At 38.1% G+C, this 57,671-nt stretch carries 57 protein-coding genes, 1 riboswitch and 1 other annotated feature (1 of these 59 running past the window's edge); of the genes, 43 read left to right on the top strand and 14 right to left on the bottom strand.

The features are described 5' to 3' along the window. Positions 1-2,781, top strand: the 3' portion of a protein-coding gene (locus ACWOEC_RS09015) for a DEAD/DEAH box helicase (protein ID WP_455307565.1). It extends 66 nt beyond the left edge of the window; the window shows 2,781 of its 2,847 coding nt (coding positions 67-2,847); its start codon lies beyond the left edge, outside the window; it ends in the stop codon at positions 2,779-2,781. Between the two features lie 156 nt (positions 2,782-2,937). Here the strand turns inward: ACWOEC_RS09015 and ACWOEC_RS09010 are convergent, their stop codons facing one another. Genes ACWOEC_RS09010 through ACWOEC_RS08990 form a run of 5 tightly spaced genes read right to left on the bottom strand, consistent with a single transcriptional unit; the run spans position 2,938 to position 6,472 of the window. After that, positions 2,938-3,543 (bottom strand): alpha/beta hydrolase, encoded by a 606-nt coding sequence (locus tag ACWOEC_RS09010; RefSeq protein ID WP_455307563.1) that lies wholly within the window; start codon positions 3,541-3,543, stop codon positions 2,938-2,940. An 11-nt stretch (positions 3,544-3,554) separates the two neighbouring features. Beyond that, positions 3,555-4,166 (bottom strand): flavin reductase family protein, encoded by a 612-nt coding sequence (locus tag ACWOEC_RS09005; RefSeq protein ID WP_455307561.1) that lies wholly within the window; start codon positions 4,164-4,166, stop codon positions 3,555-3,557. A gap of 12 nt (positions 4,167-4,178) precedes the next feature. Beyond that, a complete protein-coding gene (locus ACWOEC_RS09000) occupies positions 4,179-5,066 on the bottom strand; it encodes a VOC family protein (protein WP_455307559.1) in 888 nt (295 codons plus the stop codon). A gap of 12 nt (positions 5,067-5,078) precedes the next feature. Next, positions 5,079-6,041 carry a ring-cleaving dioxygenase gene (locus ACWOEC_RS08995; protein ID WP_455307557.1) on the bottom strand — a complete coding sequence of 321 codons (963 nt, stop codon included), beginning with the start codon at positions 6,039-6,041 and terminating at the stop codon, positions 5,079-5,081. A 14-nt stretch (positions 6,042-6,055) separates the two neighbouring features. Continuing rightward, the gene (locus tag ACWOEC_RS08990) at positions 6,056-6,472 is read right to left on the bottom strand and encodes a MarR family winged helix-turn-helix transcriptional regulator (protein ID WP_455307555.1); all 417 of its coding nucleotides are present in this window, start codon (positions 6,470-6,472) and stop codon (positions 6,056-6,058) included. Positions 6,473-6,673: 201 nt separating this feature from the next. Between ACWOEC_RS08990 and ACWOEC_RS08985 the strand changes: the two genes are divergently transcribed. Next, a complete protein-coding gene (locus ACWOEC_RS08985; protein ID WP_455307553.1) occupies positions 6,674-7,492 on the top strand; it encodes a tryptophan-rich sensory protein in 819 nt (272 codons plus the stop codon). Positions 7,493-7,530: 38 nt separating this feature from the next. Here the strand turns inward: ACWOEC_RS08985 and ACWOEC_RS08980 are convergent, their stop codons facing one another. Beyond that, positions 7,531-8,853: an amino acid permease gene (locus tag ACWOEC_RS08980; protein WP_455307551.1), complete on the bottom strand. Its 1,323-nt coding sequence runs from the start codon at positions 8,851-8,853 to the stop codon at positions 7,531-7,533. A gap of 235 nt (positions 8,854-9,088) precedes the next feature. Here ACWOEC_RS08980 and ACWOEC_RS08975 point away from each other — a divergent pair, with 235 nt between their 5' ends. The 14 genes from ACWOEC_RS08975 to ACWOEC_RS08910 all read left to right on the top strand — a co-directional run bounded on the left by ACWOEC_RS08975 (position 9,089) and on the right by ACWOEC_RS08910 (position 19,027). After that, positions 9,089-9,400 carry a nucleotide pyrophosphohydrolase gene (locus ACWOEC_RS08975; RefSeq protein WP_455307549.1) on the top strand — a complete coding sequence of 104 codons (312 nt, stop codon included), beginning with the start codon at positions 9,089-9,091 and terminating at the stop codon, positions 9,398-9,400. A gap of 248 nt (positions 9,401-9,648) precedes the next feature. Further along, the gene (abc-f, locus tag ACWOEC_RS08970; RefSeq protein WP_455307547.1) at positions 9,649-11,160 is read left to right on the top strand and encodes a ribosomal protection-like ABC-F family protein; all 1,512 of its coding nucleotides are present in this window, start codon (positions 9,649-9,651) and stop codon (positions 11,158-11,160) included. Between the two features lie 70 nt (positions 11,161-11,230). Further along, the gene (locus ACWOEC_RS08965) at positions 11,231-11,596 is read left to right on the top strand and encodes a DUF1622 domain-containing protein (RefSeq protein ID WP_455307587.1); all 366 of its coding nucleotides are present in this window, start codon (positions 11,231-11,233) and stop codon (positions 11,594-11,596) included. Further along, positions 11,593-11,955 (top strand): DUF1622 domain-containing protein, encoded by a 363-nt coding sequence (locus tag ACWOEC_RS08960; RefSeq protein ID WP_455307546.1) that lies wholly within the window; start codon positions 11,593-11,595, stop codon positions 11,953-11,955. The genes ACWOEC_RS08965 and ACWOEC_RS08960 overlap by 4 nt, the downstream gene beginning before the upstream one ends. Positions 11,956-12,194: 239 nt before the next feature. Then, positions 12,195-12,374 carry a hypothetical protein gene (locus tag ACWOEC_RS08955; protein WP_455307544.1) on the top strand — a complete coding sequence of 60 codons (180 nt, stop codon included), beginning with the start codon at positions 12,195-12,197 and terminating at the stop codon, positions 12,372-12,374. Between the two features lie 24 nt (positions 12,375-12,398). After that, on the top strand, positions 12,399-12,929 hold the full coding sequence (locus ACWOEC_RS08950; RefSeq protein ID WP_455307542.1) for a hypothetical protein: 531 nt from the start codon (positions 12,399-12,401) through the stop codon (positions 12,927-12,929). After that, positions 12,881-13,300 (top strand): hypothetical protein, encoded by a 420-nt coding sequence (locus ACWOEC_RS08945; RefSeq protein WP_455307540.1) that lies wholly within the window; start codon positions 12,881-12,883, stop codon positions 13,298-13,300. The genes ACWOEC_RS08950 and ACWOEC_RS08945 overlap by 49 nt, the downstream gene beginning before the upstream one ends. A gap of 46 nt (positions 13,301-13,346) precedes the next feature. After that, positions 13,347-13,997, top strand: coding sequence for a hypothetical protein (locus ACWOEC_RS08940; protein WP_455307538.1), 651 nt, complete (start codon positions 13,347-13,349; stop codon positions 13,995-13,997). Then, the gene (locus tag ACWOEC_RS08935; RefSeq protein WP_455307536.1) at positions 13,994-14,308 is read left to right on the top strand and encodes a hypothetical protein; all 315 of its coding nucleotides are present in this window, start codon (positions 13,994-13,996) and stop codon (positions 14,306-14,308) included. The genes ACWOEC_RS08940 and ACWOEC_RS08935 overlap by 4 nt, the downstream gene beginning before the upstream one ends. Before the next feature lie 66 nt (positions 14,309-14,374). Next, on the top strand, positions 14,375-14,866 hold the full coding sequence (locus ACWOEC_RS08930; RefSeq protein ID WP_455307534.1) for a hypothetical protein: 492 nt from the start codon (positions 14,375-14,377) through the stop codon (positions 14,864-14,866). 39 nt (positions 14,867-14,905) lie between these two features. Continuing rightward, a complete protein-coding gene (locus tag ACWOEC_RS08925; protein ID WP_455307533.1) occupies positions 14,906-15,487 on the top strand; it encodes a hypothetical protein in 582 nt (193 codons plus the stop codon). A gap of 31 nt (positions 15,488-15,518) precedes the next feature. Beyond that, entirely contained in the window at positions 15,519-15,773 is a 255-nt protein-coding gene (locus ACWOEC_RS08920) for a hypothetical protein (RefSeq protein WP_455307531.1), read from the top strand. 448 nt (positions 15,774-16,221) lie between these two features. Further along, positions 16,222-17,604, top strand: a complete 1,383-nt coding sequence (locus tag ACWOEC_RS08915; RefSeq protein WP_455307529.1) for a glutamate decarboxylase — start codon at positions 16,222-16,224, stop codon at positions 17,602-17,604. Positions 17,605-17,617: 13 nt separating this feature from the next. Further along, positions 17,618-19,027, top strand: coding sequence for an amino acid permease (locus ACWOEC_RS08910; protein ID WP_455307527.1), 1,410 nt, complete (start codon positions 17,618-17,620; stop codon positions 19,025-19,027). A 567-nt stretch (positions 19,028-19,594) separates the two neighbouring features. On the opposite strand, the gene ACWOEC_RS08905 is transcribed toward ACWOEC_RS08910, so the two are convergent. From ACWOEC_RS08905 to ACWOEC_RS08885, 5 genes are all read right to left on the bottom strand, one after another. Next, positions 19,595-19,918, bottom strand: a complete 324-nt coding sequence (locus tag ACWOEC_RS08905; RefSeq protein ID WP_455307525.1) for a hypothetical protein — start codon at positions 19,916-19,918, stop codon at positions 19,595-19,597. A 3-nt stretch (positions 19,919-19,921) separates the two neighbouring features. Beyond that, positions 19,922-20,080 (bottom strand): hypothetical protein, encoded by a 159-nt coding sequence (locus ACWOEC_RS08900; protein ID WP_455307523.1) that lies wholly within the window; start codon positions 20,078-20,080, stop codon positions 19,922-19,924. A gap of 240 nt (positions 20,081-20,320) precedes the next feature. Next, on the bottom strand, positions 20,321-22,147 hold the full coding sequence (locus tag ACWOEC_RS08895; RefSeq protein WP_455307521.1) for an FtsX-like permease family protein: 1,827 nt from the start codon (positions 22,145-22,147) through the stop codon (positions 20,321-20,323). 11 nt (positions 22,148-22,158) lie between these two features. Continuing rightward, on the bottom strand, positions 22,159-22,911 hold the full coding sequence (locus ACWOEC_RS08890; RefSeq protein ID WP_438765921.1) for an ATP-binding cassette domain-containing protein: 753 nt from the start codon (positions 22,909-22,911) through the stop codon (positions 22,159-22,161). Positions 22,912-22,988: 77 nt separating this feature from the next. Then, positions 22,989-23,375 carry a DUF1093 domain-containing protein gene (locus ACWOEC_RS08885; RefSeq protein ID WP_455307518.1) on the bottom strand — a complete coding sequence of 129 codons (387 nt, stop codon included), beginning with the start codon at positions 23,373-23,375 and terminating at the stop codon, positions 22,989-22,991. Between the two features lie 294 nt (positions 23,376-23,669). On the opposite strand from ACWOEC_RS08885, the gene nfsA reads away from it, so the two are divergent. From nfsA to thiT, 8 genes are all read left to right on the top strand, one after another. Then, complete coding sequence (gene nfsA, locus ACWOEC_RS08880; RefSeq protein WP_455307516.1) at positions 23,670-24,410, top strand: oxygen-insensitive NADPH nitroreductase; 741 nt, start codon at positions 23,670-23,672, stop codon at positions 24,408-24,410. Positions 24,411-24,427: 17 nt separating this feature from the next. Beyond that, entirely contained in the window at positions 24,428-25,387 is a 960-nt protein-coding gene (locus tag ACWOEC_RS08875; protein ID WP_297079278.1) for an L-lactate dehydrogenase, read from the top strand. A 65-nt stretch (positions 25,388-25,452) separates the two neighbouring features. Next, positions 25,453-25,694: a binding site (T-box leader), on the top strand. Positions 25,695-25,744: 50 nt separating this feature from the next. After that, positions 25,745-26,590 carry a MetQ/NlpA family ABC transporter substrate-binding protein gene (locus ACWOEC_RS08870; RefSeq protein WP_455307514.1) on the top strand — a complete coding sequence of 282 codons (846 nt, stop codon included), beginning with the start codon at positions 25,745-25,747 and terminating at the stop codon, positions 26,588-26,590. Next, complete coding sequence (locus ACWOEC_RS08865; RefSeq protein ID WP_455307512.1) at positions 26,587-27,618, top strand: methionine ABC transporter ATP-binding protein; 1,032 nt, start codon at positions 26,587-26,589, stop codon at positions 27,616-27,618. Before ACWOEC_RS08870 ends, ACWOEC_RS08865 begins: the two co-directional genes overlap by 4 nt. Beyond that, positions 27,618-28,277 (top strand): methionine ABC transporter permease, encoded by a 660-nt coding sequence (locus ACWOEC_RS08860; RefSeq protein WP_297079271.1) that lies wholly within the window; start codon positions 27,618-27,620, stop codon positions 28,275-28,277. The genes ACWOEC_RS08865 and ACWOEC_RS08860 overlap by 1 nt, the downstream gene beginning before the upstream one ends. A 133-nt stretch (positions 28,278-28,410) precedes the next feature. Beyond that, positions 28,411-28,932, top strand: a complete 522-nt coding sequence (locus ACWOEC_RS08855; protein ID WP_455307510.1) for a DNA-3-methyladenine glycosylase I — start codon at positions 28,411-28,413, stop codon at positions 28,930-28,932. After that, a complete protein-coding gene (locus ACWOEC_RS08850; protein ID WP_455307508.1) occupies positions 28,929-29,978 on the top strand; it encodes a serine hydrolase in 1,050 nt (349 codons plus the stop codon). Before ACWOEC_RS08855 ends, ACWOEC_RS08850 begins: the two co-directional genes overlap by 4 nt. Positions 29,979-30,029: 51 nt before the next feature. After that, a riboswitch (TPP riboswitch) is annotated at positions 30,030-30,132 on the top strand. An 80-nt stretch (positions 30,133-30,212) separates the two neighbouring features. Further along, positions 30,213-30,728, top strand: a complete 516-nt coding sequence (gene thiT, locus ACWOEC_RS08845; protein WP_455307585.1) for an energy-coupled thiamine transporter ThiT — start codon at positions 30,213-30,215, stop codon at positions 30,726-30,728. A gap of 60 nt (positions 30,729-30,788) precedes the next feature. Here the strand turns inward: thiT and ACWOEC_RS08840 are convergent, their stop codons facing one another. Next, a complete protein-coding gene (locus tag ACWOEC_RS08840) occupies positions 30,789-31,769 on the bottom strand; it encodes a polyprenyl synthetase family protein (RefSeq protein ID WP_455307506.1) in 981 nt (326 codons plus the stop codon). A gap of 108 nt (positions 31,770-31,877) precedes the next feature. Between ACWOEC_RS08840 and ACWOEC_RS08835 the strand changes: the two genes are divergently transcribed. The 4 genes from ACWOEC_RS08835 (at position 31,878) to ACWOEC_RS08820 (ending at position 37,505) form a co-directional block, all read left to right on the top strand. After that, positions 31,878-32,780, top strand: coding sequence for a 1,4-dihydroxy-2-naphthoate polyprenyltransferase (locus tag ACWOEC_RS08835; protein WP_455307504.1), 903 nt, complete (start codon positions 31,878-31,880; stop codon positions 32,778-32,780). Between the two features lie 30 nt (positions 32,781-32,810). Beyond that, positions 32,811-34,016: an NAD(P)/FAD-dependent oxidoreductase gene (locus ACWOEC_RS08830; protein WP_297076126.1), complete on the top strand. Its 1,206-nt coding sequence runs from the start codon at positions 32,811-32,813 to the stop codon at positions 34,014-34,016. A gap of 82 nt (positions 34,017-34,098) precedes the next feature. Continuing rightward, the gene (locus ACWOEC_RS08825) at positions 34,099-34,998 is read left to right on the top strand and encodes an ROK family protein (protein ID WP_455307502.1); all 900 of its coding nucleotides are present in this window, start codon (positions 34,099-34,101) and stop codon (positions 34,996-34,998) included. Positions 34,999-35,072: 74 nt separating this feature from the next. Further along, entirely contained in the window at positions 35,073-37,505 is a 2,433-nt protein-coding gene (locus ACWOEC_RS08820; RefSeq protein WP_455307500.1) for a heavy metal translocating P-type ATPase, read from the top strand. Between the two features lie 63 nt (positions 37,506-37,568). Here ACWOEC_RS08820 and ACWOEC_RS08815 read toward each other — a convergent pair whose 3' ends face one another. Then, positions 37,569-39,371 (bottom strand): M3 family oligoendopeptidase, encoded by a 1,803-nt coding sequence (locus ACWOEC_RS08815; RefSeq protein WP_455307498.1) that lies wholly within the window; start codon positions 39,369-39,371, stop codon positions 37,569-37,571. A 215-nt stretch (positions 39,372-39,586) separates the two neighbouring features. Here ACWOEC_RS08815 and ACWOEC_RS08810 point away from each other — a divergent pair, with 215 nt between their 5' ends. From ACWOEC_RS08810 to ACWOEC_RS08800, 3 genes are all read left to right on the top strand, one after another. Next, positions 39,587-39,805: a hypothetical protein gene (locus ACWOEC_RS08810; RefSeq protein ID WP_455307496.1), complete on the top strand. Its 219-nt coding sequence runs from the start codon at positions 39,587-39,589 to the stop codon at positions 39,803-39,805. Positions 39,806-39,938: 133 nt separating this feature from the next. After that, the gene (locus ACWOEC_RS08805; RefSeq protein ID WP_455307583.1) at positions 39,939-40,442 is read left to right on the top strand and encodes a VanZ family protein; all 504 of its coding nucleotides are present in this window, start codon (positions 39,939-39,941) and stop codon (positions 40,440-40,442) included. A gap of 20 nt (positions 40,443-40,462) precedes the next feature. Then, positions 40,463-40,987, top strand: coding sequence for a GNAT family N-acetyltransferase (locus ACWOEC_RS08800; RefSeq protein WP_455307494.1), 525 nt, complete (start codon positions 40,463-40,465; stop codon positions 40,985-40,987). Between the two features lie 27 nt (positions 40,988-41,014). Here ACWOEC_RS08800 and ACWOEC_RS08795 read toward each other — a convergent pair whose 3' ends face one another. Further along, positions 41,015-41,998: an L-lactate dehydrogenase gene (locus ACWOEC_RS08795; protein ID WP_297076139.1), complete on the bottom strand. Its 984-nt coding sequence runs from the start codon at positions 41,996-41,998 to the stop codon at positions 41,015-41,017. A gap of 358 nt (positions 41,999-42,356) precedes the next feature. On the opposite strand from ACWOEC_RS08795, the gene pth reads away from it, so the two are divergent. The 12 genes from pth (at position 42,357) to lysS (ending at position 57,053) form a co-directional block, all read left to right on the top strand. After that, the gene (gene pth / locus ACWOEC_RS08790) at positions 42,357-42,929 is read left to right on the top strand and encodes an aminoacyl-tRNA hydrolase (RefSeq protein WP_455307491.1); all 573 of its coding nucleotides are present in this window, start codon (positions 42,357-42,359) and stop codon (positions 42,927-42,929) included. Positions 42,930-42,932: 3 nt separating this feature from the next. Beyond that, complete coding sequence (gene mfd / locus ACWOEC_RS08785) at positions 42,933-46,466, top strand: transcription-repair coupling factor (protein ID WP_455307489.1); 3,534 nt, start codon at positions 42,933-42,935, stop codon at positions 46,464-46,466. A 12-nt stretch (positions 46,467-46,478) separates the two neighbouring features. Beyond that, complete coding sequence (locus ACWOEC_RS08780; RefSeq protein WP_455307487.1) at positions 46,479-48,059, top strand: putative polysaccharide biosynthesis protein; 1,581 nt, start codon at positions 46,479-46,481, stop codon at positions 48,057-48,059. Further along, positions 48,056-48,334, top strand: a complete 279-nt coding sequence (locus ACWOEC_RS08775; protein ID WP_297076149.1) for an RNA-binding S4 domain-containing protein — start codon at positions 48,056-48,058, stop codon at positions 48,332-48,334. Before ACWOEC_RS08780 ends, ACWOEC_RS08775 begins: the two co-directional genes overlap by 4 nt. Positions 48,335-48,418: 84 nt before the next feature. Then, the gene (locus ACWOEC_RS08770) at positions 48,419-48,820 is read left to right on the top strand and encodes an FtsB family cell division protein (protein ID WP_455307485.1); all 402 of its coding nucleotides are present in this window, start codon (positions 48,419-48,421) and stop codon (positions 48,818-48,820) included. Between the two features lie 69 nt (positions 48,821-48,889). Beyond that, entirely contained in the window at positions 48,890-49,342 is a 453-nt protein-coding gene (locus ACWOEC_RS08765) for a S1 domain-containing RNA-binding protein (RefSeq protein WP_297076155.1), read from the top strand. A gap of 57 nt (positions 49,343-49,399) precedes the next feature. Next, on the top strand, positions 49,400-50,758 hold the full coding sequence (gene tilS / locus ACWOEC_RS08760) for a tRNA lysidine(34) synthetase TilS (protein ID WP_455307482.1): 1,359 nt from the start codon (positions 49,400-49,402) through the stop codon (positions 50,756-50,758). Between the two features lie 19 nt (positions 50,759-50,777). After that, positions 50,778-51,320: a hypoxanthine phosphoribosyltransferase gene (gene hpt, locus ACWOEC_RS08755; RefSeq protein ID WP_297076161.1), complete on the top strand. Its 543-nt coding sequence runs from the start codon at positions 50,778-50,780 to the stop codon at positions 51,318-51,320. A 74-nt stretch (positions 51,321-51,394) separates the two neighbouring features. Then, entirely contained in the window at positions 51,395-53,443 is a 2,049-nt protein-coding gene (gene ftsH, locus ACWOEC_RS08750) for an ATP-dependent zinc metalloprotease FtsH (protein ID WP_297076164.1), read from the top strand. Positions 53,444-53,565: 122 nt separating this feature from the next. Further along, on the top strand, positions 53,566-54,453 hold the full coding sequence (hslO, locus tag ACWOEC_RS08745) for an Hsp33 family molecular chaperone HslO (protein WP_455307581.1): 888 nt from the start codon (positions 53,566-53,568) through the stop codon (positions 54,451-54,453). After that, positions 54,453-55,442 (top strand): tRNA dihydrouridine synthase DusB, encoded by a 990-nt coding sequence (dusB, locus tag ACWOEC_RS08740; RefSeq protein WP_297076170.1) that lies wholly within the window; start codon positions 54,453-54,455, stop codon positions 55,440-55,442. Before hslO ends, dusB begins: the two co-directional genes overlap by 1 nt. A gap of 117 nt (positions 55,443-55,559) precedes the next feature. Next, positions 55,560-57,053, top strand: a complete 1,494-nt coding sequence (lysS, locus tag ACWOEC_RS08735) for a lysine--tRNA ligase (protein ID WP_455307579.1) — start codon at positions 55,560-55,562, stop codon at positions 57,051-57,053. The last annotated feature ends 618 nt before the right edge of the window (positions 57,054-57,671 follow it).

The following is a 57,671-nucleotide window of genomic DNA, read 5'->3' as shown; positions in this document are numbered from 1 at the left end:
GTTCCTAAAATGATCATCAACCAACCAGAAAACAAAGAATTTTTAGCAACAGTTTTGCAAGAAGAGTTAAGTCAATGTGAGACATTTGACTTTTCGGTTGCGTTTATTACGCAAAGTGGGCTAAATGCTTTGAAAGTCCAGTTGGCTGATCTTCATCGACGAGGAAAGAAAGGACGATTGTTAACGTCGACTTATCTAGCATTCAATGCACCAGAGATCTTTTATGCCTTGTTGCGCATCCCTAATTTAGATGTGCGCATTTCAAAAACACCAGGATTTCATGCGAAAGGTTATTTATTCAAGCGCGAAGAATACACCTCATTTGTGATCGGTAGTTCAAATTTGACGTTACAAGCTTTGAAGCAAAATTATGAGTGGAATGTGTTATTGACATCGAAAGAAAATGGCGAGATCTTACATCAACTTATCGCACACTTTAATGACGAATGGCAAAAAGCACAAGCTTTAACAACAGAATGGATTTTGGATTATCAAAAAAGTTATCAACAAGAATCTTTTAAAAAGGTCAAAGATTTAGAAATAATTGACCCAAATGAAAAATATATCGTACCAAACCGAATGCAAAAAGCTGCTTTGGAGAATCTGGTCCAATTACGAGAGACTGGTGCAAGAAAAGGTCTGGTCATCTCTGCAACTGGAACGGGAAAAACCTATCTAGCTGCGTTTGATGTGATGCAAGCAAAACCTAAAAAAATGTTATTTGTTGTCCATCGAGAACAGATTTTACGTGCAGCAAAAGCTTCTTTTAAAAAAGTAATCGGCGGGTCTGATCAAGATTTCGGAGTATTTTCTGGAAATCAGCGTGAATTGGAAGCTAAATATGTATTTGCTACGATCCAAACATTGTCAAAACCTGAACATTTAGCCTTATTTCAAGCCCAAGATTTTGATTATATTTTAGTCGATGAAGTGCATAAAGCAGGAGCAGATTCCTATTTACGCTTATTCGATTACTTTGAACCTCAGTTTTTACTTGGGATGACTGCAACACCAGAGCGTACGGATAATTTTAATATTTTTGAATTATTTGATTATAACGTAGCGTATGAGATTCGCTTACAAGATGCTTTAGCAGAGGATCTACTGTGTCCTTTTCATTATTTTGGTGTGACCGATTTTGAGATCGATGGAGAAATTTTTGATGAAACAACTTCTTTAGATCGACTAACACTAGATGATCGGTGCCATTTTTTACTAGAAAAATTGGCGTATTATGGTTGTGATGATTTAATTCCAAGAGGATTGGTCTTTTGTCGTTCACGTGAAGAAGCACGGATCCTAAGTGAAAAATTCACAAAATTAGGACATCCTTCCAGCTACTTGACCGGGAGTCATACGATCAAAGAACGGGAATATGAGATCGAGCGACTTGAAAAAAACGACCTAGAATATATTTTTACAGTCGATATCTTCAATGAAGGGATCGATATCCCGAAAATCAATCAAGTCATCATGCTACGTGCCACACAGTCGAATATTATTTTCATACAACAACTTGGTCGAGGATTGCGTAAAGATCCATCGAAAGAATTTGTGACAGTGATCGATTTTATTGGGAATTACCAAAATAACTATATGATCCCTATGGCCTTATCAGGAGATGTGAGTCGCGTCAAAGAGCGATTACGCAAAGATACAGTTGAAACAAATTACTTAACTGGTCTTTCGATGATCAACTTCGAAGAGATTGCTAAACATCGTGTATTTGATGCTATTGACCGTGCTAAATTAGATAGTATGAAAGAACTTCGAGAATTGTATTTCCAAGTAAAACAACGCGTAAATCGGATCCCGACTTTACTAGATCTCGAAAAAAGTGGAATTATCGATCCTTTAGTGATTACCGATAAATATAAAAACTATCCGCAATTTTTATTGAAACTCAAAGCAATCGAGCTGGATTTTCCGGAAACGATGCTAGGTTATTTTACTTTTTTCTCACAAGAATTGCTATCTGGAAAACGAAAGCAAGAATTATTGCTATTAAAAAAATTGTTATTTAAAGAAAAAATAAGTTTCAAAGAATTGAATCTTTTATTTGAACACTTTAATTTAAGTACAGCATCCTTTACGATACGATCTGTCATTGATACACTAACGACTGATTTCTATCGTGGAGGTGTCAAACAGACCTATCAAGCGTATGCTTTTATCAAAATCAAAGATCAACAAGTCCAATTAAGCGAAGCGTTCCAACAAGCACTAGGCAATCTACAATTTAAACAGTTTTTTGTAGATGCTCTTGAAACGGCAATCCATAAAGCGGCTCGATATGATCAAGAACCCTTTACATTACACGAAAGCTATCGTCGGCGCGATGCCTTACGTTTACTTGGTTTTAAGGAACAAATGGTCGATCAAAATATCGGTGGGTATACGTATGATCGCGAGCGTAAACAGTTTGTAATCTTTGTAACGTTAAATAAAGGGGAAGCTTTTTCGGGTGCACAGATGGCTTACGAGGATCAATTATTAGATGTAGAAACGATGCACTGGTTCACAAAAGCCCCACGTAAACTCACCTCGCCAGAAGTGAAGATCATGTTGGAAGAAGAAGGGTGGAGCTATCATTTATTCGTAAAAAAATCAGATGATGAAGGTACGAATTTTTATGCTTTAGGACAAGTTATACCAATCAAAGAAACCATCGAGCAAGAAGAAAAACCAACAAATCAAGGAACAAATAAATCTGTCGTTCAGATGAATCTGAAACTTAAGGATCCATTACCGTATGATCTATTTCGTTATTTTACGACATAAAAAAAGGAGATGTGATAAAAGTCTATCATATCCTCTAAAAATTGAATAAATGGTGTTCCAAAAGTAGCGCTTTTAAAAATAAGCCGTACTATTACCGAAATAGAAGAGTCTATTATCGGAATGGTGCGGCTTATTTTTTAGAGCTGCCCACTTCTGTCACAACCTCTTTTTTTGTAACCAATTTTTTGCTTCTTCGACTTCAGCATAGGTCAACTGATGTGAATGGGTCCATAAAGCAGTCACCGTAGCTCTGCGATTTTCTAATAGCTCTAGCACATGTTCACTTTCTTTAACTGGAACGATTGGATCATGTGTGCCTAGGGTTACAAAGAAGGTAGATTGCGATAGTTCTTGATCTGCAATCTGTTTTACAGGATACATCGGGTGAAATAAGATTCCTTTTTTAAACCGATTGGATTGGTCGATTAAAAGCTTTAAGGCAATATTCGCTCCATTTGAGTAGCCAACAAAGACTAATTTTTGTAGATCGAGTTGATTTTCTTCAAAAAAAGTGACTAAAAAATCAGCTAATTTTTCACCTTGTTCGTGCAAATCTTTTTCGTCATATACACCCTCAGCTAAGCGTTTAAAAAAGCGTGGCGCTCCATTTTCTAAGACATTGCCCCGAATACTTAAAATACTAGCATTAGGATCTAAAGCTTCGTGTAAGGGAAGTAAAGAAAACTCATCGCCACCAGTACCATGTAATAAAACGAGGACGGGTGCATCTGTTTTTCCTTTACGAAATTGATAATGAAACATAGTAGACCTCCTTAGTTTAGTGGACGGGCGATCGTAGTGATCTCACCGATTGTGGCATAATCGTTACCTGCAAGGCGACTGACTGCCGCTAATTTTCGTGGATCGATCTTGCCTTCTTCATAGATCGTGTCCTCGATTTGAAAAGCTTCGATCTTAAGTAAAAGTAGATCAGCAGTTACTTGTTCTTGATCAAAAATCGGAACGTGTTGGTAAAGACTTGTTTCAAAGCGAACTTTTGCTTGCTTTAGTCCGGGCGTTTTGATCAGCGTCGAGTCTACTAGATCAAAAGGGGCACGGGTGAGTTCACTGGTATCTGGAGCAAGTGGTGCGGCTGTTTCATTGGCTAACGTGACATTGTCTTCATCTAAAATATGCACTACGGCTTCTTTACTCTCAAGTATATTACTCGCGGTATCTTTTAGTTGGCCATTTGCACGTTGGACCGAAACGGAGATTACTGTCGGATTGGTACTCACGATCGAAAAATAACTAAACGGTGCGATGTTGACTACGCCATTTTCAGTGAGGGTACTGATCACAGCCACCGGTCTAGGAATGATCGAACCGATCAATAACTTGTAAATCTCACGATCCGTTAATTCTTTTGGTGTTAAAGTAAGCATATACTCAGTCCTTTACGTAAATTTAGGTAAGTGTAGCATAATTTCGTCACGTTGGTGTTCATATTGTTTCGGTAATTTTAACTGGCTACCCAAAGTTTTGGCAGATTCATCGACTGTAAAGCCTGGTCCAGCTGTTGCGATTTCAAAAACGACACCTCCTGGTTCAACAAAGTAGATCGCTTTGAAATAATCGCGGTCTTTTTGTTCCGTAACGGCATAGCCTTTGCTCATTAACTCGTGTTGCCAAGCTAGTTGTGTTGCTTCATCTTCTGCATAAAATGCGATGTGGTGAACCGTTCCGACTCCAAAACGCCCATGGGGAAGTGGCGTGTGAGGAACGATCAATTCATGTCCTTCTACACCAGCTAAAGTGTAACGAGTCATATCATTTGTTTCATGCATTGTCTTAATGCCTAGTGTCTGCAAGGTCGTGTGTGTTTTTAGCGGATCTTCTGACAGTAACACGGCACCATGGAAAGACATGATCGCAGGTGTCTCACGTCTTTCGTTACTTTCGACAAGTGCTAATGCCAAGCCGTGACGATCGGAAAATTCGAGTGTTGGTCGCGCGAAAAGGTTTGTTTCCGTCACGTCTAATCTTCGGGCAGCTAGAGTAGCTTTCCAGTGATCGAGACTACCTTTTGGAATACGAAAGGCGATTCGGCCAACTTGTCCGCTGCCGACTCTTCCTGTATGCCGATTGGGCCAGTTAAAGAAGGTCATTACTAAACCATCATCAAGTGAGTCGGTTCCAAAATATAGATGATACGTAGTAGGATAGTCAAAATTTACTGTTTTTTTGATCAAACGTAACCTCAAGACATTACGGTAAAAGTCTGCAGTCGTTTGTGGATCACCGACGATCGCTGAAATGTGATGGATCTTTTGAATTGCTTGCATCATGTTTCCTCCTTATTTTGGGGTAGAGTCAAATGGACGGATCGATTGTTCGATTTGAGTACGACGGCTTTCTAAAAATGGTGCAAGAGATAGTCGTTCACCCAGTGTTTCATAAGGTTCGTCACCCATAAATCCAGGTTCATCCGTAGCCAACTCGACTAAGATCGCACCGATTCTGACATATAGTGATTCAAAATAATAACGATCGACATAGCTCGAATGATGTAAGCCTAGTTGATCAAAGGCATCTTGCCAGACAGCTAAAGAATCACGATGGACTAAACGAAAGGCTACATGGTGAACTTGGCCATCACCTTGACGTGCGGGTTGACTTGTAGCATCATCGACTAAAATGATTTCTGCACCATTACCACCTTCACCGACTGTGTATAATGTACGATTCGCTATCGTTTGAACTTCTTTAAAGCCAAAAACCGTTTTGAAGATCGAGGCATAAGCTTCAAATTGTGAGATCGTCATTTCGACAGGTCCTAAACCATAGATTGCAAATTCTTGAGGTACCGGTCCTTTTTTCCAAGGAGTTCCAGCAGCAACACCTTGATTGTGTTCATCTGAGATCAATTGATAAGCTTGATCATCAAAATCATAAAAGCGTAGCACTTTTTTGCCAAAATCAGTCGTGATCGCATCGTGTTTGACATCATGTTTGGTAAAACGATCAGCATAATAATCTAAAGCGGCGTCAGAAGGGACTCTAAAGCTTGTACGTGTAATGGCATCTGTTCCGGCGCTTCCTTTTTGACTATTTGGAAAATCAAAGAACGTCATCGTAGTTCCGGGTGTTCCATGATCATCTGCAAAGTAAGTGTGATAGGTGTAGATATCATCTTGATTGACTGTTTTTTTAACTAAGCGCATCCCTAAGATTTGCGTGAAAAATTCATAATTACGTACGACATCACTAGTCATAGCGGTTACGTGGTGGATTCCTAATAATTGATCTTGTTTATTCATTTGGGTTCCTCTTTTCAGTTTAATTTTTTTAGTAGTGATTGAAGTTGTTTCATTTCATCTATCGATAGGGTGTCAAATTTTTTCGTGATCGTCTGTGCGTGTTTTGGAAAGATCTCTTGCATCAATTCCTCACCAGATGCGCTCAAACACAATTCGATAACCCGTTTATCTGTTGGATTTTTTTCACGTAGTACATAACCTTTTTTGACGAGTTGATCAATGACATAAGTTGTACTGCTACTAGCAATCAAAATTTTTTCTTTTACTGCTTGTGTGGTATGGCGTCCTTTGTGATAAAGAAGTTCCATTACCGAAAATTCTGTGATATTCAATCCATAAGCGAGGACATCTTTTTTTGCAAGTTGTTCAAGTTTTGTACTTGTTCGAAGCAAGCGGATATATAAGGGTAAGGCATAGCGTTCTTTATCCATAAGCAACTCCTTTTTAAATTTATTTCGAATTCGAGATAAATATAACTTATTTTTTGTAAGTTGTATAGGAATATGCTCAGCAACAGATAAAGAAATTAAATAACGAAAGTATTGATTTTTTTTGATGCGAATCTTTTTGGGAAAATTTTGACTCATGGTACGATAGTTTTATCAAATGATAAGTTAGAGGGGGAAATGGGGATGAAAACATCCGCAACGGGAAGTAAGATTTTAGTTACAGTGTTGTATCTCATTATGGTCGGTTCGAATGCATTATCGGTACTATTACCGATCAATAATGTATCGATGCAAGAAGTATCTGATTACTATTTTAATTTATTTGCACCAGCTGGGATCACGTTTTCGATTTGGTCGGTGATCTATACACTATTGTTATTATTTGTAATCTATCAATGGATTCCACCGAAACCAAAAAGTATCATGGCAGATCCGAAAGTCGCCGGTCAAGTTCGTTTCATTTTTATTTTAACTTCGATTTGCAACAGTATTTGGATCGTGATTTGGCAATATTTCCATGTAGGACTTTCGGTACTTATCATGATCGTGTTATTGCTTAGCTTGATCTACATCAGTGTGGTATTAGCAAAAGCACAAAAAACCAAAGCCGATTACTGGTTGGTACGCTTGCCATTTAGTGTGTACTTTGGCTGGACGACGATCGCTGCGATCGCGAACATTATTTCGTTCTTCGTCGACAAAAAATGGTCATTTATCAATGATCATCAAGTTGGTTGGACGCTGTTGATTCTGATCGTAGGTTTAGTGATTATTGTCTTTACGACTTTATTTAATTTAGATATTGCCTATGCGTTAACGACGATTTGGGCGTATGCTGGAATCTTGATCAAGCATCAAGCCAAAGACGGCTTTGATGAAAAATATCCATCGATTATGACGACAGTGGTCGTTTGTCTAGTAGTGATTGCTATTACTGCCGTTATTGCGGCATTTCGACTAAGAGCGCGCACGTCGCGTAGTGGATCATTTTTAGAACGATAGAAAAAGGGGTGTGACAAACTTTTGTCACACCCTGTTTTTTATTTAAGTGTAGTTAACTCTTTTTTGTAGCTAAACCAAATGAATAGATAAAGTACTGCAGTTAGTGCTGTGATCGTGATTGGATTGTTGATCAAGATACCAATAAAGATCAAGAACAAGACGATGATCGCAAAGGCTTGGAATGAGATCGCACCAATTTTCTTTTGTTGGATTGCCAACATGAATGCGGCGATCGTGATCAATAACCAAGTGAACAATACTGTATAAGAGATCGATCCAACAAGATAGTTGAATAATTTATCTCCAACAAAGTAAGAAAGGATCACACCCATATATAATGTTCCGGTACAAAATAAAACGGCATTACGTGGAACACGGTGATGATTCAGCTTAGTTAATTTGTTAGCAAAACCACCACGATTTTGTAAACGGAAGTAAAGCGTACGTGATGATGCGTAGACACCAGAGTTGATCGATGAAAACAATGCCAAGACGATGACGAAGTTAATGAAGTCTGCTGCAAATGGGAAATTCATTTTCTCAAAAATCATCACAAATGGGCTTGTTGTACTACTTGCCAAAGTATCCCAAGGGTAGATGATCAAAAGTAAGAACAACGGAATGATATAAAATGAAATGATTCGTCCCATCACACCTTTGATTGCTTTTGGGATCGCTTCTTTAGGATTTTCTGCTTCACTTACAGTAATCGCGATCAATTCAGAACCACCATATGAGTAAATCACGACAAGTAGGGAGCTGATCAAGCCTTTTAATCCGTGTGGTGCAAAGCCACCATGTGCGTTCATATGTTGCACTGTTGGGAATAAGCCTTCAGCGATCGCCATTTTACCGACTAAAAAGACTCCGAAGATGATCAATAAGATGATCACTGAGATCTTCGCAAAAGCTAACCAATATTCTGTTTCAGCAAACAAGCGCACAGAGTAAAGATTGATCACCGTTGTCAAGATCGCAAGGAGTAAGACGAAGAGCCACTGCGGGATATTTGGGAACCACAATTGTAAGAAGCTCGCCGCAGCAACACCTTCTGCGATGATATTGATCATCCAAAGCGACCAATAGATCCAATCGATAAAGTCAGCTGTATGACTACCTAAAATCGGACGAATCAATCCTGATAGACCGTGTACATTGTCATTATGTAAGACTAGTCGTCCAAGACCCCTCATGACGATGAACAGTACGATCCCTCCAAGCAAGAATGCTAATAAGACAGATGGTCCAGCGATTCCGATCGCTTCACCACTTCCCTTAAATAATCCAGCACCGATTGCGCCACCAAGGGCAAGCATCGTAATGTGTCTGGAGGTCATTTGTTTTTGTAACTTATTTTCCATAAAACACCACTTTCTGTTAAACTGACTAAATATGAGAGTTCTTTTTCTTCATTTGGAATTAAACACAAAATATTCTGAAAATAATAACGAAATAAAAATGGCAGAATATTTATTTTGATGAGAAAACCACAATGAAATCATGAGAAATGCTCCGTTTACTAGTGTATCGTAACCAACTGTTATTTAAAAGAAAAGTTTGAGAATAATTTGAAAAATTAAAGGAGTCCTCTACAAAATGGCAAACGAACAAAATGAAACGATGAAAAAAATCAATGCTTTTCGTGATGCTAGAAACTGGCGTCCGGCTCATAATGAAAAAGATCTTGCGTTATCGATCAGCTTAGAAGCTGCTGAACTCTTAGAAATCTATCAATGGAAAAGTGCTAAAGAAGGCAATCAAGACTATGAGCATCTAAAAGAAGAAATCGCAGATGTATTAATCTATAGCTATATATTAGCAGACAATTTGGGGATGGATATCGAGGAGATCATTGCTGAAAAATTAGTCAAAAACGCTAAAAAATATCCTGTACCGACCGAAAATTAGGTGAAACTTGAAGAAATAAATGAAACTTGCTATACTTTAACAAAATAAGACTAAAGTGAGGGATCATCGATTGAAAAATTAAGCCACTGATGAAAGTTGCAGCAAAGCCAGATAAAGGGTGGAGTCTGCAGATTTTCAAGTGAAGCTTGATTTTTCTAATCGAGGGTCTTTTTGTGTTCCCTGTTTTACGCTTTACTTGAAAAGCGCTTCTGGTTTGCTCGTATTTGAACGAGAGAATAGGAGTCTAAATGTCTTCAATTGAATTAAAACAACTAAGTTTTGGCTTTGATCTTCAACAAGAACGATTATTTGATCAGGTGGATCTAGTGATCGATACGAGTTGGAAGTTAGGGTTGATTGGTCGTAATGGTCGTGGCAAAACAACACTGTTGAATTTGTTGTTAGGAAAATACGCGTATCAAGGTGTAATTCAATCGACCAAAGAATTTGTCTATTTCCCACAAACAGTAGTTGATTCGACACAGTTGACTCAATATGTCATTGAAGAATTGATGACAGGTGAGTTTTGGCAAGTCAAACGTGAATTGACGTTACTGGGGATTACACCAGATATCTTATGGCGACCATTTTCCAGTCTTTCTGGTGGCGAACAGACAAAAGTCTTACTTGCTTTACTATTTAGCGAAGAGATACATTTTCCATTGATCGATGAACCGACGAATCATTTGGATAAACAAGCACGCATTCAAGTCGCAAGTTATTTGAAACAGAAAAAACAAGGATTTTTACTAGTGAGCCATGATCGAGGATTTGTCGATGAAGTCGTCGATCATATCGTATCGATCGAGCGTCATCAATTGGTACTCTATCAAGGGAACTTTAGCGTATACGAACAAGAAAAAGCCAATCGGGATGCCTATGAACAAGCGCAAAACGAAAAACTCAAAAAAGAGATCCACCGATTACAAGAAACCGCAGCTCAAAAAGCACAGTGGGCCGGAAATCGAGAGAAGGATAAGACGAAAACTAAAAGAGGCTTTATTGATAGCGAAGATCGACGCGTCAATAAAGGAGCAGTTGGAGCCGATGCGGCGCGAACGATGAAACGTGCTAAGGCGATTATCAAACGTGTTGAAAGTCAGGCTGCTCAAAAAGCGACACTCCTAAAAGAAATCGAGATGGTCGATCAATTGATTATGCATCCAAAACTCACGCACCATGATACGCTGATCGAATGTACGAATCTTCAATTAAGCTACGATGGTATCCCATTGTTTCAACCTGTGTCCTTTTCGATTAAAAAAGGGGAACGACTTGCGATCATTGGACGCAATGGATCAGGGAAATCATCTTTACTGGCTGCGATTTTAGGAATATTTACTGGTGAAATTGCCGGGGAGATCAAAATCGCTCATGGAATACAATGGAGTTTGATCCGCCAGCTCTATGAGGATAATCAGGGATCACTAGAAGCGTTCGCTGAGCAAGAAAAAATCGCGTATCAAGATTTATTGCATAATTTGCGTAAATTAGGTGTGGAACGTGAAACGTTCTTACAAGCAATCGAAACGATGAGCATGGGACAACGTAAACGAGTCGAAGTCGCTCGCTCACTGACTCAAGAAGCCGAAATCTTTATTTGGGATGAGCCTTTAAATTACTTGGATGTCTTTAATCATAGTCAGATCGAAGAAATCATCTTGCGCACGCAACCGACGATGCTTTTGATCGAACATGATCAACGATTTATTGAAACGATTGCGACAGGTATCCTTGATCTAGATCAATCACGTGACTAGATTGTTATTGGACGAATCAAGTAATCTTCTTTACAATAGAAAGAAATTGTAAAAAAAGGTGGGGCAGACGATGTTTGGTGTAGATGCAGGAGTAGTATTAGAATGGCTCGTATTTTTACTGAATTTATTTTCGATCTTGATTTTATTAGTGGGAATCGTGCTCGTCGTAAAAGGAATCTTTTTCACGCAACCAGTCCAGAAAAACTATGCACTAAGAAACAATCGCAATGCTGAAGTACGCAAGATTTTAGCGAGTTATATCTTATTAAGTTTAGAAGTATTGGTCGTGGCCGATATCGTCGAATCGATCTTAAAGCCAACTTGGTTAGATATTTTAAAATTGGCCTTAACCGTCATCATCCGGACCGTCATTTCGTATTTCTTAAATCAAGAAATTGAAGAAAAAGCGCAAGCAGAACACGAGGTGAGCCAATGAGCGCAGAATGTATCGAACAAATCTTATCGTATTTTGAGTACATCGTAAAAACCTTAGAACTATTTGCGATCGTCTGGCTGCTTTGGGGTGTGTTGCTTTCAGCAAAAGATTTCTTTTTGTTTACTTTTGAAAAAGTACCGGTCAAAGACATGCGCATCGAAAAAAATAATGCCATCAAAAAAATGCTCGGCGGCTATATTTTATTAAGTCTAGAGATCTTGATCGCAGGTGGGATCATCGAATCGATTATCAAACCAACACTTCAAGATATCTTTCAACTTGCCGCACTCGTCGTGATCCGAACGATTATTTCCTATTTCCTAAATAAAGAGATCGGACCAGTGGATGTCAAAAAATAATCAATCAAAAAACTGCTATTTGCTCAAGCGAATAGCAGTTTTTTGTATTAAAAATCGAAAAGAATGGTTGCATTGGCTATAGTGTTAAATTAATGATATTTCTATTATATTGAAATAACTAATATTTGTTATTTTAATATAATGATTTAAAAGATTTAAATGCTTATTCAAAGGTTTTTAATTTAAATTATTAGGTAAAAATATATGTAAAATGTTATTTTTATAAAGGGAGAAGTGGGATGAAGAAACGAATCAATATGAACTCTCTACTCATTGTATTCATTACTATAGCCATGAGTAGTCCGATCATAGCTTATGCTCAAGATACACTATCAATGGAAACAATTAGTGTATCAGAAAAAGGGAGTATAGAACTAACAACATCTTCTAGCACACAGACGACTGCGACAGAATCGTGAAAAGAAGCTATAACTACTGAAAATGTGACAACAGAAACAACGACTACTGAAACCACAATAAGTGAAACTATCAAAGAATCAGAAACAAAAACCAAAGAGAGTGCAAATCTAGCTGTAGGTGAAATAAACACTCGCAGCAGTTTCAATGGTATTTCGACAACACTAGTTGGTGAAGGAATTGAAGCCAGTCCGTTTCAACTTTCTAAATTTGAAGACTTACAGGAATTGGGAAGATTAACGGAAGAACTGACTAGTGACTTAACTAAAAAAGAACAAATAGAAGTAGTACCAACTGTATATGCAAGATTAGTAAATGATATTATTTTCAATTCTACTGAAAAGGAGAATCAAACCAAAAATTTATACAACAATGTGGTTATAGATGGAAGTAAAGAAACTAATAAACCATTTGATTTTACTTCAATTAATGTTAACAACCCGAGCAATCTGAACTATTATACGATAGCGTTTAGTAATGATTTTAGTGGTTACACTTACTATGGGGGATGTTTGCTATTGTTCAGAAGTATGTCAATGTTACTATTAAAAATTTGAATATAGGCAGCAAAGATAATCCATATAATAGTTATTACGGTGGTGTGATTGGTTTAAATGGAGATCTTAGTTCAACAAACTATACTGGAGTTACTGCAAATATAGAAAATATGTTTTACTATGCTGAAAGAGGAGGACAACCTTTTTATACATACAAATCTGATAGTACAGAATTTAACTTTTCTGGAATGAATTCTTTCATCGTGCCGACTGGAGAATCGGGATATAAAAACCAAGAATTTATGGAATCGAAAAATTCTACTCTCAATTTTAAAAAAGATAGTCAAACGAAAATTATTAATAAAAGCTATAATGAGAGTAATAAGATTAATCCAGCGATTAATTCTTCACTTATAAGTAAACTTAGGTAAACTTACTAATAACTCTAGTTCTCGAAATTATATTTATAAAGTTAATGTGACTACTACAGGAAAAGAACCTAATAAGAATCCAGAAATAATTACACCTAACGCCTCGGTAGATACAAGTAATTTAAAAAACTATAAGAATATATTATTTGAACCAGCTGTCACAATTGATGGAGTCTCAGCAAGATCCGAAGCTGATGATAGTGTAAGTAAAATTAATAGTAACCTCACAGGAGTATATAGTGCTTTATCAAGTTCGGATTATACGTATAATGCTGAGTACTTCATAACAAAAAACACAACTATTTTAGATGATGCAACAGTTACGAAAAATTATAATGATGCTGGACCTGTAGAGACAAATCCTGAAAAAAATTCTATTCCAGTTTCAGCAACTCACAATGGTGGTAGTGTGTATAAAATTGCTTCATCATCCACTACTGCTAGTGACTTAGAATTAGCATCTTTAAATCAACTTCTAACTGGAGATTGTATAGTATATGGCCGCTTAGCTATTATTCCGACTACAAGTAATACAACAGGAACTACATTTTATACTCCTTGGCAACACAGTTCGGTGAATGTTCCACTGTATCAATCATTAACTTTTGTAAATCAAATTACTTTAAAGCCTTACTGTTTGGTCAAACGGGTAGTTGGGGTGAAATTCCAGTTACAAATAATAGCAATGGAGCAATGAATGTTATCCCTAACTCTATTCAGTCAAACGACAGTGAAGTAGAAATCGTTGATGCTCTAGCAAAAGGTGATGTGGATAATAAAAAATTGGTTTTAAATATTTATTCTTCACAAAATTTTCCTTCTGTTAATCTGTGTGGGAATTTACCCGGATCAGTAGTTGCAAAACTTCAACCTTACTGGGTTTCAGATAAAAGTAATTCAACGACATTGGAGTTTGTTGGGACATACAGTGGTCCAAAAATTACAAAAAAACCAGCGAATCTAGATTATACATTACAACTTGGGTTTGACTTTACAAGTGGTAACTAAGAAAGGTGTTGAGTAGATGCAGACAGATCAGAATGTAGAAGAAAAAAGAAAAAGAAACGTCTACTGTTGCTTTTATTATTACTATTACTATTGATCGTTGGTGGATTCTTTGTTTATAAAGTCTATTTTGATAAACAACAAGAAGTGGCAACGGTCGTAGCAGGGGATTTTTTACCAGACGGAAAAGATGCATCTAAAATGACATATGCTGAAATCAAAAAATATGCTCAAGATGCAGTAGATAAAAGTAATTTTAATATGCGAATCGTCTCTGAAGCTCATTTTGATAAAGAGACAATGAAAGAGAGTTTAGCGATCCAAAATCCTCCACAAAACTCCCAGCCTGTTAACGTGGTGGTGACTTTAGATAATGATAAGTCAAAAGTATATGAATCAGGCGCCATTCAACCTGGTGAAGAAATCAAAGAGGCAACGTTGACTCAGAAATTGAATTCAGGATCTTATCCAGCCACTGCGACTTTTAATATCTATAATCCAGATACGAAGAAGAAGCAAGGGCAAGTCCAAGCGTTATTAACTTTAATAGTTGATAAATAAATGGTTTCAAAAAAATAAAATACAAAGGGGATATAGATCATGAAGAAAACATTATTAGGTTTATTGTTATCAACAAGTTTATTGGCAGCCGGAGCAGTTAGCGTATCAGCGGATGAAACGACAGTTATGGGAGAAACAGCTGAAAACATTACAGTTAATGGTACTTTAGGGGCAGATGATACTGATCCGGGTACTGAAGTAGATCCTGGAGATCCTTTCTGGATTAATGTGACGTTTAACAATGCTAATACATTTTACAATGCCTCTGGATCTACAGCTGTGCGATCTCTTGATTATACTGTAACAAATAATTCTGGTAGAGGCGTAGATGTTTCATATGGTTCATTTATAAAAGCTAGCGGTGATGATGTTACTCGATTAAACTTAAGTTTAGTACCAAGTTCAGGAGAAACAATTAAATTGTTAGGGAGCTCTCCTACTAATCAAGATACTAAAATTACAACTCTAGGTACTGGTAATACTTTAGTAGATGGTACTAAAACACCTGTAACAGATGGAAGTAATGTGCTTACTTATAAATATGATGGTACACTTGATTCAGCATCTTCTGCTGTTTTAAAGCCTGTTTATAACCTTGTACTTAGATTTAAAGCAAATTAATAATATTCTCAGTACCTAAAGAAGGGATGTCATGGATGGCCAAATTGATGTGAAAGGTATTTTGGGGCAGGAAGAAACGGAAGAGTCACAAAATCCGGTGCAGCCAGGAGATGGGAGTACAACGAAACCATCAACTACACAGACGTATTATGAGGTGTTGCCAAGTACCAATGAATACTTGAGCTTTTATCTTTTTGGTTTAGGAGTGACGATCTGCCTGACCGTACTAGTGTTACATCGCTTAAAGAAACTCTCCAAACTATTAAAATCTACAAATCGACGATAGTTGACGCAAAGTTTTATGGCGGAAACTCATTGTTCATAAAGCGAAGAGAGGTAGAGAACCGGGATCTTTTACAAAAGGTCTCGGTTTTTTTAATGTTTAAAGAACAATAGCTAGAAAGTTATGTAAAACATCAGGCAGATAACATAACACTCATAATAATAGTAACATGTAGTTGACTAGACACCTAGACCATAAATTTCACGTTTTGTGAACAAAAATGGGAAAACCTATTCATATGAGGAAATGTAGAGTTATTGCTGATTCAATTGATTATCAATTTCTACATATTATATAACTTAAGCTATCATTTATGTAAGACATTCGTTCGTTCGTTTCCACACAAAATCAGCTATAATAAAGAAGTACAAAAGAAGATGGGGCACTTTGAACTTTGGTCGTCAGGGAGCGATCATCACTATCAAATGAACATAATTAGGAGGAAATGAACATGAGTGACTACAATTCAATCAACAATCCGATTTTTGGTTCAATCCAAGCAAATGAAAATGTGATCTTAAAGAAATTAAGAAAAGAGCCGGTCAGTCCGACATTAGCCTATCGTTTGATCAAGGATCAATTGATCGATGAAGGAAATGCTAGACAAAACTTGGCAACATTTTGCCAAACGTATATGGAACCTGAAGCTCAAAAATTGATGTCTGAAACATTTGAAAAAAATGCGATCGATAAATCCGAATATCCCAATACAGCTGCGATCGAAGAATCATGTGTACAGATTATCGGTGATCTGTGGCATGCACCGGATTCTAAAAAATTGATCGGGACATCTACTGTTGGATCAAGTGAAGCGTGTATGCTTGGTGGGATGGCGATGAAGTTCAAATGGCGTAATGAAGCACAAACTCGAGGTGTCGATATCCAAAAACAAAAACCAAATTTGGTGATTTCATCTGGTTATCAAGTTTGTTGGGAAAAATTCTGTGTCTATTGGGATGTAGAGATGCGTACCGTACCGATGGATGCCAACCATATGAGTATCGATGTCGATAAAGTCATGGATTATGTCGATGACTATACGATCGGGATCGTGGGGATCTTAGGGATCACCTATACTGGTAAATACGATGATATCAAAGCGTTAAATGACAAAGTCGAAGCGTTCAATCAAGAAACGGGTCGCGAGTTAGGCATCCATGTCGATGGTGCGAGCGGTGCGATGTTTGCGCCATTTGTTTTTCCCGATTTAGAGTGGGATTTTAGATTGAAAAATGTCGTGTCGATCAATACATCTGGTCACAAATACGGTCTAGTTTATCCAGGTGTTGGTTGGATTTTGTGGCGCGAGCGTCATTTCTTACCTGAAGAATTGATTTTTAATGTGAGTTATCTTGGTGGCGAGATGCCCACGATGGCAATAAATTTTTCTCGTAGTGCTAGTCAGATTTTAGGACAGTATTATAATTTTTATCGTTTTGGTTTTGATGGTTATCGTGCGATCCATCTGCGTACGCAAAAAGTTGCGATGAAGATTGCAGCGGCGATCGAGGCATTTGATATTTTTGAATTATATAATGACGGTGAAAATTTACCGATCGTCTGTTATCGTCTAAAACCTGATGCAAATGTGAATTGGAACCTTTATGATCTAGCCGATCGTTTGCAAATGAAAGGCTGGCAAGTACCCGCTTATCCACTGCCGGAAGATTTAGAAAATGTGGAGATCCAACGGTTTGTCTGTCGTGGTGATTTTGGGATGAATATGGCCAATGCATTGATCGAAGATATCAAGACTGCAGTAGCCGAACTAGATAAAGCGAATGTATCGATGCATGCTGACGAAGGCCCTCATGTTCATGGCTTTACTCATTAAGGAGTGAGTGAAGATGAACGAAGGACAACAAAGTAAAATGTCACGTTTTGCTTTTTTCTCAATGACGGCTTCTTTATTTATCACGGTATATGAGTACCCGACGTTTGCTGCGTCGGGGAAATCCTTGATCTTCTTTTTACTGCTTTGCGGGATCACATGGTTTTTACCAGTAGCTTTATGTGCTGCAGAACTGGCGACGATCAAAGGGTATCAAGAAGGTGGGATCTATAGCTGGGTCGGAAAACCTTTGGGAGAAAAATTTGGCTTTGCAGCTTTATTTTTTCAATGGTTTCAGATCACCGTCGGCTTTGTAACAATGATTTATTTTATCGTAGGGACGTTAGCATACGTCTTAAATATTCCAGAGATGAATAGCAATCCATTGTTTAAGTTTTTAGCAGTCGTTCTTATTTTTTGGGTACTCACATTAGTCCAATTCAAAGGAACTGAGATGACAGCGCGTCTAGCAAAATATGGTTTTTCGATCGGGATCGTTTTACCGGTATTGATTTTGACTATATTTACCATTTTTTACTTTATGAAGGGACATACATTGTCTTCGAATTTTACGAAAGTACCTTTTTTCCCTACTACAAAAGATATCGGTGCTTTGACGTCATTTGTTTTAGCTTATATGGGTGTCGAAGCTTCAGCACCACATTTTTCATCGCTAGAAAATCCACAAAAAAACTATCCTAAACTATTGATTTTACTTGTTCTTGTGGGAATCGTAATGAGTACATTAGGTGGCAGTATCGTATCCATGGTACTAACAGGAACCATCTCATCAAATCAAGGAGTGGTGGATACGGCGACGCTATTGTTTTCGCCAGGACATTTAAGTTGGGGCGTTCGTTTGATTGGCTTTTTGATCTCATTTGGGATCTTTGCCCAAGTCAGTTCTTGGATCGTCAGTCCAACAGAAGGCTTGCAATTTGCGGCGACGAAAGGTTTATTACCTAAAGGATTAGCACAAAAAAATCAGCATCAAGTTCCCGTTAAGATCTTGGTGATCCAAGCGATCATCGTAACGATCTGGGCTGCTTTATTAACATTTGGTTCTGGTGGTTCAGGTGGGATCGCCTTTCAAGCAGCGATTTCAATGACTGTTTTGATTTATCTAAGCGCCTATATTTTGTTCTTTATCGCCTACTTTGTCGTTTTGCATAAACATCAAGATCTACCACGCGAATATCAAATTCCTGGAGGGAAATTGGTGAAAATTATCGTAGCTGGATTTGGCTTATTGATTTCATTCAGCGCAGTCATTACTGCATTTATTGTCCCTACGGCGATTGCTAAAAGTGACAGCCATTCTTATCTATTGTTATTGGTGGTTTGCTTTATAGTGACGTTGGCACTACCTTTTGTGTTTTATCGTTTCTATTCCATAAAACATATTCAAAAACAAAAGAGGCTGTGACATAAGTCTTTAATGAATACATGGTAAAAAGGTTCTACAAAAATTCATTTGGAATTTTTGTAGAACCTTTTGATAGCGTAAAATATTTTGTGTAAATAGAAATTTAGGGTATAAAAAGAGAAAGTCCATTCTGTAAAATTAAAGTTATGACATCAAAATTTTATAGAAGGACTTTCTCATGACTAATTTTACTACAGAAATTATGCAAACACTACTCAATAAAGGGGATTAAGATGAATTATTTCGGGATCATTTATACATAATTCTTGACGCTACCAACCTTCATGGCCTAAAATAAATCGATTACATGTCGCAATCTGAAGATTGTAGATCTTCTTTAACGTGCATAAATGTTGCATCGATATCTGTCTTTGAATAACTACTATGAGATCTAAAAGTAGTGAGTTGAACTTGGTGATCAGCTAGTTTTACCTCTCGTTCACGGAATTTACGTATCTTGGATTTTAATGCTCGTCGTTCTTGTTTTTTAGGATTTGGAGATAATGCAGCTGACTCAGTAATTTATTGTTCTAAAGATTCTAATTGTATTTCCATCCGTGTAATCAATTACTCAATCATATCTAGAGTTAAATTAGACTCTTCGGGAATAGACTTTACTTGATACGCATCCTTTAGTTCGTGTATCATTTCAGCCATTTTATTTCGATTCATTTGATCAAAACGGATCGTATTCTTTTTCCAAACAAAACTGTATTTATTGGCATCAGCTAGCAGTTTAGTCCCATCAATAAACAAAGCATTATCAATTAAATAACGTTCTCTTAAGTAAGTAACCAAAGTGTCTAAGCTAGTTTGAAGAAGTTCATCCATTTCAGAGGAAAAACAAAAACGAGCAATTGTCCGATAGGACGTGAACTGTTCTTCTGTCAACCATCATGCATAAAGATTTGCATCTGCCAACCGTTCAATTTTACGACTTGTAAATGTTTCTCGTGTATAAGCAAATAAAATAAGTTTGAGTACGTTTCTTGCGTTATATAATCGAGGACGACCAAAAAAGTATTGATCTTCAATTGGAAGTGAATTAACCAAGTCGTTAATAAAATAAGCAACGTGATTTTCTTTTGGTATAAAGTGAATTTTCATTTCTGATATCGTAGATTTCATGGTATAATTTGTATACATTTTGTTAGTCCTTTCAGGAGGATTATGTTGAGAAACATCGGCTGCATCCGATGTTTCTTTTTTTATTTAGTTTAACAAAAATCGCATCGAAGAGGAAAGTTTTCCTTTTCGATGCGATTTTTGTTAAACTTATGTCACAGCCTCTTTTTAATTACGTTTTTCTTTTGACAACACGATACTAGTGTAGATCAAAATTGTAGCAAAATAATATAAGGCATAAAGAACGATAAAGATTGTAAATGGAATCCAAATATTATGATAAGGCTGAGTAAGGAAGTTTTTAAACATTTGTAAACCAAATAATACATGGATACTTCCTAAAATACCCGGTAATAAGAACAAGATGCCGATTTCTTTAAAAATCGCGCGTTTTAATAGACTTTGTCTTGTACCGATCTTGCGAAGCATTTCATAGCGAATGGTGTCACTATTCGCTGAAGATAAGATCTTAAACATCAAGCAACTAGCGAGCATCGTTAAAAAGGCGATTCCTAGGAAGAAGCCCATAAATTCAAATCCTGAAAAGAACGTATTGTACAGGTTGTACACATAGTATTTTTGAGAAAAACTATTTTGTCCTTCAGCACCACCTAACGAAGGATTATTTTTTTCATTTTCCTCGATTAATGTTTTGATTTGAGGTAGGATCGTTGTAAAATCTGCAACATTGATCACTTGTAACTGACTCTCATCTAGACCTAAAGTGTCAAAATCGGCTTGACTGATTAGCTTGATTTGTTTTTCTTTTTGTTCTGGTAATTCAAGATCTTGTAAGGATTTTTGAGCTTGTTCATCTTGTTCCATTTTAGCAGCATCATATTTTAATGTTTTATCATTGACTTCACGTGATAAAAAGACAGATTGATCTTTTTGCTCAAATGGATGTTGATCGAATTGTTCTTTAATATAATAAACCGTCGTGTCATCGTATTTTTGATCATACGTCACATTTAAAGTAGGATCTAATTTATTGATTTTTTGTTGATCGATTTTTTGAGCATTATTTAATACGATATCATATGTTGCTGCCGTATTTGTAAACGTCATGATTTGATTACGAAATCCTAATCCGACAGTCAATGCACCTAATGCTAGTGCGAATAAAATCGAGACCATAGACAGAATCTGTGTAAAATCATGAACACGAAAACTTAATTGTGAAAGTGTGAAATTATTTAATTTTTTGAATACAACTACATTAGATTTTTTTAATAAACTAATAACGAAAATCACTACTGAATGGAAGATTAAATAACTTCCTAAGATAATTGTTACTAAAGCGATGATTAGTCCCATAATTTGGAATTTTACGATTTCAGATAAAACATAGTAGCCAATCGCTAATGAAAGCAAACCAATGACTGTTTCAATAAATACTAAGAATGGATTGCGTTTAAACCGAGTAGGTGTTTTTTGTTCATTTAGTAATTGTAAAATCGATTTTTTCACGATCGAAGAGGCATTGATCATCGATGCAATCAAAAAGACTGCAATAAAAAAGATTAATGTAACGAGTAGTGCAGAGGTATTAAATGGTGTGTAATGACTAACTACGATTCTCATTTGATTTACGAGCAATCGATTGACTAAAGCCGTTAATCCTACACCTACAACCATACCAACGACTGTGGCTGCGATACCTGCAACAAATGTTTCAATAAAAATCATTTGCGCAATTTTACTTGTACGTGCGCCTAGCATCATCAACATCGCATACGTCTTTTGCCGTAAGGTCATTAAAAAGGAATTGGCATACAGAATATAGACAAACGTGATGATCCCTAATAAAACTGTACCTAAATGAAAGACGATACTGACGAAACTTACAGTATTACTGTGTTCAAGAAATTCTTTATTAGTGGCTAGACTTTCAAACATATAAAAGATCGCCGCCGCAATCGCAAGTCCAGAAAATAAAATCATATAATCACGTAAACGCGTTTTCATACCCGTCAGAGAGAGTTTCCAAATCATACTGGTTCCTCCTACTGTTCCAGATTTCCAAGAGTGGTCAAGATCTCTTGGTAAAATTGATTTCGTGTTTTTCCATCACGTGTTACTTCTTTGTGGATGACACCATCTTTAATAAATAAAATTCGTTTACAATAACTAGCAGAGAAAGGATCATGTGTTACTAGTAAGATCGAGACTTGATCTTTTTGATTCAATTCTTCCATCATGTCCAGAAGGTCTTTCGCGCTTTTTGAATCTAACGCACCGGTTGGCTCATCACCAAGTAAGATCGCAGGTTGCGTGATCAACGCACGTGCTGCAGCCACCCGTTGTTTTTGTCCTCCTGATAATTCAGTAGGGTATTGTGTCAGGATCTTTGTAATGCCTAGTCGCGTCGCAACGGTTTGGATCCGTTCTTTGATTTCTTTAGGTTTTACACCTTGTAGAGACAACGGGATCGCGATATTTTCACTAGCTGTCATAGTTTCTAATAAATTAAATTCTTGGAAGATAAAACCAATTTCTTTGGCGCGAAAATCGGCCAACTTATCGCCTTTTAATGAGGTTAAGTTACGGTCATGGATCGTAACTTGACCAGCTGTTGGTTGATCTAAAGTAGATAAAATATTCAATAATGTTGATTTACCAGAACCAGATGCTCCCATGATCCCAACGAATTCACCTTTTTTTACTATAAAATCGATTCCACGTAATGCATGTGTTTGTTTTTCATTTTTTTTTCCATAAACCTTTGTTACTTCTTTTACTTGAACAATTGTTTCCATAAGTTCCTCCTGTAAGTTGTAGTTAAAATCGATTGCGAGTATTTTAAAACTCTGCGATCGGTCTTTTTTTCTTTATATTAGTTGATTGATTCTAAAACCTCTAGGGACTTAAGAGGTATTTTTGATTTTTCGATATCATTTGGGCCACTAACGATTCTTGTTTTACTGATTTCTGCTGAAATATACTCACCTGGTGTCAACGGTTGTGGATCTTCACCGATTAATGTATAACCCATCTCGACTTTTTCGCCTTTAGGTGTAACAAAAGTGAACGTATAATCATAGGAATAAGAATTTCCTATAACTTTTCCATTTGAATCTTTTGTTTCATGTTTTTTAGGAACCGTCGTCGGAACTTTTGCATAAGCTTCGTGTCCGTTATACGTATTTTGATAATATTGAAAGCCAAAGAATCCCACTACAACGACTGCTACGATTACGATAATCCCAATAATTTTTTTCATTTAAAAATAACCCCTTTACTTAATTGATATCTCTATTATGCCGTCTTTATGTTTAAAAAACCATAGAAACAACTAACAGAAGTGTTAGAATAGCGTTTTCTTGGAGTAGAATAGCTAAAAAAGATTCTAAAACATTGATAAATTAGGAAACTATTTCATTAAAAGAATCTTAAGAGAGAACTTAGATAGGATGTGTAGCTTATTTTTCTAGTGTAATTTAGCTTCGTCAAGATGTTGTCTAGAGGGGTTTTATGCTATGCTAGAATTGAAAAAACGAAAAGGAGTTCAATCAAGATGAACGAAACGATTCAGAATTTAAAAGCCCATGTATCTGTGCGTGCTTTCAAGGATACGCCGTTATCCGATGAAATAAAAGATGTATTGATCCAAGCAGCACAAAGCGGGTCTACATCTAATTTTGTACAAGCATTCTCGATTTTAGAGATTACTGATCCTACTTTACGTAAACAACTAGCTGAAATCACAAATAGTGCTGCATATGTTGAAAAAACGGGAACTTTTTATGTTTTTGTAGCGGATCTTTACCGTCATGCGAGGTTATTAAAAAACAATGGTCAATCACTTGAAGGTGCAAGTAATATAGAAGCGTTACTTGTCGCAGTAGTTGACGCTACGATTGCAGCTCAAAATATGGCAGTAGCTGCTGAATCGTTAGATCTAGGAATCTGTTACATCGGAGGGATTCGTAATGATATTCCTAAAGTAGCAGAGTTGCTAGCATTACCTGATCACACGTTGCCTTTATTTGGGATGACGATTGGAATACCTGTTCATAAGAACGAAACCAAACCGCGTTTACCACAAGCAAATGTAGTAGCTGAAAATACTTATCCTAAAGCAACTTTTAGTGATTTCTCAGCATATGATGCGCAATTAGAAACGTATTATGGTGCACGCAGCAGCAATGCTCAAAAAGCTGATTTTTCTTCTAAAATGACTGAATTTTTTGGCGTGATACGTCGTAAAGAGATTGCTGCATTTTTAGTAAAACAAGGATTTGATCTGAAACAATAATAGAAAAGAGGATGAGTATGTATATCAAACCATCGAAAGTAGCGATCGTTGGAACTGGTCTAGTGGGTTCTTCAACTGCTTTTAGTTTAATTACACAAGGTGTTTGTGATGAAGTACTATTGATCGATATCAATGAAGAGAAAGCCGCAGGAGAAGTGCGTGACTTGCGTAATTCGATTCGTTATTTAGACCGTAATGTGAAAGTCAAAACGGCAACGTATGCTGATTGTAAAGATGTCGACATTATCGTGATCACAGCAGGTGCGCCACCCAAAGCCGGACAAACGCGTTTGGATACGTTAGATTTAAGTGCTAAAATCGTCAAATCAATCGTAGAGCCAGTGATGGAAAGCGGATTTGATGGGATCTTTTTAGTCGTCTCAAATCCTGCTGACATGATGGCCTACTTAGTGTACCGCTTGTCTGGATTACCAAAAAACCAAGTCATCGGTACGGGTACTTCTGTCGATTCAGCACGTTTACAAAATTTTGTCGCAGATCTAGTTGATGTCGATCCTCGTAGTATCTATGCCTATGCAATGGGGGAACATGGTGATTCATTGATGGTTCCTTGGTCGACAGTGACCGTTGCTGGAAAACCGATTTTTGATGTGATCAAAGATAATCCAGATATCGTCGGTGAAGTCGATCTAGCAGATCTTGTCACAAAGACGACTAAAGAAGGCTGGGAAATCTATAACCGTAAAGGAACGACTTATTATGGGATCGCTTCTGCTTGTGTAGGGATCATCAAAGCTATTTTATTTGATGAAAATTCGATTATTCCAGTTTCGACTTTATTAGAAGGCGAATATGATGAAGAAGACATTTACGCGGGTGTGCCGGTCGTGTTAAATCGTGAAGGTGTATTTGATGTATTAGAGATGCATATGACGACAGAAGAACAAGCCCAATTTGCACATTCAGCTGACGTGATCCGTACGTATACTGAAAAAATTCGTTCGTATATCGACTGATTCTTGATGAAAAAAAGATTGACAAACGATTAAAATAAGATTATAGTTTTCGATAACTTCATATAATCATTGCGTTGAAAAGAAGAGTACACGAAGATAAAAGCCAAGAGAGTTCCTGGATGGTGAAAAGGAATGTTTTAGAATCGTCGAAGATGGTCTTTGAGCAATTCATAGGTGAGTAAGTATGAGCCTGTGACGGATGTGCCCGTTAGCGCAACCTAGTATGATGGTACTAGTCGAGGTCGTTCTTTGTAAAAAGACGATAAACAAAGGTGGTAACACGAAAGCATTCGCTCTCGTCCTTTTCTATTTAGAAAAAGATGAGGGCTTTTTTTATTTTAAAAGGGGGAATTGATTATGAAAACAACAACAAAATGGGGATTAGCAGCACTAGGATTTGTCGCGACATTTGTATTAGGAGCATGTGGTTCAAGTGCTTCTGGACAAGAAGACGATACGAAACTTGAAACAAAAGTCGTTGGAGTAGCGCCTGGACCGTACGGGGAGATGGTAACAGATGTGATCAGTCCATTATTAAAAGAAAAAGGCTTTGTATTGGAAACGAAATTATTCAATGATTATATCCAGCCAAACAAAGCATTAGCTGGCGGACAGATCGATGCCAATCTATTCCAACATACATCTTATTTAGAAAAATTTGCTAAAGATAATGACTTAAAATTAAGCGTCGTGCAACAAGTGCCAACACTAGGCATGGGGCTATATTCAACCAAATTAAAAGAATTATCAGAGATCAGTGATCAACAAACGATTGCGATTCCAAATGATGCATCTAATCTTGCTCGTGCGTTAAAATTGTTAGCAGCGAATGACTTGATCACGTTAAAAGCAGATATCGATGAAACGAAAGCGACCGTCAATGATATTGCGACCAATCCTAAAAATCTAACGATCAAACCTTTAGAAGCGGCTCAATTAGTTCGTTCGCTTGATACCGTAGATGTAGCAGCAGTTCCTGGGAACTTTGCTTGGGCAGCGAAATTGGATCCAGCTGATGCGTTGGCTTTGGAAAAACTAACAGATAACTACAAAAATGTCTTTGTTGTCCGTACAGATGAGAAAGACAGTAAATTTGCTAAAGCAGTCAAAGAAGTTTTAGATAGTAAAGCGTTCCAAGAAAAAATCGCTGATTCACCATTTAAAAACTTCGAACATCCTGCATTTTGGAGTGAGCAAAAATGAGCAGAGCCATAAAATTAGTCTTAAAACAAGTCAATGTAACGTATACCAAAGAGAACACGACCGTCTATGCGGTCAAAGATGTCGATCTTACCGTTTATCAAGGAGAGATCTTTGGGATCGTGGGATTGAGTGGTGCAGGGAAAAGTACTTTGATCAGAACACTAAATGGCTTGCAAAAACCATCGAGTGGCCAGATCTTGATCGATCAAGAAGATATCGTACCGCAAAAAGGGAAGGCACTACGTCAAACGCGTCAAAAAATCGGAATGATTTTTCAGCAATTCAATCTGATCACCAATCGGACAGTGGCACAAAATTTGCTGTTTGCATTAAAAGCCAGTCACTATCCAAAAGAAAAACGAGAAGCACGGGTACGTGAATTATTACAACTTGTCGATTTAGAAGAAAAATATGCCGCGTATCCTAATGAACTATCTGGTGGTCAAAAGCAACGGATCGGTATCGCCAGAGCTTTGATCAATGATCCTGAGATTTTACTTTGTGACGAAGCGACGAGTGCACTAGACGTCGAAACGACAGAAGAAATCTTAAAATTACTAAAAAAGATCAATCAACGGTTAAACTTGACGATCGTATTTATCACCCATGAATTAGAAGTGGCCCATCGCTTATTTGATCGGATGGCAGTTATGGAAAATGGTGAAATCGTTGAACTAGCAGAAACGTATCACTTATTTGCTACACCCACACATGAATTAACTAAGCGATTAGTCGGACGATATTTTGATCTAGATTTTCCAGAAGAGTTAGATCAGCAACTGTCAACAGGAACTTTGATCGAACTACGGTATCAAGGGACATTTGCACTGGAACCACTTATCTCGGAAATCTCCAAACAATTTCCGGTCACAATCAGCATCGTGCATGGAAAGATCGAATATATCAAAGGTCAAGCGATCGGAATCTTACTCGTTCATTTGCAAGCCGAGACAAAATATAAAGCTTCGGTTTTAGAAGTACTAGCAGATCGTGTAGCGCAATGTACGATTATTAAGGAGGTCGCTTGATGGAAAGTACGTCAGAAATTTTACGATTATATTTGCCAAAAGCTTTGTTAGAAACGGCAGAAATGGTTGGTATCTCAACGATCGTTGGTGTAGTAGTTGGTGGTTTGGTCGGCTTACTTCTTTTTTTAGCAAGTCATGAACTATTTATCAAAAATCGGGCCTTACATCGAATCGCAGGATTCATTGTCAATGCGATCCGTTCTTTGCCATTCTTGATTTTACTAGTGACGTTATTGCCAGTATTAGCCTTGATTTTAAAAGATCCGTATACGCCATTGGGTGGTGCGCTTGCTTTATCGATTGCGGCGATTCCTTTTTTTGCCCGAATCGCCGAAGGAGCTTTTGCAGATATCGATCCAGGAGTTTTAGAAGCTAGTGTGGCACAAGGGGCTACGATCCCTCAAATCATTTTCAATGTATTGTTACCAGAAAGTCTGCCAGCATTGATCCGCGGAATCGTACTTACGATCATTAGTTTATTGGGATACTCGGCGATGGTCGGTACGATCGGAGCCGGTGGGATCGGTGACTTGGCGATTCAATACGGGTACAATCGCTATGAAACTGGTGTCTTGTTGAGTGTCATTTTACTTCTTGTCATATTAGTGCAGATCATTCAATGGACTGGCGATAAAATCGCGAGCTATTTTACCCACTAGATCAAACGTTAGCTTCTCATTCAATGGAGAAGTTAGCGTTTTTTTGTCATGTTTTTCTAAAGCTTTCGTCACGATTTTTTCATAGAAACTTGCTATAATCAAGAGAGTATCTGAGCTATAAGGAGGAGTTACCATGGTCTATCGTTGTCAATGGGTAAAAGAGGATCCAATCGAACAAGCTTACCATGATACAGAATGGGGAAAAGTCCATCAAACAGATGAAGCATTGTTTGAAGCACTGACTCTTGAATTGATGCAGTCTGGCCTAAGTTGGTCAACGATCCTAAAAAAACGGGCTAATTTTACCGCAGCATTTGCGAACTGGTCGATTCCAGAAATCGCACAACTCACCCCTGAAAAAGTCGATGAACTGATGGAAAATCAAGGGATCATACGTCACCGTAAAAAAATCGAAGCCGTAATTGCAAACGCACAAGCCGCACAAGAATTACAAGTAACATTTGGTGATTTGGCGACTTATTTTGCAACATTTACGGTCTATATGCCCGACCCTAAAGAGACGGCGCTTTTTTTGAGTAAGGAATTAAAAAAACGAGGCTTTAAATTTGTTGGACCCACAACGAGCTACTCGTTCATGCAAGCTGTAGGAATGGTCAATGATCATGAAAAACAGTGTGCATTTAGAGAGGTATGACCTGTATTAACAAGTATTTAAAATGGACTGGGATTAGTATCATCGGTCTTTTAGTAGTATATCTGATGATCTCCTATTGGTTTATTAGTTTTTTATTGATTTTAGCGCTAGTGCTTTTAGTCGTTCAAACAGTGCTCGCTAAAAAATATCATTTTCGTAACCGTTTGTCGCTCTATTTAGTATTGACGATGTGTTTTTGGTTGAGTGCGACACTAGTCGTTAGCCAACTACATATTCCTAAAGTCGTAGCGGTTCATCGTTTATTTCAAACGACGAAAAAAGCGACTGATACTAAGCAAGAAAACGAATTGGCAAAAACGACGGACACGCTAGAGACGCGTTTGAAAAATGCTTGGCAACCAATTTTAACCGAACAAAAAAATCCAGTAAGTATCGCGATTTGGGCAGATGGTCAATTGATTACTGATCAAAATAGTAACGAGCATTTTTATACCGCAAGTATCGTCAAAGTAGCTGTCGCGACCCTTTTATTGCATACGATCCGTGAAAATGGGGAGACCCTTGATGAAGATGACTTAGAGCCTTTACGTTCAATGATCGAAGATAGCGACAACGAGGATACAACCTATTTATTAGATGAAAAAGCAGGTGGTTTAACTGCGTTACAAGCTATGTTTGATACCTTGAATATGAACGATACGAAAGTCGATGAAGAGAGTTGGGGATTGACTCAAACGACAGCAAGTGATCAAATCAAGTTGTTACGGACTGTTTTTGAGACTTCTGATTATTTAACAAAAGACGAACAAGCTCAGATCCAAGAGTTGATGCGAAATGTTTCTGATGAGCAACGTTTTGGGATCGGCACACTTTCTGAGAATGTTGCCTTAAAAAATGGCTGGTTAAATGATGAAAAAGAAGATGGTAGTGAAACGTGGATCGTCAATAGTATCGGACAAGTCCCAAGTAATGATACACCGTATTTGGTGGCGATCCTATCTGCGGATAACGATACAATGGAATCGGGTGAAAACTTATTAGCAAGTCTGGCCGCAGCAAGTAATAACGTGTTGAATTCAAAATAACTTGCGCTTTTTTATCATTATGTTATGCTATCTAGGAACAAAAAAATTGAATGATTCACAAAGGGGAGTCCATCTGGGCTGAGAATGAGCAGTGCTCTAAACCCTCTGAACCTGTTTCGATCATGCGAACGTAGGGATTGTGAGAGTGACATAAATGTGTCCTCCTTTGTGGATTCAGACAAAGGAGGACTTTTTTTGCAACAAAAAAATCGGATATGGGTGGAAGGAACGATCATGGCAGCACTGGGAATCGTGTTGTCTTTTATTCCACTAAATATCGGCAGTAGTTTTTCAATATCTTTAGGTCAGATCCCACTGATCGTATTTGCTTTGAGACGTGGAGTCAAAGCAGGAATGGCGGCAGGACTTGTTTGGGGATTATTGCATTTTGTAACAGGGATAGCTTATTTCTTAACACCGGTTCAAGTCGTACTAGAATACCCAATAGCAGATGCTTGTCTGGGATTAGCCGGGATATATGCAGTTAAACTGCAAAATGGCTTAACACGAGATAACCGTCATCAAGTAACGATCGCCGCAATTCAAGGTGTGTTTTTAGGCACATTTGTACGTTACATTTTTCATTTTATCGCGGGTTGGATCTTTTGGGGAGCTTATGCTCTTTGGGGAATGAAGCCGTGGCTCTTCTCACTTGTAATGAATGGTGCCAGTGGACTAGCAACAGCACTGGTTACGATGATTGCCGTATTGATTTTATTAAAGATTAGTCATATTTTTCAGCCAAAATAAAATGAACCGAGAGCGATCGCTCTCGGTTCATTTTTTCACAAAGGTAAAGATAATGGACAATTAATAATTACGTTCAAGTAATTGTCGGGTTAGTTTTTCGATTTGGTCACGAGCAGGACCTTGTGGTAATTGTTGAATACCGTTTAATGCTCGCTCAGTATAATCTCTAGCAAAGGCTTTGGCTTTTTCTACACCATCATAGTGATGAACAAGTTTGGCTACTTGTTTGGCATCTTCTGGTGTCAGTTGTTCCTTTTTGTCTAACAAAGGTTTAAATGCTTCTGCGTGCTCTGATTTTGCTAACAGTAGCGGCACAGTGTAGACACCTTGCGCTAAATCTTCTAAAACCGGTTTTTGTAAGACTTCTTCATCAGCCGTGTAGTCTAAGATATCATCATAAACTTGGAATGCGATCCCGATATTGCGGCCGATCTCACCAGCTAATTTTTCGATTTCTTGTGAAGTTTGCCCAAAATGAGCCCCTTCTAAGCAAGCTAACCAAAATAATTCCGCCGTTTTACCATCGACGCTTTGAACATAATCTTCGATCGTTTCATTTTCTTTAAAGCGGTTGTTCATTTGATCAAGTTCACCTAGTAGCAATTGTTTCATTGCTTGAGCGTTGGTTTGCATAAATGGTGAGCCGTTCATCGTATCGATCAGTAACTCAAAAAATAAAGTAAATAGTAAATCCCCAGTATAGACAGCTACGTCTTTACCATAGTGCGATTGTACAGTGATCACACCACGACGTAGTGGAGAATCATCGATAATATCATCATGGATCAATGTTGCCATGTGAAGTAATTCAATTGATGCCGCAATTTTTGCTAAGCGGTCTTTGTCTTGTTTTGTACTATCTCCCAATTCAGCAAATAAAAAAAAGAAGGCTGGACGAAGGTATTTGCCACCTGCGCGGCTAAATTCAACCAAAGTTTCTTGGATTTCTTTGTTACGAATCGTCATGTGTTCTTCTAAAATTGAGCAAACGACTTGGAGTTTGCTCTGAATTGTAGGATAATCGTTCCAGTATGAGTGCATAATACAGCCCTTTCGGTAGTTATAATAGGATAGTCATATTCTACCTTATTTTCTATCAAATTGGCTAATTTTATACAACTTGTAACAATTCAATGAAAGGAGAAGCGTATGTCATTAAAAGTATTCTTAGAATTAGTAGAATTTAAAGCAAAAACCGCAAGTGTGTTACCATTTTTGATCGGATTGTGTTATAGTTGGTATCATTACCGGTCCATTCATCTCGGATTTGTTCTAATTTATTTTCTTGCAATGTTTTTATTCAATATGGCCGTCGATATGCTCGACAACTATAACGATTACCATCACGCAACAGATGTTCATGATTATCGCGAAAAAACCAATATTATTGGTCGGGAAAATCTATCGGTTCGCTTGGTGTTCTGGCTGATGACCAGTATGATTATCGTTTCCGCAATTATGGGATTGACCCTTGCGTATTTTGTTGGCTGGCCACTTTTTTGGATGGGATTATACTGTTACTTAGTAGGAATTTTTTATTCATCTGGTCCTAGACCTTTGTCTAGCTTGCCTTTAGGCGAGTTTTTCTCTGGGTTTACCATGGGCTTTATGATCTCATTGATTTGTGTGTACTTAAACACGTATGAATCGTTTGAATGGAATTTTTCAAGTATTTCCAGTATTTTTATTATAGCATTGCCGAATACACTGTGGATTGCAAACTTAATGCTTGCAAATAACACATGTGATATGGAAGAAGATGAGAAGAATAAACGGTATACATTAGCACATTATTTAGGACGAAAAGGTTCATTAAATTTATTTGTGTTTTTTAATCTGTTTGCATTTATAGGAATTATTGCGTCTGTACTATTGCAATTGGCACCTGTAACAGTTTTATTATCACTAGTGATTGTGCCTTTTGTTTACAAACAAACGAAACTGTTTTTAGCAAAACAAGTGAAAAGAGAAACATTTATCTGTGCTATTCGTATTTTAGCTGTCGGATCGGCTGTGCAAGTACTAACTTATCTGTTGGGTATCTTAATTTAATTTTTATTATAGAAAGAAGAGGGACGAATCGTGAAAGAAGTGACGATTTTAGGTGCAGGTTATGCAGGCTTAATGGCCTTAAAAACTTTGCAGAAAAAAGCTGGAGATTTCCATATTACATTAGTGGATCAAAATGATTACCATTATGAAGCAACTTATCTACATGAAGTAGCTGCTGGGACACAACCAAAAGAAAAAATTTGCTATCCAATCAAAGACGTAGTGAATCCAAAAGTAACTACTTTTGTGCAAGACCGCGTTGAAAAAATTGATGCAGACAAAAAAGAAGTAACATTAAAAAATGGATCACCAATCCATTATGATTACTTGATCGTTTCTTTAGGTTTCCGTTCTGAAACATTTGGAATCGAAGGTGCTGAAGAAAATGCTTTAGAGATGGTAACTATTGATTCAGCTAACAAAATCCATGAGCACATTTTAGCAAGCATGGCAAAATACAAACAAACAAAAGATAAAAAATATCTAAAATTAGTTGTTTGTGGTGCTGGATTTACTGGTATCGAATTAGTTGGTTCTTTAGTAGAAGCACGTCCACGTTATGCAAAAATCGCTGGCGTAGATCCAAAAGAAATCGAAATTTTCTGTGTCGAAGCTGCCCCAACAATCTTACCAATGTTCAACGATGATTTAACAAATTACTGTTTAGATCACTTAGCTAAATGGGATGTTAAATTAATGACTGGTAAAGCAATCAAAGCAATCAAACCTGAAACAGTTGTCTACCAAGACGGTAAAGACGAAACAATGGGTGAACTAGAAGCTGCTACGATCATCTGGACAACAGGTGTTAGCGGAAGCACGGTAATCGGTGAATCTGGATTTGAAGAACGTCGTGGCCGCGTAATGGTCAATGCTGACTTGACTGATCCAAATCACAACGATGTTTATCTAATTGGTGATGTGTCTGCTGTAATGGATAAAGAATCAAATCGTCCTTACCCAACAACTGCACAAATCGCTTTGAAAATGGGAACACACGCTGCTAAAAACATCTTGAACCAATTAAATGGTCAAGCAACACAAGAATTTACGTTTAAATCTCAAGGTTCTGTAGCTTCAATCGGAAATACGCATGCATTTGGTATGGTTGGAAATACTGGAATCAAAGGATATCCAGCTTCATTCGTGAAGAAAATGATTGAAAACAAATCATTAATGGAAACTGGTGGATTTAAAGAAGTATTCGCTAAAGGTCGTTTTGATCTATATCATTAAGTCGATCGTTCAAAGAAGCAATCAAGGAAACTTGATTGCTTCTTTTTTTTTCGCTAAAGTAGTAAGAAAAGGAGGCGGTTTGATGTACTGTGCATTGGATATTGGCGGGACTCAGATCAAACAAGCATATATTACTAAAGAAGGTGAACTTTCTGATGTGAAGACGACCGATACACCGAAAACAAAACAACAATTTTTAACGTGTATCGAGAATATCTTAAATGAACTACCAGATACTTGTCAGGGAGTGGGAATCAGTTGTCCCGGAAAGATCGATACCACGACAAAAATAGTTTATCATGGAGGTTCATTGACTTTTTTAGATCACTTTTCATTTGCGGACTTTTTTGAAAAAATCGGCTGTACGTTACCGGTTGCTATTCAAAATGATGGTAAAGCTGCGATTTTAGGTGAATATTGGCTAGGTAGTTTACAAGGTATTAGACAAGCAGTCGGTCTGACATTAGGGACTGGTGTCGGTGGTGGTTTATTAGTTGATGGGAAACTTTTGGAAGGAAAAAATTTTCAAGCTGGCGAGTTTAGTTTTATTTTGAATCATCCGAGCCTACCAGATAAACAGGTAATGACGGGTGCACAACTTTCAGCTGCCAGATTTATCAAACAAGCAGCACGCTTACTAGAACTAGAGGATATAACAGATGGTCAGACAGTATTTGAACACTTGAATAAAAATTCGTCTAAATCATTATATGATCTATTTGAAGGCTATTGTTTCCAAATCGCTTCATTGCTCTTTAATCTACAATGTATCTTTGATCCAGAAAAGATCGTCATCGGTGGAGGAATCAGTGCTCAACCTTTATTGATTACAGAAATCAATCGTCAGTATACGAAAATATTAAATCATGATGCATTTTATCAACAAACCTTTACCCCGGTAGTGATTGAAGCCTGTCAATTTCAAAATCATGCAAATTGTTTAGGTGCAGTCTATGCCTTGCGAACAGAACTGTCATCTTAGTGTTTAATCGTTGACAAACGTAAACGATAGAAGTAGGATATGAACAAGAAGACGAACTAAAGGAGTGAATTCTTGTGCATAAACAATTTCAAGTTGAAGGAATGACATGCGCTAGTTGTGCCCAAACGGTCGAAAAAGCTGTCGCAAAACTACCGCATGTGAAAAAGGCCACGGTCAATCTTGCGAATGAAACACTACAGATCACAGAAGATGCGGAAATTTCATTTTCCACTCTCTCACAAGCAGTAGCAGACGCAGGGTATCAGCTAGTCGATCCAATCACTCAAATGACATTACCAGTGGAGGGGATGACGTGTGCTAGTTGTGCGCAAACAGTAGAACATGTAGTCAGTCAGTTAGCTGGTGTAAAAAAAGCCACAGTCAATCTCGCGACTGAAACATTACAAGTATCTTTTGTCAGCGCGGATATCTCGATCGTCACGATCGCTCGAGCAGTAACGGACGCAGGCTATCATTTAGTAGTAGAAAAGCAGCCAGATATCAATCAAAAAGACAAGAAACAACAAGCTATCCACCACATGTGGCATCGATTTATCTGGTCGGCAGTCTTTACGATCCCTTTATTGTATCTTGCGATGGGTGAAATGATTGGATTACCAATTTGGCATCAGATCAGTAGTCATCATGCGCCAATCGTTGCGGCAACACTACAATTGATACTGGCGACGCCGGTTTTAATCATTGGACGAGTATTTTTTACCAAAGGATTCAAAGCCTTGTTTAAAGGGCATCCTTCAATGGACTCCTTAGTAGCGTTAGGGACCAGTGCAGCGTTTGTATATAGTCTATATGGAACCATTATGGTCTATTTAGGTGATACGACAGCCGCGATGAATTTGTATTATGAATCGGCAGCAGTGATTTTGACCTTGATTACTTTAGGGAAATATTTTGAATTAGTCTCCAAAGGAAAAACATCCGATGCGATTCAAAGTCTCTTAAATCTTTCTCCAAAAGAGGCGACAGTGTTAATTAAAGGACAAGCACAAACGCGATTGGTCGCCGAATTGCAAGTAGGCGATATCGTATTGGTTAAACCAGGTGAAAAAATTCCAACAGATGGGATTGTGACAAAAGGTACGACTAGTATTGACGAAAGTTTACTGACTGGTGAAAGTTTGCCGGTTGCTAAACAAGTAGGAGATTCAGTTGTAGGTGCTAGTTTGAATCAACAAGGCAGCATCGAGATGCGTGTGACGAAGATCGGTGCTGAAACGGCTTTAGCTCAAATTGTAAAATTAGTAGAAGAAGCACAAGGATCAAAAGCACCGATTGCTAAACTAGCTGATCGAGTTTCAGGTGTGTTCGTACCGATCGTTATTGGCTTAGCATTACTTTCAGGTCTTGTTTGGTTGATTTTTGGCCACGAGTCTTGGGTCTTTGCCTTGACGATCACTATTTCTGTATTAGTGATTGCCTGTCCATGTGCATTAGGTTTAGCAACACCGACAGCGATGATGGTAGGAATGGGAAAAGCGGCTGAAAAAGGAATTTTATTTAAAACGGGTGAAGCATTGGAACGGACACATCAACTGCAAACGATCGTTTTAGATAAGACTGGAACCATCACACAAGGCAATCCTGAAGTGACGGATTTAGTTAGTATCAATGGATCGAGTGAGTTGGACTTTTTGACGCTAGTGGCTTCGCTTGAACAAGTATCTGAACATCCGCTTGCGAAAGCAGTCTTAAAACGAGCAAAACAAGAGCAACTTGTATTAAAAGAAGTAGATGGATTTTTAGCTTTACCTGGTGTAGGGATTAAAGGGACGATCGAGGGTCAAACGTATCGTTTGGGAAATATGACCGTTCTAACTGCATTACCACAAGCAGAGAAGATTCAAAAACAAGCGACTATTTGGGCAGAACAAGGGAAGACACCAATCGCTTTAGTCACAGATACAACTATCATAGGCGCATTAGCCGTGGCTGATCCAATCAAACCAAGCAGTCAAGAAGCGATTCGGTCATTAAAAGAAAACGGGCTAAGTGTGGTCATGTTGACTGGAGATAACGAAAAAACAGCACAAGCGATCGCACGTCAAGTTGGGATCACCGAAGTAGTCAGTGAGGTCGTTCCAGCTCAAAAAGCACAAGCAATCCAACAATTGCAAACAAAACATCAAGGACTAGTCGCAATGGTAGGCGACGGAGTAAATGATGCTCCTGCACTCGCGCAAGCAGATATTGGGATGGCGATCGGTTCAGGAACAGATGTGGCATTAGAGTCGGCGGATATCATCTTGATGAAGAACGAATTGACAGGAGTAGTTCAAGCGCTCTTATATAGTCGCTTGACGATAAAAACGATTAAAGAAAATCTTTTTTGGGCGTTTGCTTATAATATTTTAGGGATTCCAGTTGCGATGGGGCTCTTGTATTTATTTGGTGGACCACTCCTCAATCCGATGCTTGCTGGTGGAGCGATGAGTTTTAGTTCTGTTTCGGTCTTACTAAATGCTTTACGATTAAAACGCAAAATTTAATAAAAAATACGGGATCACTTTTTGAAAGTCCAATCAAAAAGTGATCCCGTGTTTTTAAGATGATTAAATATAGTCTTGTGTTAATTCCATAAATTCACTAACATCTGCTAGAACACGATTGATACCCGCTTGCCAAAAATCTGGTTTTGTTAGATCGACTTGTAAATGTTTTTGCGCCAATTCTTCAGTCGTCATTGAAGCAGTATCGCGTAAAAGCGCAATGTAGTCATCTTCAAAACTAGTTCCTTTGTCTGAAGCATATGCATAGATTCCCATACTGAATAAATAGCCAAAGGTGTAAGGGAAGTTGTAAAATGGAACATCATCGATAAAGAAATGCAATTTCGCTGCCCAAAAATGAGGATGATAGCTACCAAGTTGATCTAGATAGCTTTCTTTTTGCGCTTCTAGCATTAAATTAGTGATTTGTTCTTGTGATACCAAGCCTTTTTGACGTGCAGTGTAGAAGTTTGTTTCAAAGATAAAACGCGCATGGATATTCATAAACATCGCAATCGCATTTTGCATCTTTGTATCCAATAAGTTGATTTTTTCTTCTTTTGTTTGCGCTTCTTTAAGCGTTGCATCTGCTACGATTAATTCAGCAAAAGTACTCGCTGTTTCGGCAACGTTCATTGCGTATTCTTGATTGACACTAGGCAAGTCCCACATCACGCTGCTATGAAAGGCATGACCCAATTCATGTGCCAAAGTCGCGACTTCATTGACAGAATTGCTATAGGTCATAAAGATACGTGATCCTTTTGTTTCAGGTAATTCAGTACAGTAACCGCCAGGACGTTTACCTGGACGATCCTCAGCCTCGATCCAAGATTTTTCAAAAGCCATTTGTGCAAAGTCAGCCATTTTAGGACTAAATTCTTTAAAATGGTCAATAATAAACGTAGCAGCTTCATCAAAACTGTATGTTCGCTCGGTCATATCACCTAAAATAATTGGCGCATCTTGATCTTGCCAATCCATTTTTTCTTTTCCAAATAATTGAGCTTTGCGTGTAAGAAAATCCATAATCGGTTGTTTATTTTTAACGATCGTACTCCACATCGTATCAAGAGTTTTACGAGATAAACGATTGTATTCTAATGGTTCTTTCAAGAAATCTTCGATACCATGTAGTCGTTGAGTTGAGATTCTAAAACCATCTAAATGATTTAGTGTGTCTGCTAATAGAGGAGCTTTTTCATTCCATGCTTTTTCCCAAGCAGCAAATAAAGTTGCCCGTACTTCGGCATCGGGATCGCCAGTCATTTTATTAAATGCTTGTCCAGCCGATAACGTTTGTTCGCGGCCTTCTTTATCAGTAAAAGGGATCGCAATCGTTGCAACGATTGTATCATAATGTTCACTCCAAGCATTTAACCCATCTAGCGCTAGTGTGTGGATGATATTTTCTTCAGCTTCACTTAATAATTCTAATCCGTCACGGCGCATTTCATTCAAACGAAACGCGACATCTGTCAATGCATCACTCGTTGTGATCGTCGACCAAACATCATCAGTGATTTGCGTCAGTTTTTTTGCGAATAATGTATGAGCAGACTGAAAAACTGGTGACTTAGCTGAAAGTTCACCCATCAGTAATTTCGCTTTTTGGTCGTTCACATCGCTTGATAGCAATGCACCAATGAAACTTCCACATTGTGAGAAACCGTTACTACAGACTTCTTCTTTTTGTAAAATTATAGCAATTGTATCTGGAGTCGTTTCGTCTATAGTCCAAGCCTCGATTGTTTGTTGATAGGCTGTAATTTGTTCAGAGAGCTGTGCTAAACGTTTTGTCAGTGCCTCAGACTCACTCCCACCTTTAAAAATTGAATCTAGATCCCAATTAATTGCATAGTGCATACGTACATTCCTCCTTTTTTAATAGTATAGCACATCCAAAATATTCTATCATGAAAGCCTTATCTATTTACTCGGTATTTTTTTATAGTTATGCTATACTAAAAAAGGTAAGCGATTTCTTTTTTAAAGGAGAGACTAGTGATGGCAGAAAAACAAAATGAAAAAAACAGTATGTCGAACAAATTCGTGTAATTGTAGAAAAGCTAGAAGCTGATTTGCATGAACTAAAACAAGATACGACTCAAAGCGCTGAAGAAAAAGATTTGGCAGCATTTAAAGCACATAAAAAAGCCTTGTTTGAAATCAAAGGTGTGCTGCATCATGCGGGTAAATTACTTGATTTTGATCCAGCCTATTTTGATGAATTGCGAATACTCGAATCATTACCAATGTATTATTCCTCAGAAATGCCATTTCAACCGTATTTATATTAAAAATGTTCCTTCTGAAATACCGTTCATCCGTTTTTTAAGAAGTTATGACAGGCTTTTGTCATGGCTTCTTTTTTTATTTCTTCTCAAGTTTTAAAGAACGTGATAATATAAACACGTTGGAGGGATGACTGTGATCAAACAATACCGTAAAGATGGACGACTATATTTGTGGATAGGCTTTATTTTAATGGGAGTGTTATTCTATAGTTCTTCACAAACGTATGAGCAACAATCTCAAATTGGATTATTATCCACTTTGTTGCATAATGAACCTTTTTCAAACTCCTTATCGCACGTGGCGTTTAATTACGCAGGCAGTGAGGTAAGTATCGCAGCTAAGGGATACTTTTCGTTTGTCGAATTTTTTATCCGTAAAGGTGCGCATTTTGGAACTTATTTTTTAATGGGTGGTAGTTTATATTTAGGTCTTGTTCCACGAATACGCAGTGTTTTATTAACTGGCGTGATCGCTTGGTTAGCAGCTACGGGGTATGCTGGATTGGATGAATTCCATCAAATGCTAACCGGTGGGAGAACACCACTATTTCAAGATGTCATGCTCGATTCATCTGGTGCAATGACAGTCATTTTACTTTGTATGCTCGTTTTTTTTGTTAAAAGAAGACGTGTCATCTAAAACGAAAAGAGAGGCGAGAGATGCGAATGATTTTAGAAACAGATCGATTGCGTATTAGACAATGGACAAAAGGAGAAGCAGCAGCACTAACGGAGTTTTTAGTAGATCCTGAAGTGATGCATGCTTACGAAGAACCTTTTACTCAAGAAGAAATTAATGAGTGGTTACGTTGGAATATCGCTTCTTATGAAACCAAAGGATATGGAATATGGGCAGTTGAACTAAAAGAAACCGGAGAAATAATCGGAGAATGTGGGTTGACGGATCAATGGGTCGTCGATCGACCGTATTTTGAATTGAGTTATCATCTAAAGAAAAGTGCATGGGGAAAAGATTACATGCTAGAGGCGACGCAAGCAATCCAGCAGTATGCATTTGATGTATTACGAGCAAACTCAGTGATTATGATCATTCGTGATATCAATATCAAGGCAATGAATATCGCAATCTCCAACCACATGAAGATTATGAAACGAATTATCAAAGAGCGTGATGGAATCAGTACACCACATTACATCTTTTGTATTGAAAAACAAAACAGATAGGACATATTGTCCTATCTGTTTTTTAGATTATTGTTTTGCGTCTTCTTCTTCAAGTTTTGCAAAAGCACTTTGCAAAATGTCTTTTAATTGTTTTGCAGAAGCTTCCATTTTTTCTTGTTCGCTATCTGTTAATGGGATTTCAATAATTTGTTTGATCCCTGAGGCATTGATCACGGCAGGTGTACCGATGTAGACATCGTCGATCCCGTATTCGCCATCTAAGTACACAGATAATGGCAATACCGCATTTTCATTGTCTAAGATAGCGCGAGTAATCCGTGCTAAAGATACAGCGATCCCATAGAAGGTCGCACCTTTTTTCTCAATGATCGTATACGCTGCATCACGTACACTAAAGAATAAATTGACCATTGCTTCTTCATCGACATCTGGATTATTTTTGATCCATTCATAGATTTGTAAACCTGCAACGTTGGCATGAGACCATACAGGAAATTCTGAATCTCCATGTTCACCTAAAATATAAGCATGGACGTTACGTGCATCTACATCGATCAAGTCTGCTAGAGCATGACGGAAACGAGCAGAATCTAAAGATGTACCAGATCCAATAACGCGTTCTTTAGGGAAACCAGAGAATTTCCAAGTAGAGTACGTTAAAATATCTACTGGGTTTGCAGCGACTAAAAAGATACCTTCAAAGCCAGATGCTACGATTTGAGTTACAACTGAACGGTTGATTTTTAAATTTTTATGAACTAAGTCTAAACGAGTTTCACCAGGTTTTTGGGCAGCCCCAGCAGTAATGACGACTAAATCAGCGTCATGAGCATCGGCATAGTCTGCTGCATAGATTTTTTTAGGTGAAGTAAAGGCTAAAGCATGAGATAAATCAAGAGCATCGCCTTCTGTTTTAGCTTTATCGATATCGATAATTCCGACTTCTTGTGCAATATTTTGAGTAAGTAACGCAAACGCATAACTTGATCCAACTGCGCCATCACCGACTAAAATTACTTTTTGATGTCTTTTTCCTGTACTTTTAACCATTTATATATCATCCTTTCTAATTTCACATCTCTTACAAAGACTATGTTAACACTTTATCAAACTTTTGTCATGTGATTCAGCAAACAATATAACAATTTTTTTAACTGTTTTTCGTTTAAAACGCTTTCTTTAGAGAATTGAAAACGTAACAAATGTTGTTTAAAAGTACAGTTGTTCAATATGTCACAATATAAAAAGTTTTAGTGATCGGATTATTGACTAAAGATACAGATATTTCGCAGAATGGAAGTGCTTATGGTATAATTTACGTATTGAATAGACGAAACGCACTGGTCAACACTTGTTGGCCAGCATTTTGCGTTTGAAAATAGGATAAAGAAAGAGTTGGATAGACAAGATGAAAATGATTGTTGGCCTAGGAAATCCAGGTAAAAAATATCATGAAACGAAACATAATGTAGGATTTATGGTTCTTGATGAATTAGCGAAGAAAAATCAAGCAACATTTAAGAAAAATACTTTCGAAGCTGAAGTTGCAGAATTTTTTTATAATGGCGAGAAAGTCTTGCTTGTGAAACCGAAAACGTATATGAATGAATCGGGTCGCTCAGTAGGACCGTTAATGACGTATTTTGGTATTTATCCTGAAGAACTAGTCGTCATTTATGATGATTTAGATCTAGTCGTAGGGAAGATACGCTTGCGTCAAAAAGGGAGTGCAGGTGGTCATAACGGAATCAAAAGTTTGATTTCACATCTAGGAACACAGACCTTTGATCGTATCAAAGTCGGGATCGGTCGACCTAAAGGAAGACAAACGGTTATTGATCACGTACTAAGTGGCTTTGATAAAGAGGATCAACCGATGATCTATCAAGGAATCGATGCTTCTGTTGATGCGGTGATGCATTACATTGAAGGAAATGATTTTTCATTGACCATGAATCAGTTCAACAAAAAAGGAGAGTAATAGATGGATATTCTTGATTTGCTTAATCGTTCCGAAACGATTACCCAGTGGCAAACAAAACTCAAAGAACAAACATCACGTCAGCTGATTACAGGACTTGCTGGTTCTGCTAAGCATCTGGCGATTTTGAGCGCCTTTAAACAGTTAGATCGCTCTGTTGTTTTAGTGACAGCCAATCTCTATTATGCGAATCAAGCGGCTGAAGAATTACGCCAATGGGAATCAGAAGTTTATGTGTTCCCAGTCGATGAAGTGATTTCAGCAGAGATGGCTTTTGCCTCCCCTGAAGCAAAAGCAGAACGGGTCGCGACATTAGATGCGATTGCAACGAATAAAAAAGGGATCTATATTTTACCGATTGCCGCATTAAAAAAACGGCTGCCTGATCGTAAAACTTGGCAACAAGCAAAGTTGACGTTTGCTTTACAAGATGAGATCGACATACAAGTCTTACCGCAGCGCCTCGTACACATGGGGTACACTCGACAACAAATGATTGAAAAGCCAGGAGATTTTAGTATTCGAGGTAGTATCGTAGACATTTATCCGCTTGATCAAGCAGATCCAATTCGAATCGAACTATTTGATGTAGAGATCGATTCGATGCGGACGTTTGATGTCGCTACCCAACGTTCGATTCAGTCGATCGAGCATTTTACAATCCTTCCAGTTACGGAACTGATTTTTTCAACGGAGCATTTGTACCATGGACAAGAATTAGTCGAACAAGCACTAAAACAACGTTTGGCTATCACACAAGAAGAAACCGATCGCGCATTATTGAGCGATTATTTTGAGCAACTGCTTAAAGATTGGTCTAATGGTATTGCCGGTGAACACGCAGCGTATTATACCGATTTTTTATATCCAGAAGCGACTACAGTTATTGATTATTTTACTGATCCGTACTTATTGATGGTCGATGACTATGCACGCATCATGGAAACATCGCGTGAGATGATGCACGAAGCAGCTGAATGGCATACGCAAAAGATCGAGGAATTACGCTTGTTTTCAACACAAGAAGTACTGATTGATGATCCACAAGTATTGCACCATATTGAAGCGCCAACGACCTTTTTTTCTTTGTTTCAAAAAGGAATGGGGAATTTGCGTTTTCAAGCAATTTATACGATGCAATATCGACCGATGCAACAATTTTTCGGACAAATGGGGCTGTTGAAAGCAGAAGTGGATCGCTGGATTAAGCTTTCTTATACGATCGTCTTTTTAGTCAGTACTTTAGAGCAACAAAAAAAATTAGAACAAGAATTCCGTGATCATGAGATCTATGCGGTCACAACTAAGGCTGATCGCTTAACGTTGAATCGTGCACAGATTATCGAAGCCAGTTTGCAAAATGGTTTTGAGCTACCAAACGAGCAATTGATCGTAGTTACAGAACGTGAGATTTTTCAAAAAGTTGCGAAAAAACGTGCACGTCGTCAAACGATTTCTAATGCGGAACGTCTTAAAAGTTATAATGAATTAAAAACAGGAGATTACGTTGTACATGAAAATCATGGTATCGGAAAATATATCGGCATGGAAACACTTGAAGTCGATGGTGTGCATCAAGATTATTTAACGATCGTATATCAAAACGATGATAAATTGTTTATTCCTGTTACGCAGTTGAATCTTATCCAAAAATATGTTGCTTCAGAATCGAAATCTCCGCGTATCAATAAACTAGGTGGAAGTGAATGGACTAAGACGAAGCGTAAAGTTTCACAACGAATCGAAGATATCGCTGATGATTTGATCCAACTGTATGCCAAAAGAGAAGCAGAAAAAGGCTTTGCTTTTGGTCCAGACGATGGCTATCAAAAAGAATTCGAAGATGCTTTTCCTTATTCTGAAACGCAAGATCAGTTACGTAGTACGACAGAAATCAAAAAAGATATGGAAAAAGAAAAACCAATGGATCGTTTGCTAGTAGGTGATGTTGGATTTGGGAAAACAGAAGTGGCTTTAAGAGCAGCTTTTAAAGCGATTCGTGAAAGCAAACAAGTGGCAATTTTAGTGCCAACGACGATCTTGGCGCAACAGCATTATGAGACAATGGTCGATCGTTTTCAAGGTTTCCCAGTCAACGTAGGTGTGTTGAGCCGTTTCCAAACAAAAGCGCAACAAACAAAAACACTTGAAGAACTGCGTAAAGGGCAAATCGATATCATTGTTGGAACGCATCGTTTGCTATCAAAAGATGTCGTTTTTGCTGATCTAGGATTACTAGTTATCGATGAAGAACAACGTTTTGGTGTGAAACACAAAGAACGTTTAAAACAATTGCGTTCGCAAGTCGACGTTTTGACGTTGACGGCAACCCCGATCCCACGTACATTACACATGTCGATGCTTGGTGTGCGTGATTTGTCAGTGATTGAAACCCCTCCTGAAAATCGCTATCCGATTCAGACCTATGTTATGGAGAGTAATCCTGGTGCGATTCGTGAAGCGATTTTACGTGAAATGGCTCGTGGTGGACAAGTTTTCTATCTATATAATCGTGTAGATACGATCGAACAAAAAGTGGAAGAATTACAAGCACTAGTACCAGATGCACGCATTGGCTATGCACACGGTCAGATGACAGAGATCCAACTTGAGAATACGCTCTTTGATTTTATTGAAGGAGAATTTGACGTTTTGGTCACGACGACGATTATTGAAACGGGTGTGGATATCCCAAATGCCAATACATTGTTTGTAGAAAATGCAGATTTTATGGGGCTATCGACCTTGTACCAGCTTCGTGGTCGTGTGGGGCGTAGTAATCGTGTGGCGTATGCATACTTTATGTATGCACCGCAAAAAATCTTAACAGAAGTCAGTGAAAAACGTCTCCAAGCAATCAAAGATTTCACTGAACTAGGTTCAGGATTTAAGATTGCAATGCGCGATTTGTCAATCCGTGGTGCGGGTAATCTACTAGGAGCACAGCAACATGGATTCATCGATTCAGTCGGATTTGATCTATATGCACAGATGTTAGCCGAAGCAGTTGAACGTAAACAAGGGAAAAATACACAGCTACAAAAAACAAGTACCGAAATCGATTTAGGGCTAGATGCTTATTTACCTGGAACGTATATCGAAGATGAACGTCAAAAAATCGAAGTCTATAAACGAATTCGTGAATTAGAAAGTATGGAAGCTTTAGATGAGTTGCAAGATGATCTATTGGATCGTTTTGGTGAGTATCCAGATGAAGTTGCACATTTACTGATGATTGGTGAAATCAAAATGAATGCCGATCGTGCTTTATTTGAGAGTATTCGTAAAAAAGAACAACAAATGCTCTTTACTTTAAGCAAGATCGGTACAAAATTGTATTCAGTCGAACAATTATTTGAAGGGCTAGCGAAGACCAAATTAAAAGCAACACTAGGTGTCGAAAAAGAAAAAATGGTGATTCGTTTAGTGATTCCAAAAGAAATGAAGCCTATGGTGTGGCTACAAGAAGTTGAAAATTTTGTTTGCGCATTACGCGAAATCCGTTATCAACAACAGTTGGTATCACAAGTAGACTAAGGAGGCATGGATATGGCAAAATCGCAACTGCATCATCTGATGCGTGGTGCCTTAGTTTTGACGATGGCTTCTTTTATCGCGAAACTTTTGAGTGCTATTTATCGTGTGCCGTTTCAAAATTTAGTGGGCGACCAAGGATTTTATGTGTATCAACAAGTCTATCCACTATACGGGATCGCAATCACGTTAGCTTTGACTAGTTTTCCACAATTTTTGTCTCGTGTGACGGTCGGTCAAAATCCATTGGAAAAACGTGAAACTTTAAAAGCGTATTTTCCAATGATCGCTACGTTAGCGTTAGGAATGTGGTTTTTTCTTTTTGTGTTTAGTAGTATCGTCGCCTTTGCGATGGGCAATCGAGAGCTTGCGCCATTGATACGAGTCGTGTCATTCACCTTTTTATTGATTCCTTCTTTAGCGATTCGTCGTGGAGAGTTTCAAGGTTCGATGCACATGGTACCGACAGCTGTATCACAAGTTGTGGAGCAAATCGTTCGTGTGGTAGTGATCTTACTGGCAGCGTATAGTTTTAAAGCTTTTGATAAAACCGTCTATCAAGTGGGAACGTATGCGCTTAGTGGTTCATTAGTTGGAGGCATCGCTGCCTTTTTTGTTTTGCGATATTATGCTTATAAAATCCACGGAGGACATGTGCGTCTTACACAATTAGTCGGACCCTATCCTAACAAAGTAGTTCGGTATCGTTTTTATAAAGAAGCGGGTATGTTGACGATCTACGGTAGTTTATTGATCATGTTTCAATTGATCGATTCGTTTTTTGTAGTCAATGGTCTTGTTGCTTCAGGCATGCCGTTACACGAAGCTCAAGTAACAAAAGGGATTTTTGATCGAGGTCAACCACTCGTTCAACTAGGATTGGTTGTTGCAACAGCATTGAGTGCAAGTTTTTTACCGGCCTTGACTGATTATCTAACCGCAAATCGTGAAGCGCACTTTCGCTTTTCAGCGAAAATGTACTTAAGATTAACGGTCAGCGTGGCTTTTGCAGCATCTTTGGGTCTAGCTGGTTTGATGCCGTTTATCAACTATACTTTATTTAAAGATTTTAAAGGAACCAATACTTTAGTGCTATTTGTTTTTTCGATCGTATTGATGGCGACCGTTCAGTCTTACCAAAGTATCGCGCAAAGTCAAAACCGCTTACGTCTATCTTTGCGTGCAGCACTTTTTGGTTGTGCAGCAAAACTTATCTTGACTGGTATTTTGACTTATCTGTTTGGAACGATCGGAACAAGTTTTGCTACTTTAAGTGGATTATTAGTGGTCTTTTTGGTTTTCTTACGTTATGACGATCGTAAGTTATACTTATTTTTTAATGAACGTTACTTTTTTGTGCGTTTAGGCATCGCCTTATCAGGTATGGCAGTAAGTTTGCTAATCTATGATCTTACTTGGTATTATATAATAGAAGAGTGGCATCGTTCGACGACGCTATGGATCAGCTTGTTTGGTGTCGTTTTAGGAGCAAGCGTCTTTTTGATCTTGACGATCAAGTGTCAGGTATTTACCGTACGTGAGTGGTTGTATCTACCTAAAGGAGCGAAAATTTTACGCTTAGGAGTGAGAAAATGAGAATCGATAAATTTTTAAAAGTTTCCCGTTTAATTAAACGACGTTCTGTTGCAAAAGAAGTCGCAGATAAAGGAAGAATCAAAATCAATGGTAAGTTAGCGAAATCCGGCAGTAGTGTAAAAGTCGGTGATATCTTACGCATTCAATTTGGGAATCGGATCGTTGAAGTACGTGTTGAGGTGTTACAAGAATCAACGAAAAAAGAAGATGCAGCCCAAATGTACACACTATTATCAGAAGAAAGAGTTTCTGAAAATAGTGCAAATGAGTCTTAAAATTCTCTTCAATATTGTTAGACAAGTCTTGTGGATGTTGGTATAATAAGTATCACAATCCTACAAGACTGGAGCGAGCGATTTTTGAAAAAAACAAAAAAAAGCAACGTTGCCTATTTGCCAACTGATTTTGCTAAGGAACAATATGCGAATTATGCGAAACAACAACGCCAAGTAATCTATCGTCGCCGCCGTCTATTTGTGATATTTGCGGTCGCCGCGATCGTCGCGATTCTTTTTGGGATTAGTTTGTTCCGTGATTTTTCACGCTTGCATCAGCTAGAAACATATCAAGCGACAAAAGTTGTGGAAAAGAAAGATACAGATCAGCAAATTACCTCATTGAAAAAAGACGTTGCTCTTTTAGAAGATGATGATTACGTTGCGAAATTAGCACGTAGCCGCTATTTTTATTCTAAAGAAGACGAAATTAATTTTAGATTGCCTGATGGGGTCACGCAATCAGAAGAAGAAACAACCAAATAACTTTGTCGTGTCTATCCATAAGATAGTCCATCATAAAAGCGTAATAAAATTAGGAGGAACATATTTTTTATGTCAATCGAAGTTGGAGCAAAAGTACCAGGAAAAGTATCAGGAATTACAAATTTTGGTGCCTTTATTGATCTTGGAGCGGGAAAAACTGGCTTGGTCCACATCAGTGAAGTGTCAAATGGATTCGTGAAGGATATCAATGAAGTGTTAAAAGTCGGCGATGAAGTTACTGTTTTAGTAACAAATATCGGTACCGATGGAAAAATCGGATTGTCGATTCGTAAGGCAGAAGATAAACCACGTGAGGAAAAACGTGAATATCCGAAAAAAGACTTCAACCGTGGTCCTAAAAAACCATTCACACGTAATCAACCTTCACAAGCACCAGCAAATACAAAACAAGACTTCGATTCATTAATGTCCTCGTTTTTAAAGGATAGCGATGATCGTCTATCTTCATTAAAACGAAATACTGAAGGAAAACGCGGTGGCCGTGGCGGTCGTCGTAACTAAGTACAATTAAAAAGGTTGAGCCTGTATGGCTCAACCTTTTTTGAATTAGGAGGAAATATGAGTAGAGAACAGCTCCTAGCCCATCTTAAAGCACAACGATTATGGCAATCTACAGATTCATTACTAATTGCCGTATCAGGAGGGGTGGATTCGATGGTACTACTAGATTTAATGATGCAGTTATCGGATACCTATCATAAATGTGGTGTCGCTTACGTCGATCATCAACTCCGCGAGCAATCTAAGGTTGAAAAACAATTTGTGAGACATGTGTGTCAACGGTACGACATTCCATTTTTTCATGCCACTTGGACACCGACTGAAACGAATGTCGAAGCAAATGCCAGAGCATTTCGTTATGATTTTTTTGAATCCCTTTTAACAACTGAAAACTATGATGGGGTGCTAACAGCGCATCATCTAAACGATCAAGCAGAAACATTGGTGATGAAATTGATACGAGAAGGTACGATGTTTGCACTAAAGAGCCTAGTTGCAACCCAGTCCTTTGGAATAGGTAAACGACTCATTCGGCCATTGCTCACACTAGAAAAAAAAACCTTGCGTCAATATGCAGCTGACTATCAGATCGAGTATTATGAGGATTTAAGTAATCAAGATGATAAGTACACTCGTAATCGTGTACGTAAATATTTGATTCCTCAGATGATCGACGAAAATCCACAAGCATTAGCACATATTGATCGTGTGAGTCAGCAAGTCGCACTGGCTGAACAATTGATCCAAGAAAATTACCACGAATGGTCTAGAAAATGGATCATAAAAACACCAACGAGTTGGTGCATCGCACTCGAAGGCGTAGGTCAGCTTTCTAAAGCACAAGCGTATTATTTTTGGGAATGCTTGCGTTTAGATAGCCACTCGTTGCTTACGATCAATCAAAAACAGTTGGCGGCAGTACAGGAACTGATTCGTCAAAACAAGAGTCAGTGGCAACTTACGTTAAAAGATCAAGGAATCATTAAACGCCGGTATGATAAGTTGTGGCTTATTGCAAATGAACAAGTGCTACCTATAGTCGAACATGGACCGTTGCGATTGATCATAAATAAAAGTTATTCATTATCAGAAAATGAGCTGATCGGCATCTTCGAACCAGATCATCTTCCTGACTGGCAAGCTGATTATCAATTAAGATTATTTGCTCAAACAGAATTTTGGTTGCGAAAAAGACAACCCGGTGATAAGATCGCACTCACACCAAAGCTTTCCAAAAAAGTCGCACGCTACTTGATCGATGCTAAAATCCCAAAAGAAGCACGTGATCGAGGTTGGATTTTAGAAAATAAAGATAAGAATCTTTTAGCATTCTTACCTTTTGTCTGTTCCTATTTGAGTATTAGTAAAGAAACTGATAAAATACACTACGTACTTCTATATAAATACGAGAAGTAACGGTTGAAAGGAGACTTATATGCTAGAAAAAGATATTGAAAAAGTTTTAGTGACAAAAGAGCAGATTCGTACACGCTGTGAAGAGCTTGGAAAAGTTTTAACAGAAGAATACAAAGATAAAAACCCATTAGTCGTGGGAGTATTAAAAGGAGCAGTTCCTTTCATGGCGGATATCGTACGTGAAATGGATTGCTATTTAGAGCTTGATTTTATGGACGTGTCAAGTTATGGTAATGCATTAGTCTCTTCTGGAGAAGTGAAGATCGTCAAAGATCTAGATACAAATGTTGAAGGTCGGGACATGTTGATCGTAGAAGATATTATCGACAGTGGTCGCACTTTAGCTTATTTAGTTGATTTGTTTAAATACCGCAAAGCGAAATCTGTCAAAATTGTTACTTTGTTAGATAAACCTGAAGGCCGCGTAGTCGATATTGAAGCAGATTACATTGGTTTTGACGTTCCAAACGAGTTTGTTGTCGGTTATGGTTTGGATTACACCGAACAATACCGTAACTTACCGTATGTAGGCGTATTAAAACCAAGTGTTTATCAATCTTAATAGTGATTATTTTACAACAACTATGATACAATAAAATTGGTCAATATAAGACAAAACAGGCAAGGAGGGGCCGCATGAACAAAAAAGGAAACGGTACGGTCAAAACGACCTTATATTACGTACTCGTCTTATTGGCGATGGTTATGGTTGTCTATTATTTCTTTGGCAACGGTGGCAGTAAATCACCTGAAATCGAGTATTCCACATTTACAAAACAGTTAAAAGACGGTGACGTTGAATCATTTACCGTTCAGCCTTCAAATGGTGTTTATCGAATTACTGGTAAATACAAGAGTGAACAAACGATTAGCAATGATAGTGGATTGAGCGTGTTTGGTTCGACTTCTTCTAAATCGACATCATTTTCAACAATTATTTTGCCAAATGATTCGACTTTAAGTGAAATTACGACACTTGCAAGCGACAATTCAGTCAAAACGCAAATTGAACAAGAATCAAATAGTGGGATCTGGTTATCTCTACTTGTAAGTTTCTTACCACTTGTGATCATCATTTTCTTCTTCTATATGATGATGGGTCAACAAGGTGGCGGTGGCGGCGGTGGTGGCCGTGTCATGAACTTTGGGAAATCAAAAGCCAAAGAAGCTGACAAAAAAGCCAACCGTGTCCGATTTACAGACGTAGCTGGTGCTGAAGAAGAAAAACAAGAGCTTGTAGAAGTCGTGGAATTCTTAAAAGATCCGCGTCGTTTCTCTGCTTTAGGTGCACGTATCCCTGCTGGTGTGTTATTAGAGGGTCCTCCGGGAACTGGTAAAACATTACTTGCAAAAGCAGTTGCCGGTGAAGCTGGCGTACCATTTTATTCAATTTCAGGTTCTGATTTTGTTGAAATGTTTGTCGGTGTCGGTGCAAGCCGTGTTCGTGATTTATTTGAAACAGCGAAGAAAAATGCACCTGCGATCATCTTTATCGATGAAATCGATGCTGTCGGTCGCCAACGTGGTGCTGGTATGGGTGGCGGACACGATGAACGTGAACAAACCTTAAATCAATTGCTGGTTGAAATGGATGGATTTGGTGGTAACGAAGGTGTAATCGTGATTGCCGCAACAAACCGTTCTGACGTGTTGGATCCAGCGTTACTTCGTCCGGGTCGTTTTGACCGTCAAATTTTAGTTGGTCGTCCGGATGTTAAAGGGCGTGAAGCAATTTTACGTGTTCATGCGAAAAACAAACCTTTAGCAAGCGATGTAGATTTAAAAGTTGTTGCACAACAAACACCAGGTTTTGCCGGTGCTGAATTAGAAAATGTGTTAAACGAAGCTGCTTTAGTTGCTGCTCGTCGGAATAAAAAACAAATCGATGCTTCGGATATCGATGAAGCAGAAGATCGCGTGATTGCAGGACCAGCTAAAAAAGATCGTGTGATCAGTAAGCGTGAACGCGAAATGGTTGCCTATCATGAAGCAGGGCATACGATTGTTGGTTTAGTCTTAAGCCGTGCTCGTGTGGTGCATAAGGTAACGATCATCCCTCGTGGACGCGCTGGTGGGTACATGATTGCCTTGCCTAAAGAAGATCAAATGTTGATGACAAAAGAAGACATGTTCGAACAAATCGTGGGTCTTTTAGGTGGACGTACAGCAGAAGAATTAATCTTCAACGTACAATCTACTGGTGCATCAAATGACTTTGAACAGGCAACAGCTTTAGCTAGAAGCATGGTAACTGAGTATGGAATGAGTGATAAATTAGGACCTGTTCAATATGAAGGAAACCATCAAGTTTTTGTTGGCCGTGACTATGGTCAAACCAAAGCGTATTCTGAGCAAGTGGCTTATGAGATTGATACAGAAGTGCGTAAGATCTTAGTTGATGCGCATAATAAAGCACGTGAAATCATTCAAACGTATCATGAAAAACACAAATTGATCGCTGAAAAACTTTTAGAGTTTGAAACACTAGATGCTAAAGCAATCAAATCATTGTTTGAAACAGGTCAAATGCCTGTAGATCATGAACAAAGTGAATTTCCTAGTGAAAAAGCACAAACGTATGAAGAAGCTAAACGTGCATTAGAAGAAAAAGATGCACAAAAACAAGCAGAACAAAAACCTCTAGATGAAGACATTACGCCTTTAGATGAGGATGATCGTCTGTAATAGGTAGATAAACGAAGGATGCTACTTGTAGCTCCTTCGTTTTCTTGTTTTAAACGGTAAAGTTGAAAAAAAGTAAAGATTTGAGTATGATTCAGTCATAAGCAAAAGGAGAGAAAAACATGATCAAAGATTATTTAGTAAAAGCCTTAGCATACGGCGGATTTGTCCGTGCTTATGCGGTAAGTGCAACGGAAACTGTCGCTGAAGCACAGCGACGTCATGATACATGGAACACAGCGTCGGCTGCATTAGGCCGTACGATGGTAGGTGGACTACTATTAGGAAGTACAGTCAAAGGTGACGATACCATTACGGTAAAAGTTCAAGGAAATGGACCCGCTGGTTTGATCATGGTGGACAGCAATGGCCGCGGAGATGTTAAAGGATATATTCAAAATCCAAATGTAAGTCTACCATTAAATGAAAAAGGAAAAATTGATGTTCGTGGTGCAGTTGGGACAGATGGCGTCTTTACCGTTATTAAAGATCTAGGTTTGAAAGAACCATTCTCAGGACAAACTCTAATCGTTTCTGGTGAGCTTGGAGAAGATTTCACGTATTATTTGGCAGTGTCTGAACAAGTCCCTTCCGCTGTAGGTCTAAGTGTCTTGGTCGATACGGATGATTCGATTCGTTCAGCTGGTGGCTTTATGCTACAAATCATGCCAGGAGCTCCTGAAGAAGTAATCGAGAAAATCGAAAAACGATTAGCAAGTTTGCCATTGGTTTCAAGTCTTTTAGACCAAGGAAAGACACCAGAAGATATCTTGGATACGATTTTTGATGGTGAGTCGTTGATGATTTTAGAAACGATGCCAGTTATGTTTAAATGTGATTGCTCAAAAGAGAAATTTGGGAATGCGATCTTAACCCTAGGAACAAAAGAGATTCAGGATATGATCGATGAAGATCATGGAGCAGAAGCTGTTTGTTCTTTCTGTAATAATAAATACTATTTTGATGAAGCGGATCTAGAAGAAATCAAAGCTGAAATCACTGGAGGTAACTAATGGATCACTCTTGGAAAATCGGCGATGTTGAGATTCCGAACCGTGTCGTGGTTGCTCCGATGGCTGGGATCAGTAATGCCGCTTTTCGCGTGACAGTAAAAGAAGCTGGTGCCGGGATGGTTGTTTGTGAAATGATCAGCGACAAAGGAATCAACTTGCGAAATAAAAAAACTCTAAGTATGTTGCATATCGAAGAAACGGAGCATCCACTTAGTCTACAGATCTTTGGAGGAGACAAGGATAACTTAGTCGAAGCTGCACGTTTTGTCGAAGCCAATACTACTGCAGATATCATCGACATCAATATGGGCTGTCCAGTAAATAAGATCATCAAAGCTGAAGCTGGTGCTAGATGGTTACTTGATCCTGATAAAGTATATGAAATGGTACATGCCGTTTCATCAGCTGTTTCGATTCCAGTTACGGTCAAAATGCGTACAGGTTGGGATGAAGAACATTTATTTGCGGTACAAAATGCTCAAGCTGCTCAAGCTGCGGGTGCCTCAGCGATTGCGATGCACGGCCGAACACGAGTGCAAATGTATGAAGGACAAGCCAATTGGGAGATTTTAAAAGAAGTGAAGCAAGCCATTGAGATTCCATTTATGGGGAACGGCGATGTGCGAACGCCGGAAGATGCGAAGCGGATGCTTGAAGAAGTAGGATGTGATGCGGTGATGATCGGACGTGCTGCTTTAGGGAACCCGTGGATGATCCGTCGTACCAAAGAGTATTTGGAAACCGGCATTTTGATCGATGAACCTTCACCTCGTGAAAAAATCGATATCGCAAAATTGCATTTTGAACGATTAGTTGCGCTTAAAGGTGAGAAATTAGCTTCATTAGAATTTCGTCAGCATGCAGCTTATTATTTAAAAGGTGTACCGAGAGCTGCAAAAATCAAAGCAGCAATCAATAAATCAGAAGATCGCCAAACCACTTTGGATCTATTAGATTCATTTTTGGAAAAAGTCGAAGCAAACGCCTAACGAATATGAAAGAACAAGTCGAAGCGTAATCTTCGACTTGCTTTTTTTTCAGAAACTTGTCATTATTAGGAAAGAAGTACAAGTGAGAATGGAGGAACACTCGTGGCAGAGGAAAAAATAGAAGCACAAGTGGAAACGCAAGAAGAACTAAATGATCAAATGGTCGTTCGTCGTCAAAAAATGGAACAATTACGTGAAGAAGGAATTGATCCTTTTGGACAACGTTTTGAACGTACGCATCAATCGGCTGAATTGCATGAAGTTTTTGATCCAAGAACTAAAGAAGAATTAGCGGAAATGGCTTTAACTGCTAGTATTGCAGGTCGTATTGTGACAAAACGTGGAAAAGGAAAAGCTGGTTTTGCGCATTTACAAGATCGTGAAGGCCGTATTCAAATCTACGTTCGTCAAGATCAAGTTGGTGAAGCACAATATGAAGTCTTTAAACATGCTGATTTAGGTGACTTCTTTGGTGTTACTGGTGAAATCATGAAAACCAACACTGGTGAAGTGACTATCAAAGCCAAAGAAATCACGATCTTATCAAAAGCGCTACGGCCATTACCGGATAAATACCACGGTTTGACTAATGTAGAACAACGTTATCGTCAACGCTATTTAGATTTAATCAGTAATCAAGAAAGTTTTGATCGTTTTACTAAACGTAGTCAAATCATCAGCGAAATCCGTCGCTACTTGGATGGATTAGGTTATATTGAAGTGGAGACACCTGTATTACACAATCAAGCGGGTGGTGCTGCAGCACGTCCGTTTATTACACATCATAATGCTTTAGACATGGATTTATATTTGCGTATCGCTTTAGAATTACATCTAAAACGACTAATCGTTGGTGGTATGGAAAAAGTATACGAAATTAGTCGCGTTTTCCGTAATGAAGGGATCGATACGACACATAATCCAGAATTTACAATGATGGAATGTTATACAGCTTATACAGATTATAAAGATATCATGGATCTAACAGAAGGAATTATTCGGAACGCTGCTGAAAAAACATTAGGAACAACTCAAATCACTTATGATGGTCAAGCAGTTGACTTAGAATCTGAATTCCGACGTTTGCATATGGTTGATGGCGTAAAAGAACAAACTGGCGTAGATTTCTGGAAAGAAATGTCTGTAGAAGAAGCTCGTGCTCAAGCTAAAGAACATAACGTTGAGATTACAGACAGTATGACTGTTGGTCATATCCTAAATGAATTCTTTGAAACATTTGTAGAGGAAACATTGCAACAACCTACATTTGTTTACGGACATCCAGTAGAAGTTTCACCGTTAGCGAAGAAAAATCCAGAAGATCCTCGTTTTACAGATCGCTTTGAGCTATTTATCGTAGGGCGTGAGTTTGCGAACGCCTTTACAGAGTTAAATGACCCAATCGATCAACGTGAACGGTTCGAAGCTCAAGAAAAAGAACGTGCAGCTGGAAACGACGAAGCACATGGAGTAGATGAAGACTTCTTAGAAGCTTTAGAGTACGGTATGCCGCCAACTGGTGGTTTAGGAATCGGAATTGACCGTTTAGTAATGTTATTAACTGATGCGCAATCAATTCGCGATGTGCTTTTATTCCCAACAATGCGCTAATTTAAAAGTCCTCAACTAGTTGAGGACTTTTTTTATACGAATAAACTCAATTTAGAGATAGGTTTATCGAAAGAATTTGTATATAAAAACGAACAAAAATCATTTGTTTTTATTTATTGAACGCTTTTGAAAAAAACTTGTAAAAGAAGTATAAAAATGTTTGACCTATACGTACTTACTTGGTATATTATTACTTGTCCTAAAGACGCCTCGTTAATTTTTCTAGTTATTTTTTTGTTCAAAAAACTTTCAAAAAAGTATTGACGTTAGATAATCTAGATGATATTATAACTGAGTCGTTAAAATACAACTTCTAATAAACGTTGATTTAACAATCAATTAAATAAAAAAAGTTGTTGACAAATAACATTTGAAATGTTATGATAACTAAGTCGTGAAAAACAAGTCTTAACTTGTTTGAAAAAAACTTTTAAAAAAGTATTGACAATAAATCAATCAATATGTTAAGATTTAAAAGTTGCTACAAGCGACAGATTAGACCTTTGAAAACTGAACAAAGCAAGCAAACGAACCAATAGTGTAAGGTGTTTCTATTTAGATAGAAGCAAAAACAAAACAGCAAGCAGTAATGCGAGCGAAGTCAATTAAGAGCTTAAC

The sequence above is a fragment of the Enterococcus bulliens genome, assembly GCF_053761865.1.
This window is presented reverse-complemented; position numbering and strand designations above follow the sequence as displayed.

What these genes read in the sequence shown, in the direction of transcription:
- ACWOEC_RS08935 (WP_455307536.1), top strand. Translation starts at nt 13,994, where the DNA reads ATGAATGTTATCCCTAACTCTATTCAGTCAAACGACAGTGAAGTAGAA.
- ACWOEC_RS08890 (WP_438765921.1), bottom strand. Translation starts at nt 22,911, where the DNA reads ATGGAAACAATTGTTCAAGTAAAAGAAGTAACAAAGGTTTATGGAAAA.
- ftsH (WP_297076164.1), top strand. Translation starts at nt 51,395, where the DNA reads ATGAACAAAAAAGGAAACGGTACGGTCAAAACGACCTTATATTACGTA.
- ACWOEC_RS08955 (WP_455307544.1), top strand. Translation starts at nt 12,195, where the DNA reads ATGAAGAAACGAATCAATATGAACTCTCTACTCATTGTATTCATTACT.
- ACWOEC_RS08945 (WP_455307540.1), top strand. Translation starts at nt 12,881, where the DNA reads ATGTTTGCTATTGTTCAGAAGTATGTCAATGTTACTATTAAAAATTTG.
- ACWOEC_RS08985 (WP_455307553.1), top strand. Translation starts at nt 6,674, where the DNA reads ATGAAAACATCCGCAACGGGAAGTAAGATTTTAGTTACAGTGTTGTAT.
- ACWOEC_RS08835 (WP_455307504.1), top strand. Translation starts at nt 31,878, where the DNA reads ATGTCATTAAAAGTATTCTTAGAATTAGTAGAATTTAAAGCAAAAACC.
- ACWOEC_RS08780 (WP_455307487.1), top strand. Translation starts at nt 46,479, where the DNA reads ATGGCAAAATCGCAACTGCATCATCTGATGCGTGGTGCCTTAGTTTTG.
- ACWOEC_RS08965 (WP_455307587.1), top strand. Translation starts at nt 11,231, where the DNA reads ATGTTTGGTGTAGATGCAGGAGTAGTATTAGAATGGCTCGTATTTTTA.
- ACWOEC_RS09000 (WP_455307559.1), bottom strand. Translation starts at nt 5,066, where the DNA reads ATGCAAGCAATTCAAAAGATCCATCACATTTCAGCGATCGTCGGTGAT.
- ACWOEC_RS08860 (WP_297079271.1), top strand. Translation starts at nt 27,618, where the DNA reads ATGGAAAGTACGTCAGAAATTTTACGATTATATTTGCCAAAAGCTTTG.
- ACWOEC_RS08795 (WP_297076139.1), bottom strand. Translation starts at nt 41,998, where the DNA reads ATGGTTAAAAGTACAGGAAAAAGACATCAAAAAGTAATTTTAGTCGGT.
- ACWOEC_RS08995 (WP_455307557.1), bottom strand. Translation starts at nt 6,041, where the DNA reads ATGAATAAACAAGATCAATTATTAGGAATCCACCACGTAACCGCTATG.
- ACWOEC_RS08850 (WP_455307508.1), top strand. Translation starts at nt 28,929, where the DNA reads ATGACCTGTATTAACAAGTATTTAAAATGGACTGGGATTAGTATCATC.
- mfd (WP_455307489.1), top strand. Translation starts at nt 42,933, where the DNA reads ATGGATATTCTTGATTTGCTTAATCGTTCCGAAACGATTACCCAGTGG.
- ACWOEC_RS08975 (WP_455307549.1), top strand. Translation starts at nt 9,089, where the DNA reads ATGGCAAACGAACAAAATGAAACGATGAAAAAAATCAATGCTTTTCGT.
- ACWOEC_RS08915 (WP_455307529.1), top strand. Translation starts at nt 16,222, where the DNA reads ATGAGTGACTACAATTCAATCAACAATCCGATTTTTGGTTCAATCCAA.
- ACWOEC_RS08775 (WP_297076149.1), top strand. Translation starts at nt 48,056, where the DNA reads ATGAGAATCGATAAATTTTTAAAAGTTTCCCGTTTAATTAAACGACGT.
- dusB (WP_297076170.1), top strand. Translation starts at nt 54,453, where the DNA reads ATGGATCACTCTTGGAAAATCGGCGATGTTGAGATTCCGAACCGTGTC.
- ACWOEC_RS08870 (WP_455307514.1), top strand. Translation starts at nt 25,745, where the DNA reads ATGAAAACAACAACAAAATGGGGATTAGCAGCACTAGGATTTGTCGCG.
- ACWOEC_RS08885 (WP_455307518.1), bottom strand. Translation starts at nt 23,375, where the DNA reads ATGAAAAAAATTATTGGGATTATCGTAATCGTAGCAGTCGTTGTAGTG.
- ACWOEC_RS09005 (WP_455307561.1), bottom strand. Translation starts at nt 4,166, where the DNA reads ATGCTTACTTTAACACCAAAAGAATTAACGGATCGTGAGATTTACAAG.
- ACWOEC_RS08865 (WP_455307512.1), top strand. Translation starts at nt 26,587, where the DNA reads ATGAGCAGAGCCATAAAATTAGTCTTAAAACAAGTCAATGTAACGTAT.
- ACWOEC_RS08840 (WP_455307506.1), bottom strand. Translation starts at nt 31,769, where the DNA reads ATGCACTCATACTGGAACGATTATCCTACAATTCAGAGCAAACTCCAA.
- ACWOEC_RS08815 (WP_455307498.1), bottom strand. Translation starts at nt 39,371, where the DNA reads ATGCACTATGCAATTAATTGGGATCTAGATTCAATTTTTAAAGGTGGG.
- ACWOEC_RS08825 (WP_455307502.1), top strand. Translation starts at nt 34,099, where the DNA reads ATGTACTGTGCATTGGATATTGGCGGGACTCAGATCAAACAAGCATAT.
- nfsA (WP_455307516.1), top strand. Translation starts at nt 23,670, where the DNA reads ATGAACGAAACGATTCAGAATTTAAAAGCCCATGTATCTGTGCGTGCT.
- ACWOEC_RS08765 (WP_297076155.1), top strand. Translation starts at nt 48,890, where the DNA reads ATGTCAATCGAAGTTGGAGCAAAAGTACCAGGAAAAGTATCAGGAATT.
- ACWOEC_RS08855 (WP_455307510.1), top strand. Translation starts at nt 28,411, where the DNA reads ATGGTCTATCGTTGTCAATGGGTAAAAGAGGATCCAATCGAACAAGCT.
- ACWOEC_RS08910 (WP_455307527.1), top strand. Translation starts at nt 17,618, where the DNA reads ATGAACGAAGGACAACAAAGTAAAATGTCACGTTTTGCTTTTTTCTCA.
- ACWOEC_RS08800 (WP_455307494.1), top strand. Translation starts at nt 40,463, where the DNA reads ATGCGAATGATTTTAGAAACAGATCGATTGCGTATTAGACAATGGACA.
- ACWOEC_RS08920 (WP_455307531.1), top strand. Translation starts at nt 15,519, where the DNA reads ATGGATGGCCAAATTGATGTGAAAGGTATTTTGGGGCAGGAAGAAACG.
- ACWOEC_RS08980 (WP_455307551.1), bottom strand. Translation starts at nt 8,853, where the DNA reads ATGGAAAATAAGTTACAAAAACAAATGACCTCCAGACACATTACGATG.
- ACWOEC_RS08875 (WP_297079278.1), top strand. Translation starts at nt 24,428, where the DNA reads ATGTATATCAAACCATCGAAAGTAGCGATCGTTGGAACTGGTCTAGTG.
- hpt (WP_297076161.1), top strand. Translation starts at nt 50,778, where the DNA reads ATGCTAGAAAAAGATATTGAAAAAGTTTTAGTGACAAAAGAGCAGATT.
- tilS (WP_455307482.1), top strand. Translation starts at nt 49,400, where the DNA reads ATGAGTAGAGAACAGCTCCTAGCCCATCTTAAAGCACAACGATTATGG.
- ACWOEC_RS09010 (WP_455307563.1), bottom strand. Translation starts at nt 3,543, where the DNA reads ATGTTTCATTATCAATTTCGTAAAGGAAAAACAGATGCACCCGTCCTC.
- abc-f (WP_455307547.1), top strand. Translation starts at nt 9,649, where the DNA reads ATGTCTTCAATTGAATTAAAACAACTAAGTTTTGGCTTTGATCTTCAA.
- pth (WP_455307491.1), top strand. Translation starts at nt 42,357, where the DNA reads ATGAAAATGATTGTTGGCCTAGGAAATCCAGGTAAAAAATATCATGAA.
- ACWOEC_RS08990 (WP_455307555.1), bottom strand. Translation starts at nt 6,472, where the DNA reads ATGGATAAAGAACGCTATGCCTTACCCTTATATATCCGCTTGCTTCGA.
- ACWOEC_RS08960 (WP_455307546.1), top strand. Translation starts at nt 11,593, where the DNA reads ATGAGCGCAGAATGTATCGAACAAATCTTATCGTATTTTGAGTACATC.
- thiT (WP_455307585.1), top strand. Translation starts at nt 30,213, where the DNA reads ATGGCAGCACTGGGAATCGTGTTGTCTTTTATTCCACTAAATATCGGC.
- ACWOEC_RS08895 (WP_455307521.1), bottom strand. Translation starts at nt 22,147, where the DNA reads ATGATTTGGAAACTCTCTCTGACGGGTATGAAAACGCGTTTACGTGAT.
- ACWOEC_RS08925 (WP_455307533.1), top strand. Translation starts at nt 14,906, where the DNA reads ATGAAGAAAACATTATTAGGTTTATTGTTATCAACAAGTTTATTGGCA.